The sequence below is a fragment of the Magnetospirillum sp. 15-1 genome (genome assembly GCF_900184795.1).
Taxonomy (GTDB): Bacteria; Pseudomonadota; Alphaproteobacteria; order Rhodospirillales; family Magnetospirillaceae; genus Phaeospirillum.
Map to the genome: position 1 here is coordinate 114316 of NZ_FXXN01000027.1, position 54993 is coordinate 169308.

The 54993-nt window shown below is 63.3% G+C and carries 57 protein-coding genes, 1 tRNA gene and 2 pseudogenes (2 of these 60 cut by a window edge); 39 read left to right on the forward strand and 21 right to left on the reverse strand.

Annotated elements, in window-relative coordinates:
• The 4 genes and pseudogenes from CP958_RS18710 to CP958_RS18725 form a co-directional block, all read left to right on the forward strand.
• Window positions 1-157, forward strand: the end of a protein-coding gene (locus tag CP958_RS18710) for a tripartite tricarboxylate transporter substrate binding protein (RefSeq protein ID WP_096703727.1). 875 nt of this gene lie to the left of the window's left edge; only the last 157 of its 1032 coding nucleotides appear in the window; its start codon lies off the left edge, out of view; its stop codon occupies window positions 155-157.
• A gap of 74 nt (window positions 158-231) precedes the next feature.
• Window positions 232-708, forward strand: a complete 477-nt coding sequence (locus CP958_RS18715; RefSeq protein WP_096703728.1) for a tripartite tricarboxylate transporter TctB family protein — start codon at window positions 232-234, stop codon at window positions 706-708.
• A 6-nt stretch (window positions 709-714) separates the two neighbouring features.
• Entirely contained in the window at window positions 715-2259 is a 1545-nt protein-coding gene (locus CP958_RS18720; protein WP_096703729.1) for a tripartite tricarboxylate transporter permease, read from the forward strand.
• A gap of 68 nt (window positions 2260-2327) precedes the next feature.
• Window positions 2328-2736, forward strand: a pseudogene (locus CP958_RS18725) (transposase); the annotation flags it as partial.
• Here the strand turns inward: CP958_RS18725 and CP958_RS18730 are convergent.
• A pseudogene (locus CP958_RS18730) lies at window positions 2732-3086 on the reverse strand (transposase); the annotation flags it as partial. The pseudogenes CP958_RS18725 and CP958_RS18730 sit on opposite strands and share 5 nt — an antisense overlap.
• Before the next feature lie 134 nt (window positions 3087-3220).
• Here CP958_RS18730 and CP958_RS18735 point away from each other — a divergent pair.
• The 5 genes from CP958_RS18735 to CP958_RS18750 all read left to right on the forward strand — a co-directional run bounded on the left by CP958_RS18735 (window position 3221) and on the right by CP958_RS18750 (window position 5059).
• A complete protein-coding gene (locus tag CP958_RS18735) occupies window positions 3221-3547 on the forward strand; it encodes a DUF3768 domain-containing protein (protein WP_096703730.1) in 327 nt (108 codons plus the stop codon).
• 91 nt (window positions 3548-3638) lie between these two features.
• Window positions 3639-3905 (forward strand): type II toxin-antitoxin system Phd/YefM family antitoxin, encoded by a 267-nt coding sequence (locus tag CP958_RS18740; protein WP_170959033.1) that lies wholly within the window; start codon window positions 3639-3641, stop codon window positions 3903-3905.
• The gene (locus tag CP958_RS18745; protein ID WP_096703732.1) at window positions 3889-4167 is read left to right on the forward strand and encodes a type II toxin-antitoxin system RelE/ParE family toxin; all 279 of its coding nucleotides are present in this window, start codon (window positions 3889-3891) and stop codon (window positions 4165-4167) included. The genes CP958_RS18740 and CP958_RS18745 overlap by 17 nt, the downstream gene beginning before the upstream one ends.
• 220 nt (window positions 4168-4387) lie before the next feature.
• Window positions 4388-4510 (forward strand): hypothetical protein, encoded by a 123-nt coding sequence (locus CP958_RS27390; protein ID WP_277948891.1) that lies wholly within the window; start codon window positions 4388-4390, stop codon window positions 4508-4510.
• Between the two features lie 198 nt (window positions 4511-4708).
• Window positions 4709-5059 carry a hypothetical protein gene (locus tag CP958_RS18750; RefSeq protein ID WP_141400575.1) on the forward strand — a complete coding sequence of 117 codons (351 nt, stop codon included), beginning with the start codon at window positions 4709-4711 and terminating at the stop codon, window positions 5057-5059.
• A gap of 129 nt (window positions 5060-5188) precedes the next feature.
• Here the strand turns inward: CP958_RS18750 and CP958_RS18755 are convergent, their stop codons facing one another.
• On the reverse strand, window positions 5189-6538 hold the full coding sequence (locus CP958_RS18755; RefSeq protein ID WP_096703734.1) for a tyrosine-type recombinase/integrase: 1350 nt from the start codon (window positions 6536-6538) through the stop codon (window positions 5189-5191).
• A 554-nt stretch (window positions 6539-7092) separates the two neighbouring features.
• Here CP958_RS18755 and CP958_RS18760 point away from each other — a divergent pair.
• From CP958_RS18760 to CP958_RS18770, 3 genes are all read left to right on the forward strand, one after another.
• Entirely contained in the window at window positions 7093-8349 is a 1257-nt protein-coding gene (locus CP958_RS18760) for an XRE family transcriptional regulator (RefSeq protein WP_096703735.1), read from the forward strand.
• A 7-nt stretch (window positions 8350-8356) separates the two neighbouring features.
• A complete protein-coding gene (locus CP958_RS18765; protein WP_096703736.1) occupies window positions 8357-8848 on the forward strand; it encodes a DUF4411 family protein in 492 nt (163 codons plus the stop codon).
• A 152-nt stretch (window positions 8849-9000) separates the two neighbouring features.
• Window positions 9001-9330 carry a DUF3768 domain-containing protein gene (locus CP958_RS18770; protein ID WP_096703737.1) on the forward strand — a complete coding sequence of 110 codons (330 nt, stop codon included), beginning with the start codon at window positions 9001-9003 and terminating at the stop codon, window positions 9328-9330.
• A 186-nt stretch (window positions 9331-9516) separates the two neighbouring features.
• Here CP958_RS18770 and CP958_RS18775 read toward each other — a convergent pair whose 3' ends face one another.
• Both CP958_RS18775 and CP958_RS18780 read right to left on the reverse strand, forming a co-directional pair.
• Window positions 9517-12006 carry a DEAD/DEAH box helicase family protein gene (locus tag CP958_RS18775; RefSeq protein ID WP_096703738.1) on the reverse strand — a complete coding sequence of 830 codons (2490 nt, stop codon included), beginning with the start codon at window positions 12004-12006 and terminating at the stop codon, window positions 9517-9519.
• A gap of 185 nt (window positions 12007-12191) precedes the next feature.
• The gene (locus CP958_RS18780; protein WP_096703739.1) at window positions 12192-12491 is read right to left on the reverse strand and encodes a DUF6626 family protein; all 300 of its coding nucleotides are present in this window, start codon (window positions 12489-12491) and stop codon (window positions 12192-12194) included.
• Between the two features lie 82 nt (window positions 12492-12573).
• On the opposite strand from CP958_RS18780, the gene CP958_RS18785 reads away from it, so the two are divergent.
• Window positions 12574-12753 (forward strand): hypothetical protein, encoded by a 180-nt coding sequence (locus CP958_RS18785; RefSeq protein ID WP_096703740.1) that lies wholly within the window; start codon window positions 12574-12576, stop codon window positions 12751-12753.
• Window positions 12754-12880: 127 nt separating this feature from the next.
• Window positions 12881-13420, forward strand: coding sequence for a DUF167 domain-containing protein (locus tag CP958_RS26670; RefSeq protein ID WP_197706428.1), 540 nt, complete (start codon window positions 12881-12883; stop codon window positions 13418-13420).
• Between the two features lie 21 nt (window positions 13421-13441).
• On the opposite strand, the gene CP958_RS18795 is transcribed toward CP958_RS26670, so the two are convergent.
• Both CP958_RS18795 and CP958_RS18800 read right to left on the reverse strand, forming a co-directional pair.
• Window positions 13442-13852, reverse strand: coding sequence for a hypothetical protein (locus tag CP958_RS18795; protein ID WP_096703741.1), 411 nt, complete (start codon window positions 13850-13852; stop codon window positions 13442-13444).
• A 9-nt stretch (window positions 13853-13861) separates the two neighbouring features.
• Window positions 13862-14686, reverse strand: coding sequence for a hypothetical protein (locus tag CP958_RS18800; protein WP_096703742.1), 825 nt, complete (start codon window positions 14684-14686; stop codon window positions 13862-13864).
• 190 nt (window positions 14687-14876) lie between these two features.
• On the opposite strand from CP958_RS18800, the gene CP958_RS18805 reads away from it, so the two are divergent.
• The 3 genes from CP958_RS18805 (at window position 14877) to CP958_RS18810 (ending at window position 16490) form a co-directional block, all read left to right on the forward strand.
• Entirely contained in the window at window positions 14877-15302 is a 426-nt protein-coding gene (locus tag CP958_RS18805; RefSeq protein ID WP_096703743.1) for a hypothetical protein, read from the forward strand.
• Window positions 15303-15395: 93 nt separating this feature from the next.
• Window positions 15396-16100: a hypothetical protein gene (locus CP958_RS26025; RefSeq protein ID WP_141400576.1), complete on the forward strand. Its 705-nt coding sequence runs from the start codon at window positions 15396-15398 to the stop codon at window positions 16098-16100.
• Between the two features lie 42 nt (window positions 16101-16142).
• Window positions 16143-16490 (forward strand): hypothetical protein, encoded by a 348-nt coding sequence (locus CP958_RS18810; RefSeq protein WP_096703744.1) that lies wholly within the window; start codon window positions 16143-16145, stop codon window positions 16488-16490.
• Window positions 16491-17355: 865 nt separating this feature from the next.
• Here the strand turns inward: CP958_RS18810 and CP958_RS26490 are convergent.
• Window positions 17356-17808: a hypothetical protein gene (locus CP958_RS26490; protein ID WP_170959034.1), complete on the reverse strand. Its 453-nt coding sequence runs from the start codon at window positions 17806-17808 to the stop codon at window positions 17356-17358.
• Between CP958_RS26490 and CP958_RS26495 the strand changes: the two genes are divergently transcribed.
• Window positions 17801-19444: an autotransporter outer membrane beta-barrel domain-containing protein gene (locus tag CP958_RS26495; protein WP_170959035.1), complete on the forward strand. Its 1644-nt coding sequence runs from the start codon at window positions 17801-17803 to the stop codon at window positions 19442-19444. The two genes, CP958_RS26490 and CP958_RS26495, sit on opposite strands and share 8 nt — an antisense overlap.
• Window positions 19445-19470: 26 nt before the next feature.
• Window positions 19471-20301 carry an alpha/beta hydrolase gene (locus tag CP958_RS18820; protein WP_242442993.1) on the forward strand — a complete coding sequence of 277 codons (831 nt, stop codon included), beginning with the start codon at window positions 19471-19473 and terminating at the stop codon, window positions 20299-20301.
• A 2-nt stretch (window positions 20302-20303) separates the two neighbouring features.
• On the opposite strand, the gene CP958_RS18825 is transcribed toward CP958_RS18820, so the two are convergent.
• Window positions 20304-21773 (reverse strand): tetratricopeptide repeat protein, encoded by a 1470-nt coding sequence (locus tag CP958_RS18825; RefSeq protein ID WP_096703747.1) that lies wholly within the window; start codon window positions 21771-21773, stop codon window positions 20304-20306.
• Between the two features lie 215 nt (window positions 21774-21988).
• On the opposite strand from CP958_RS18825, the gene CP958_RS18830 reads away from it, so the two are divergent.
• Window positions 21989-22684 (forward strand): recombinase family protein, encoded by a 696-nt coding sequence (locus CP958_RS18830; RefSeq protein WP_096703748.1) that lies wholly within the window; start codon window positions 21989-21991, stop codon window positions 22682-22684.
• Window positions 22685-22711: 27 nt separating this feature from the next.
• Here the strand turns inward: CP958_RS18830 and CP958_RS18835 are convergent, their stop codons facing one another.
• A complete protein-coding gene (locus CP958_RS18835) occupies window positions 22712-23407 on the reverse strand; it encodes a hypothetical protein (RefSeq protein WP_141400577.1) in 696 nt (231 codons plus the stop codon).
• Between the two features lie 382 nt (window positions 23408-23789).
• On the opposite strand from CP958_RS18835, the gene CP958_RS18840 reads away from it, so the two are divergent.
• The 6 genes from CP958_RS18840 to CP958_RS18860 all read left to right on the forward strand — a co-directional run bounded on the left by CP958_RS18840 (window position 23790) and on the right by CP958_RS18860 (window position 28934).
• Window positions 23790-25193, forward strand: coding sequence for a hypothetical protein (locus tag CP958_RS18840; RefSeq protein WP_141400578.1), 1404 nt, complete (start codon window positions 23790-23792; stop codon window positions 25191-25193).
• Between the two features lie 54 nt (window positions 25194-25247).
• The gene (locus CP958_RS18845; RefSeq protein WP_096703751.1) at window positions 25248-27038 is read left to right on the forward strand and encodes a hypothetical protein; all 1791 of its coding nucleotides are present in this window, start codon (window positions 25248-25250) and stop codon (window positions 27036-27038) included.
• A gap of 68 nt (window positions 27039-27106) precedes the next feature.
• Window positions 27107-27946 (forward strand): hypothetical protein, encoded by an 840-nt coding sequence (locus CP958_RS18850; protein WP_096703752.1) that lies wholly within the window; start codon window positions 27107-27109, stop codon window positions 27944-27946.
• Between the two features lie 24 nt (window positions 27947-27970).
• Entirely contained in the window at window positions 27971-28138 is a 168-nt protein-coding gene (locus CP958_RS26500) for a hypothetical protein (RefSeq protein WP_170959036.1), read from the forward strand.
• A gap of 170 nt (window positions 28139-28308) precedes the next feature.
• Window positions 28309-28497 carry a hypothetical protein gene (locus CP958_RS18855; protein ID WP_096703753.1) on the forward strand — a complete coding sequence of 63 codons (189 nt, stop codon included), beginning with the start codon at window positions 28309-28311 and terminating at the stop codon, window positions 28495-28497.
• Window positions 28498-28673: 176 nt separating this feature from the next.
• Window positions 28674-28934, forward strand: coding sequence for a hypothetical protein (locus CP958_RS18860; RefSeq protein ID WP_096703754.1), 261 nt, complete (start codon window positions 28674-28676; stop codon window positions 28932-28934).
• Between the two features lie 96 nt (window positions 28935-29030).
• Here CP958_RS18860 and CP958_RS18865 read toward each other — a convergent pair whose 3' ends face one another.
• The 5 genes from CP958_RS18865 to CP958_RS18885 form a co-directional block, all read right to left on the reverse strand.
• On the reverse strand, window positions 29031-29474 hold the full coding sequence (locus CP958_RS18865) for a DUF6641 family protein (RefSeq protein WP_096703755.1): 444 nt from the start codon (window positions 29472-29474) through the stop codon (window positions 29031-29033).
• Window positions 29475-29589: 115 nt separating this feature from the next.
• Window positions 29590-29850, reverse strand: a complete 261-nt coding sequence (locus CP958_RS18870; RefSeq protein WP_141400579.1) for a hypothetical protein — start codon at window positions 29848-29850, stop codon at window positions 29590-29592.
• 66 nt (window positions 29851-29916) lie between these two features.
• Window positions 29917-31266 (reverse strand): tyrosine-type recombinase/integrase, encoded by a 1350-nt coding sequence (locus tag CP958_RS18875; protein WP_096703734.1) that lies wholly within the window; start codon window positions 31264-31266, stop codon window positions 29917-29919.
• 137 nt (window positions 31267-31403) lie between these two features.
• Window positions 31404-31479 (reverse strand) — tRNA-Thr (locus tag CP958_RS18880).
• A gap of 97 nt (window positions 31480-31576) precedes the next feature.
• Entirely contained in the window at window positions 31577-31996 is a 420-nt protein-coding gene (locus tag CP958_RS18885; RefSeq protein ID WP_096703757.1) for a tellurite resistance TerB family protein, read from the reverse strand.
• A gap of 104 nt (window positions 31997-32100) precedes the next feature.
• Between CP958_RS18885 and CP958_RS18890 the strand changes: the two genes are divergently transcribed.
• The 3 genes from CP958_RS18890 to CP958_RS18900 are packed head-to-tail and all read left to right on the forward strand — an operon-like array spanning window position 32101 to window position 35591.
• Complete coding sequence (locus CP958_RS18890; RefSeq protein ID WP_096703758.1) at window positions 32101-32472, forward strand: response regulator; 372 nt, start codon at window positions 32101-32103, stop codon at window positions 32470-32472.
• On the forward strand, window positions 32469-33089 hold the full coding sequence (locus CP958_RS18895; protein WP_096703759.1) for a chemotaxis protein CheC: 621 nt from the start codon (window positions 32469-32471) through the stop codon (window positions 33087-33089). Before CP958_RS18890 ends, CP958_RS18895 begins: the two co-directional genes overlap by 4 nt.
• Window positions 33090-35591: an EAL domain-containing protein gene (locus CP958_RS18900; protein ID WP_096703760.1), complete on the forward strand. Its 2502-nt coding sequence runs from the start codon at window positions 33090-33092 to the stop codon at window positions 35589-35591.
• A gap of 6 nt (window positions 35592-35597) precedes the next feature.
• Here the strand turns inward: CP958_RS18900 and CP958_RS18905 are convergent, their stop codons facing one another.
• Window positions 35598-36878, reverse strand: coding sequence for a DUF3422 domain-containing protein (locus tag CP958_RS18905; protein WP_096703761.1), 1281 nt, complete (start codon window positions 36876-36878; stop codon window positions 35598-35600).
• A 75-nt stretch (window positions 36879-36953) separates the two neighbouring features.
• Here CP958_RS18905 and tldD point away from each other — a divergent pair, with 75 nt between their 5' ends.
• Entirely contained in the window at window positions 36954-38387 is a 1434-nt protein-coding gene (tldD, locus tag CP958_RS18910; protein ID WP_096703762.1) for a metalloprotease TldD, read from the forward strand.
• A gap of 187 nt (window positions 38388-38574) precedes the next feature.
• Window positions 38575-38820: a hypothetical protein gene (locus CP958_RS18915; protein ID WP_096703763.1), complete on the forward strand. Its 246-nt coding sequence runs from the start codon at window positions 38575-38577 to the stop codon at window positions 38818-38820.
• Here the strand turns inward: CP958_RS18915 and CP958_RS18920 are convergent.
• The 3 genes from CP958_RS18920 to CP958_RS18935 form a co-directional block, all read right to left on the reverse strand.
• On the reverse strand, window positions 38815-40122 hold the full coding sequence (locus CP958_RS18920) for a CCA tRNA nucleotidyltransferase (protein ID WP_096703764.1): 1308 nt from the start codon (window positions 40120-40122) through the stop codon (window positions 38815-38817). The two genes, CP958_RS18915 and CP958_RS18920, sit on opposite strands and share 6 nt — an antisense overlap.
• Before the next feature lie 276 nt (window positions 40123-40398).
• Complete coding sequence (locus CP958_RS18930; protein WP_096703766.1) at window positions 40399-41094, reverse strand: CoA pyrophosphatase; 696 nt, start codon at window positions 41092-41094, stop codon at window positions 40399-40401.
• On the reverse strand, window positions 41043-41588 hold the full coding sequence (locus tag CP958_RS18935) for a DUF1285 domain-containing protein (RefSeq protein WP_347337847.1): 546 nt from the start codon (window positions 41586-41588) through the stop codon (window positions 41043-41045). The genes CP958_RS18930 and CP958_RS18935 overlap by 52 nt, the downstream gene beginning before the upstream one ends.
• Window positions 41589-41630: 42 nt before the next feature.
• Between CP958_RS18935 and CP958_RS18940 the strand changes: the two genes are divergently transcribed.
• From CP958_RS18940 to CP958_RS18955, 4 genes are all read left to right on the forward strand, one after another.
• Window positions 41631-42623, forward strand: coding sequence for a MoxR family ATPase (locus CP958_RS18940; protein ID WP_096703767.1), 993 nt, complete (start codon window positions 41631-41633; stop codon window positions 42621-42623).
• On the forward strand, window positions 42620-46099 hold the full coding sequence (gene addA, locus CP958_RS18945) for a double-strand break repair helicase AddA (RefSeq protein WP_096703768.1): 3480 nt from the start codon (window positions 42620-42622) through the stop codon (window positions 46097-46099). Before CP958_RS18940 ends, addA begins: the two co-directional genes overlap by 4 nt.
• Before the next feature lie 62 nt (window positions 46100-46161).
• Window positions 46162-46770, forward strand: coding sequence for a TetR/AcrR family transcriptional regulator (locus CP958_RS18950; protein ID WP_096703769.1), 609 nt, complete (start codon window positions 46162-46164; stop codon window positions 46768-46770).
• A gap of 194 nt (window positions 46771-46964) precedes the next feature.
• Complete coding sequence (locus tag CP958_RS18955; RefSeq protein ID WP_096703770.1) at window positions 46965-48647, forward strand: methyl-accepting chemotaxis protein; 1683 nt, start codon at window positions 46965-46967, stop codon at window positions 48645-48647.
• On the opposite strand, the gene CP958_RS18960 is transcribed toward CP958_RS18955, so the two are convergent.
• Complete coding sequence (locus CP958_RS18960) at window positions 48622-49518, reverse strand: DMT family transporter (RefSeq protein ID WP_096703771.1); 897 nt, start codon at window positions 49516-49518, stop codon at window positions 48622-48624. The two genes, CP958_RS18955 and CP958_RS18960, sit on opposite strands and share 26 nt — an antisense overlap.
• A gap of 44 nt (window positions 49519-49562) precedes the next feature.
• Here CP958_RS18960 and CP958_RS18965 point away from each other — a divergent pair, with 44 nt between their 5' ends.
• The 3 genes from CP958_RS18965 to CP958_RS18975 all read left to right on the forward strand — a co-directional run bounded on the left by CP958_RS18965 (window position 49563) and on the right by CP958_RS18975 (window position 52828).
• Window positions 49563-50450 carry an AraC family transcriptional regulator gene (locus tag CP958_RS18965; RefSeq protein ID WP_141400580.1) on the forward strand — a complete coding sequence of 296 codons (888 nt, stop codon included), beginning with the start codon at window positions 49563-49565 and terminating at the stop codon, window positions 50448-50450.
• 280 nt (window positions 50451-50730) lie between these two features.
• Window positions 50731-52437, forward strand: coding sequence for a nitrite reductase (locus CP958_RS18970; protein WP_096703773.1), 1707 nt, complete (start codon window positions 50731-50733; stop codon window positions 52435-52437).
• Between the two features lie 100 nt (window positions 52438-52537).
• Window positions 52538-52828 (forward strand): DUF1330 domain-containing protein, encoded by a 291-nt coding sequence (locus CP958_RS18975; RefSeq protein ID WP_096703774.1) that lies wholly within the window; start codon window positions 52538-52540, stop codon window positions 52826-52828.
• A 12-nt stretch (window positions 52829-52840) separates the two neighbouring features.
• On the opposite strand, the gene CP958_RS18980 is transcribed toward CP958_RS18975, so the two are convergent.
• Together CP958_RS18980 and CP958_RS18985 are read right to left on the reverse strand one after the other, a co-directional pair.
• Window positions 52841-53731: a prephenate dehydratase gene (locus CP958_RS18980; protein WP_096703775.1), complete on the reverse strand. Its 891-nt coding sequence runs from the start codon at window positions 53729-53731 to the stop codon at window positions 52841-52843.
• 8 nt (window positions 53732-53739) lie between these two features.
• Window positions 53740-54480, reverse strand: coding sequence for a 3-deoxy-manno-octulosonate cytidylyltransferase (locus CP958_RS18985; RefSeq protein WP_096703776.1), 741 nt, complete (start codon window positions 54478-54480; stop codon window positions 53740-53742).
• A 101-nt stretch (window positions 54481-54581) separates the two neighbouring features.
• Between CP958_RS18985 and hisN the strand changes: the two genes are divergently transcribed.
• A protein-coding gene (gene hisN, locus CP958_RS18990; RefSeq protein WP_096703777.1) for a histidinol-phosphatase crosses the window boundary here: on the forward strand, window positions 54582-54993 show its 5' portion. Its footprint extends 365 nt past the window's final position; only the first 412 of its 777 coding nucleotides appear in the window; its start codon is at window positions 54582-54584; its stop codon lies beyond the right edge, outside the window.

Consider the following 54993-nt stretch of genomic DNA (forward strand, 5'->3'; position numbering starts at 1 on the left):
CCCGATGCCTCCCGCCGAGGTCAGCACCATGATCCGGCGGGAACATGAGAAATTCGGGGCGATCATCAAGGCCAAGAACATAAAGCTCGGCCATGCCCCGCCCCTCCAGGAGGGTACGGTGCTTGCCGGCCTGACGGGCGGGAGCTCCGTCCGCTAGACCGCCGCGCCCGCCGAAGGGAACGCGGAATCATCAGACACATTTATACAAATATAAAAATATATGGAGGCGTCATGTCCAGAAACATCCGCGTGCGCGAGTACTATGCCGGAGCCTTGATGGCGCTGATAGGAATCGGCGCCATGCTTGAAGGGTCTTCATACCAATTTGGTTCAGCGGAGCAAATGGGGCCAGGTTTCTTCCCCGTCGTCCTGGGCATCCTGCTCGTCGTGGTCGGAATCCTTATCGCCGTAACCCAGCAAGGCGCGGCGGAGGCCCGACACGCCCACGCCGGGGCCGGGCATTCGGGCGACGAGCCGTTCGACCTGAAGGGCGGCACGGCGATCATCGGAGGCGTCGTGTCCTTCATCATCCTCGGCCACTTCGCCGGGCTGGTGCCGGCGACCTTCTCCTGCGTCTTCATCTCGGCGATCGGCGATCGTACCACGTCCCTGAAAGGCGCAGCCACGCTTGCCTTGGTCGTGACGGTCCTCGGCTCGGTCGTGTTCTCCGTCATGCTCAACGTCCAGTTTCCTCTGTTCCGTTGGTAACGAGCCATGATTTTCTCCGCACTCAACGACCTGTTGTACGGGTTCTCAGTGGCTCTACAGCCAGCCAATCTGGTGTGGTGCTTCACGGGCGTTCTCATCGGCAACCTTGTCGGCGTGTTGCCCGGCATGGGCGTGATGGCCGCCATTTCCATTCTGCTGCCGCTGACCTTCTCCATGCCTCCGGTCGCCGCCTTGCTGATGCTGTCCGGAATCTATTACGGCTCCCAGTACGGCGGCGCCATCTGCTCCATTCTGCTCAATCTTCCCTGCCATCCTCCCCACGCCGTGACCTGTCTCGACGGCTATCCGCTGGCCAAACAGGGTAAGGGAGGGGTGGCCCTGGGCATCACCATGCTGTCGTCGTTCGCCGGGGCGTCGTTCGGCATTATCGAGATGATCTTTTTCGCCCCGGCTTTGGTTACCGTCGCGCTTCACTTCGGGGCGGCGGAAATCTGTTCGCTGATGGTCCTGGGCCTGCTGGTGGGGTCGACCCTCGCCAAGGGATCGCCCCTGAAGGGCATTTCCATGACATTGCTCGGCTTGCTGCTGGGACTGGTCGGCACCGACATCAACACGGGTATCGGGCGATTCACCTTCGGCATTCACGAACTGCTGGACGGCATAGAGATCGTGGCGGTGGCTCTCGGGATGTTCGGCATCGCCGAATTCCTCAAAAGCGTCAACAACGTCAAGCCCATCGACACCAGCCACACCCATATCAAGCTGCGTGACATGTGCCCAAGCCGGTCGGAATTGAAACAGGCGGCCATGCCCATGTTCAGGGGAACGATCATCGGTGCCTTGTGCGCCCTGATTCCCGGTACGGGCCCGACCATTGCGTCGTTCGTCTCCTACGCCACCGAGAAGAAACTTTCCAAGACGCCGGAACGGTTCGGCCACGGCGCGATCGAAGGTGTCGCCTGTCCCGAGGCTTCGACCCATTCCTCGGTCCAGGGGGATTTCATCCCGACCATGAGCCTGGGAATTCCCGGCGACGCGGTCATGGCCCTGTTGCTGGGAGCCCTGATCATTCAAGGGATCACTCCCGGCCCCGCCCTGATGAGCGCCCATCCCGATCTGTTCTGGGGATTGATCGCCAGTTTCTGGATTGGCAACATCATGTTGATTGTACTCAACGTGCCGCTGATCGGGATATGGGTGAAACTCCTGGCTGTTCCCTACCGCATTCTCTATCCCAGCGCCCTATTCTTCATCTGCATCGGCGTCTACAGCTCGACCAACTCCATCACACCGGTGATCCTCACCCTGGCGATCGGAATATTCGGATATCTTCTGCTGAGACTTGGTTTTCATCCGGCCCCGATTCTTCTTGGTTTCGTTCTCGGGCCACGGTTCGAAGATGAATTCCGCAGAGCCATGATCCTCTCGCGCGGCGACGTGATGGTCTTTGCTCAAAAACCCATCAGCGCCGCCATTCTCTGCCTGACGGCGATCCTGATCGGCTATCAGATCTACGCGGCCTTTCGGAGCCGCCGGGCCGTCGGGGGCAAACTGGAAGAACTCGACAATTCGCTGACGGTGGAGGAATAGCCCGTGACCTGCCTTGGAAATCTTCCTCCAGTTTGAAGTAGAGTCCGGCCCATCAGAGGACGGACGACATGAAGCGCAGCAGGTTCAGTGAAGAACAAATCATCGGCATCCTGAAGGAGCAGGAGGCCGGGGCGGGGACGGCGGATGTGTGCCGCCGGCACGGCATTTCGAGCGCCACTTTCTACAAATGGAAGGCCAAGTATGGCGGCCTGGAGGTGTCGGAGGCGCGGCGGCTGAAGGCGCTTGAGGATGAGACCCGAAGGGCAGCGCAGCAAACGCCCGGCTGAAGAAGCTGCTGGCGGAATCCATGCTGAACGAGGCCGCGCTCCGCGATCTTCTGGGAAAAAAATGGTAGGGCCCGCCGCCAAGCGGGAAGCTGTCGCCCATCTGCGGAATGCTTTCGAGATGAGCGAGCGTCGGGCCTGCTCGGTCATCGCAGCGGATCGCACCATGATCCGCTACCGCTCCGTTCGGCCCGACGCTCGCTCATCGCGAAGCCACTCCGCAGATGGGCGACAGCTTCCCGCTTGGCGGCGGGCCCTACCATTTTTTTCCCAGAAGATCGCGGAGCGCGGCCTCGTTCAGCATGGATTCCGCCAGCAGCTTCTTCAGCCGGGCGTTTGCTGCGCTGCCCTTCGGGTCTCATCCTCAAGCGCCTTCAGCCGCCGCGCCTCCGACACCTCCAGGCCGCCATACTTGGCCTTCCATTTGTAGAAAGTGGCGCTCGAAATGCCGTGCCGGCGGCACACATCCGCCGTCCCCGCCCCGGCCTCCTGCTCCTTCAGGATGCCGATGATTTGTTCTTCACTGAACCTGCTGCGCTTCATGTCGTCCGTCCTCTGATGGGCCGGACTCTACTTCAAACTGGAGGAAGATTTCCAAGGCAGGTCAACCGCTATAGCAACGCAACGGGCGCAAGGCCCATCCCGGACACGCGCCCTCACCGAGAGCCAAGAGCCGCATGGAGCAAGCCTCCAAGATCGCCGAACTGAACGACCGACTGCGCTGCCACCACATCGGCGGTCGCGTCATGATCACCCAGGGCATCCAGGTCCTCGACCAGAATGCCATCGCCGAGATCATCGCCGCCGTCTCCGCATTCTCCGACTTCACGCCGGACAACGATCCATGGGGTGAACATGACTGTGCTGCGATGGACGTTGGCGAGCATCGCATCATCTTCAAGATCGACGCCTACGACCGCGAAATGACCTTCGCCTCGCCCGATCCTGCCGACCCGGCGGTGACCCTGCGCGTGCTGACCATCATGCTGGCCGACGAGTACTGACCCGTGCGAGCGTCACGGCCATCTGCCTTGCGGGCACGAGGCCGCATCGCTATATTAGCTAATGTGGCGAATTTGGCCAAGGCGGTGTGAGATGAAGACGGCAGCGTCAACGAATGTACAGAACAACTTCGGGGAGTTCCTCGAAGCCGCCGGGCGCGAGCCCATTGCCGTGACGCGGACGGGTCGCAAGGTCGCCGTCCTGCTGTCGTGGTCCGAATATGAGCGCCTGTCCAATCTTGAAGATTCCGCCTTATTGGCGCGGGTGAAGGAGGCCGAGGCCGAAGGTTATCTCGGGGTCGATGAGACGGCCAGCTTCCTGAAGTCCAAGCTGGCGGGCACCGATGAACCTTCGGCTTGATCTGTCCAAGCGGGCTCGCAAGTTCCTCGACCAGCTTCCACCCAAGCAGTTCCGACAGGTGGTCAGCAAGCTGTTAGACCTGATGGCCGATCCCGAGCGCCACGACGTGCAGCCGCTCAAGGGCTCGCCCTATCTGCGGGCCGACATCGGTGAATACCGGATCGTCTTCACCGTCGATGCCGAAACCGAAACGCTGAAGGTGCCGCTGATCGGCAACCGTAATGACGGCGCGGTCTATGACGAGGTGCGCAGGCTGTCGTAACGGTCCTGCGAACCCAAAAAGTGCGATGGTGGTCCCCACGCTGCCCTCCCGTCGTCCTGGGTTAGGCACCTAAGCGCCTACTCTTTGTCCAATATCAGCAATGGGAACCGGCTCGACCAGCGCACCGTCGTTTCCAGCAGGAAGGCCTGATACATCCGTCCACAGGCCGTCTCGGGAGGCTTGGAGACAGGGGTACCGGAAGGACAGCAGCGCCCCGAAGATGAAGGCCCTTTATGGCGGCCGCGAAGGAAATCGCGCGACATTCACCATCAGTCACGACGGCTGGCGGTTGGGGAAGGCGCTGCATCTCGGCTACCAGCGCGTCGGAACTGCTCGCAAGTAAGCGAACACCATCCCGGCGAACGATCGGCTGTTCCGATTCCGCCACAATCGACCCCCATTCGTAGGAGCAAAATCAGGCAAGGGTACATCAGGCCCGTTTTGTTCTCAAACCTTCGTTTTTTAGGGACTGCTTCACCCCCCCCTAATATAGATCAATGCTGGTTAGCCTCTTCCCTGCAGGAGGGCGCCTGAGCATCTGGTGCTGCTGTCTATCTGGAGGAAGCAACCGCCTAACCTTATGGCGGCGGCTCGTCATGAAACTGCCGTGCATGTCATCACGCACGGCAGCGACACAACGCAGAGGGTAATGGAGAAAATCCACAAGGCCTTCAGCGGATACATCCATGCGAATTATGCGCATGTGATGGAGGTCTATAACGGGGGCAAGGACGACTTTAATCTAGCCGGAGTCCCATCGCCATCTCGTCGGGCCGAATGGATGCAATATGTAGAAGTCGCCGTTACATCGGTTCTTCTCGCGGCGGCATTCATTGCGCAAGCGTTAGGAATGCACGAGTTGCACGGAGAGTTCGTTGAATTGCTTGATTAGGCCAGAAGCATACCGTTTCGTCGCTCCTTTCCCTCCCGGCCCTATTCGGACAGAGGGCGAGAGACCTAATCCCGGCTCAACGAGGAATTCGGACGCTCGTCACCCATTACCGCCGGTAACACGCAGCCCTCACTCCTCCTTGCCCAGCCACTCATCGGCGAACTCCGATGCCCGGCTCTTGGTGTTGTCGTGGCCGTAATGGCGGTGGACCATTTCGGGGCTGGTGCCGAGATTGAGCGCCACCAGCCGTTCGTTCATTCCGGCGTTCAGCTTCAACGTGGCCCAGGTGTGGCGCAGTGAATAGGGCGTGAAGGCGTCGCCGTTGTCGTCGTGCTCCATCTTGAGATTGCGCAGCATGGTGTGGAACTGGCGGTCGAAGCGGAGGATCGGTTTGCCGGTCTCCTGGTCGCATAACACGTAATCGTCGGGGGCTTTGAACTTGGTGCCATAGACTGGGCCCTGCATGAAGATCTCGCTGTCCCGGCTGGGGAACGCCTTATAGGTGCCGAGGAATATGGCATAGGTCTCGGTATCGACATGGACGTTGCGCGAGCCCGTCTTGGTGTCCTTCTGGACAGTCAGGTACAGGTGGTTCTTGCCGTTCTCGTCGTCGTGCTGCTCGAAGTGTTTCCACTTGATGCCGTGATGCTCCTTGCCGGGCCGGATGCCGGTGCCCAGCATCAGTGCCAGCCACGCCTTGAACACCATGCGGTCGTCCTCCAGCCGCGCTACGGTGGCTGCGTCCATCTTGGCGGTGATCGGGTAGAAGGCGTTGGCGTCGTAGTCCAGCAGCTTGCCCGCCTGTTCCTTGGTGAAGGCCGGACGGCGGCTGGATTGAGTGCCATTGCCCACCTGCTTCTTGCTGCCGATGGTCGGCATGCGGGCTACCGGCAGATACTCCTCCTTGACCGCGAACTTGAAGATTTGCCGCAGCACTGTGTCTTCGGCATCCATCTTGCCCCGCGCCACCCGCTTGGTCTTGCGTTTGTAGATCTTGCCGTCCTTGCGGGTGATGGTCTCGAACTCGGCCACCGCGCCGGGACCGGAGGTCCAGTATTCCGCCCGCCACGTCTCATAGGCCGCTAGCGATTTTGGCGTGATCTCGGTGATCTTGGTCTTGTTGAAATAGGGAATGTGGTAGCGGCGCGTGATAGCCTCGTAAGCATCCACCTTGGCCTTGGTCGAAATCTTTTTCTCGACCTCCTTGCGCATCATCTTCAGCCATTGCTCGGCGATGAAGGCGAAGGTCTTGCCGCCGGGATCAAGGCCGCGTTCCTGATCGACCTGGGCGAACATGATCCGCTTACGCGCCGCCTTGACCGCCTCGGCTTCGTCCTCGGCTCCGGTGCTGAAGGGATTGAGGGCGGTGCCGTCTTCCAGTTTGCAGCGTGCGTACCACATGGCGCTGTTGGGGCGGCGATACAGGGCCACGTTCCCGTCGTCGTGATAGCGATAGTCCTGTTTTGACGGTCGGCCCATAGCGCCCTCCACAGTAATAGTTGCAGTTTATTCATGCGACACGCGCGCACGGACTGCGAAAACACTGCGAATTGCAAAACAGCAGCGAGCGCCTGTCAAGGCGCTGCGCTAACTGTTTGTTTTCTTAGGAGAAAATGGTGCCGGCGAGAGGACTCGAACCCACGGCCCGCGCATTACGAAAACGTTAGGCGTGATTCTAACGAATTGTTCTAGCGCGGAAAAATACGCCTTTTTAAACTATGCGAATTGAACTGCGAAAACTCAAGACTCCCGTATTATGCGGATCGTAGCGGGAACATGATGGCGACAGGACGGAAACTGTGGGGGCTTTCCGCGCAGCAAAAATGCGCGGGTCGTTCGGCCTAGCTGATTGGCTTTCACGGTAAGGCCCTCACCAGATATAAGGAGGATCGTCGGGAGCAGGTAAGGAAATGCACATTGCTGGGCTGGTATTGTTTGGTGCATCCTGACGCAGATGCGCAGGGTATGGAACTGGCGAGGCAGCAAGGTCGGATGCGACCGCTGATGTATAAGGGCGCAGTAGGAATTCGGTAATGGCGGGCGCTGAGGGCATCAACCCACAAATACTTGTTTGGGCTCGAGAATCGGCTGGCCTTAGCCTCGACGATGCTGCGGATAGGCTCGGCCTTTCGTCGTCCGAGGCGGTGACCGCCGCTGATAAGCTTGCCGAACTTGAAGCAGGAACTCGCCTTCCCACACGTCCCCAGCTTGCAAAGTTCGCGGCGGTTTATCGTCGCCCCCTGGTAACATTCTACATGCAATCCCCGCCGCCGAAGGGCGAGCGTGGGGAGGATTTCAGAACGCTCCCTGCCTCTGTCTCGCATAGGGAGAATGCCCTTCTGGATGCGCTCCTTCGGGATATTCGCGCGCGGCAGGCTATGGTTAGAAGCCTGCTTGAAGACGAAGATGAGGTGGTGCGCCTCCCATTTGTTGGCTCCACTTCTCTGCGCGATGGCGTTCAATCGGTCGTCAATAAAATCAATGACGCTCTTGGGTTCTCTGTGTCAGGCGGCGGCCGATCTGGCGGACCCGATGAATTCTTCCGGGAGCTAAGGGTCCGTAGTGAGCGGCTTGGCATTTTTGTGCTGCTTATCGGCGATCTCGGATCGCACCACTCCGCCCTTGCTGAAACGGTATTTAGAGGTTTCGCGATCGCTGACGATGTCGCGCCCTTTGTCATTATCAACAATCAAGATGCCAAAGCGGCTCGCTCGTTCACGCTGATCCACGAACTTGCTCACATTTGGCTTGGTCAGAGCGGCGTGAGCGGAACCCCTGAGGCGGTAGACGAGGTCACCCCGGCGGGGCGGATTGAGCGATTTTGCAATGATGTTGCAAGTGAGGTTCTGCTGCCGAGCTCTGCTCTGGCTGATTGCCCGCCAGGACTAGATCGCAACGACAAGGCCTCCGCACATCGGATCATAGGTGGCATAGCCGATGCGTGGAGCGTCAGCGAGCCGATGGTTGCGTATCGACTATATCGTCTGGGCTGGATAAAAGACGCGACGTATCGGGGGCTCAATGCCGATTACGCCGCCCGATGGAGGGCAGTCAAGGCGAAGGAGAAGGAAAAAGCCCAAGAGAATGAAGGTGGGCCGTCCTACTACGTGGTCCGGCAGCACAAGCTCGGAAACGCCCTGATCGACGTCGTCCACCGGACACTCAGGGATAACCTGCTAACCCATACCAAGGCGGCTAAGGTGCTTGGCGTGAAGCCGAGTTCTGTAGAGCCGCTACTGCGCCGGTTTGAAAGCAGCCGTGGGGCGCTGTTCCCGGACATGAGGAGGTAGGCTGACCTTGCTCTATCTTCTCGACGCCAACGTACTCATCCGCGCACACGAAGACTATTATCCGATTGGGCGGGTACCGCAGTTTTGGGACTGGCTTGTTGCCGTCGCCGAAGCCGGGCATGCGAAAATGCCCTTCGAGATCCATTCCGAGATCGCAATCTCAAAAGGCCCTCTCAAGGATTGGGTGTGCAGTGCTGAGGTCAAGAAGAAGCTGATCCTGGACGAGGAGATATCTCCGACCTTGCTGAACAAGGTGCTGCATGATGGCTATGCCCCCGACCTTGATGACAGCGAACTTGAGGAGATCGGCCAAGACCCCTTTCTGGTCGCCTACGGATTGGCGTCCGCAGACAGGGTGATCGTGACCAAAGAGATATCAAAGCCCAGCAAGAAGCGCGCTAACCGTAAGGTTCCGGATGTCTGCAATTCCGTGGGAGTGCCGTGGATGAAGGATTTTGAATTCTTCCGGGCTTTGAACTTCACCACGACCGGAAAGTAGCTGGGCCGAACCCATTGGCCAGAGATCGCAAGCCCATCCCCGGTGGGTTTGAGTGCCTTCGCCCGTAGACGCCCCGCGTGGCCCACCGCTATAGCAGCGCAACGGGCGCAACGCCCATCCCGGACCCGCGCCCTCGTCGAAGCGAGAGCCGCATGGACCAAGCCTCCAAGATTGCCGATCTCAACGACCTGCTGCGCTGCCACCATATTGGCGGTCGCGTTATGATTACCCAGGGCATCCAGGCCCTCGACCAGGATGCCGTCACGGAGATCATTGCTGCCGTCGCCGCGTTTTCCGACTTCACGCCGGACAATGATCCGTACCATGAGCATGACTGCGCCGTGATGACCGTTGGCGACGAGCATCGCATTATATGGAAGATCGACGCCTACGACCGAGAAATGACCTTCGCCTCGCCCAATCCCGCCGACCCGGCGGTGACCGTTCGCGTGCTGACCATCATGCTGGCCGACGAATGGTGACCGTTCCATCCCCATTGGACAAGATCGCTGCAATGGCAACAGTCGCGGCCTGCTTCATTTAAGCCCGGCAGCAACCCACCCCCGCTGCTGGAGTACAGGGTGCTGGGGGCGGGCTTTCGGGCAATAGCCGGGCGCGGCAGGGCTGGCACGAGCAAGCTGTTACGCCTCGAAACGGCACAACGGCGATCACGCCGCCCGGCGAAGGCTCTTCTGGATCGACGGGATCTGTGCCCGGCGTTCGTTCGGATGCCGCATCGATTGTGCCAGCGATTGCAGTTGCCGCTCCCTGTCGTGGTCGGAGATGCCCAGCCTCTTCATCTTGGCCGCTTGGGCGAACAGCGTCGTATTGCCCGTGCCGGGTGACGCCGAGATGCAGGCGTTGTGCATGTCGGCCAGCGCGTCACTAATTTCCTCTTCGTCGCGGTTGGCTCGCTGCGCCAGTAGCGCCCCATGGAGAGCCTGCAATTCCGGGGATTTGTCGAACGCCAGCACCTCGCGCTCCTCGGCAGGGGCGAAGTCCAAGACATCGAGCCATGCCAGCGGATCGAGAATGTCGGCTTCATTCCACTGGCTGTCGTCGAAGAATGAATTGCGGCGGTGGTCGCGCCGCGCCTGACTGGGCATATAGAAGATGGAGTTGGCGGGGCGCTTGCTCTTGTCGAGACCGCTGAAGCGTTTGCCTGGAACCCGTTTCCCCACGGTGAAGCCGAACTGCTCGATACGCGCCGCCAGCGCATCCCACAGGCGATGGTAATAGTCCGCCGTGACCGGATGCCGGAAGGGGATGAACACGCGATAGCGGAGTTGGCCATCGCCGAGATCGTTGTTGAACGAGTTGAAGGCGAGCCATGCGAAGTCGTCGAACACCACATGGAGTTCATCGACGCCGAGGTCGCCGCCATCGAAGTCCAGTTGCATGAACGTCACGTATTCGACGTTGGCGAGGCCACGACGGGTGTCGGGGCTGCGCCATGGATCGTACTTGGCCCCGGACATCAGCAAATTGTCGTCCTTCGCCTTGTAGGCGTGCGCGAATGCGTCACGCAAGAGCGCACGGACTTCGTTCCAATTGGTGATGTGCTCGCTCAGGACATATGGACTTGTCTTGGTTGAAATAAACGAAGCGGAAATCCCAGGTGTTACGAATTCGACTATATTATTAAGGTCATAATCGTAACACCTGTCATGTGTCTGGTCTTGATCAACACACAACGTGTTGTGGCCTCCGGCCAGCAGCAATGACAGACGGAGTTGCTGGTCCTGGAGCCGCTTCTTGGCCTCACGCGCCTTCGCATTCCGCTCGACGGAGGTCAATGCCGGTTTGGTCCTGGCGCGCTCACGCACCTTCATGTCCCGCTCAATGAACGCCGGATCGATTTCGTCCGGCCCCTCAATGCGCGCCGCCGGGAACAGGCGCGCCTTCAACTGAAGGGCTGTCTCCTTGTCCACGACCAGAACCTCGACCCGCTTGCTCGACGCAGCATCCCGTAAAGCCGTCCGCATGATCGCCTGATGGATAACCTCCTGCGACTTAGCCTGATGCACGACATCAGCCTGAATGCCATGCACCACCTCCAAGAACTTGAAGTGCGGCGGGGTGTCGTTGAGTGCGGCGAAGAAGGCAATGCGGGTGTGATCCACGCAATCGTTACGGCCATGGCAAATGGCGGGAATACGGGCACCGGCATCGCTGACGATGAAGTCTCCCCCTTTGGCATTGTTGCCGACCCACAGGAAGGGCTCCGCGCCCCAATGCTCGGCGATGGCGTCGTTGACGGCCTTGCAAAACTGCTTATCCAACCGCGTTTGCAAGTTCACGCTGTTGCGGCGTTCCGAGATGTAGCGGAAGGTCAACCGCTCGCTGGTCTCGCGGGGGTAGTGCTCGAACTTCGGCTTGATGTGCGGATGCGGCGCGAACTCCACCTTGTCCTGCCACAGCAAATACAGCATGGAACTGGTGAAGTTGGCCCCCATGATCGTCGGCCTGTCCCAGGCATCGAACACCTCGGGTCGTAATGCCCAGTGGCAGATCAATGCACCATGCCGCCCTTGGCCGTCGAACCGCTGGTTGCCGAGACGGTTCCAGCAATCGCGCCGAACCCACACGTCATGCGCCTTGCTGTTGACCTTGGCATAGAGGTCACAGAGAACCGCGAGCAGATCGTCCCGCTCCTTGTTCGCCGCCACGTCGTCGAAGCGACGCTGATGCCCAACCGCCCGGCCCATCCGGAAGTAAGTGCCGTGACCGCTTTCAATTTCGAAATCGTCGATGAACCAGCGGAAGGTGTCGGGCACATTGATTTGGAACGTGCCGTCAGCGGCGGGGATTTCGTCCATGATCAAATGCCAGTCGCCGCTTCGCTGCCACGACGGCATGCCGAGGAATGCCGCATGGGTGATGCCCAGAATGACGCTCCGATGGTGCCCACGCATGAACGCCATGATGCGCACCTTCACCGACACGTCATCTTCCCCGTTGTCGCCGTGGATAAGGACGACATTCTGTTTGGGATGATGCTGCCGGATACGCTTGCTGGTTTGCTCCAGCAGGAACTTGGTCGGCTGGACGAGCAGCACGTTCTTGCCGCTCATTCGGCAGAGATGATCCATGTAGGTGATCGCGGCCTCGGTCTTGCCTGATCCGCAGCCACCCGATACGTAATAGATTGTCTTCATAATTGTCTCCCACAAATAAAATAGCCCTGAGCCGTCATGTTCGCCGGTGGGAGACGGCAGTGAACAAGAAATTGGCTCAGGGCTAATGACCACGCATATTATATGCCGTGATTATAGAATTCGTTGACCTTGTTCATTGCCGTTCTCCCATACTATTTAGCGCGGTCAGGGGTGGCGCGATCAATTTAATTCAATGGCGAAGAATGGTTTATCTTTGCGCGTCCCATCACGTCAACCCAGACCTTGCCGCCGAGGTCGTCCAGCATGTTGGCGTGGACATGCTGATAACTCTGCCGCATCCGTGCCGATGCCCGGCTGAGGTTCGCGGCCAAGGTGAGTAGCGCGTCGGCGCAAGGACGGCGCTGCCGGGCTATCGTGCTGCTCATGTAGCTGCGGCACCGGCCCAGCCATATCCGGCTGAACTCATACTGGTTATCGGTCATGCCGATGGTCCGCAGAACGTTGTAGGCCTCTCCCAGGATCATCCCATCCCCTCCGTCGGTGTGCAGCTATTTATGCCCCGTCCGCATAAATAGCTGCATAGGCAGCGGCAAAAAGGAGACGGCCATGCAGAATGATTACCTATTGGATAAGATGGTGGAGATTGGGTTCAAGGGGCAGCAGGTGACATTGCGGGAGGTCATCGCGATGGCGGTGGCCGCGACCCGCCCGGCGACGAGCAGGCGAAATCCGCCCCCATCGACGCCCCAAACCGTGCCCCAGCACCCAATGCTGCCGACGCGCTAAACCGGCAGAGCAGCCCATTGATATCACTTGATGAATTTTCGCATTTATCGCTGATCTTTGGGCCTGCTCTCCCCGGCCAGCTCGTTTGCGCTATTGTTGCATGAGGCTCTGGGCATTGAGGCATGCCATGGCGCGACCAACTGATCTGCGGGATATTCCCGACCTCACGCCGGACGAAGCGGCCCAACAGTCGGGATTCCGCATTGGCATTCTGGAAGCCGATATCGTGTTCTGGCAAAACCTCGCGGATTGCAGAGTCCTGCCTGAGGGGCCTATAGCAGGTTGGCAGGGCGCGCGAATGCGTCGAAATTCTGGAGCGGAATCCCACATGAAGCGGCCACGGGCAAAGCCGGGATCGATTGCCGATGAGAATGCCACATTCTTCTGGTGGGAGGACGATACGCTGGTCATCAATGTTCTGGGCAAACCCAGCGCCAGCCGCGATGCCATCGGCAAGCCCAAAGGGGCACAGCTCAATATCAGCGTGACGGCGGCACCCCGCCTGGGCCGGGCGACGGATCACATGGTGCGCTTTTTGGCCGCTGAATTCGGTGTTTCCCCCTCGGCAATCGAGGTTGTCTTTGGACGCTTCAACGTAAACAAGCAGTTGAGGGTCAAGGCCCCGACGAAATTGCCTGCTGTTTTCCAGCAGGCGACCCTCTTATAGAGGCCGTCGCCCAAGCGGAGATCATCCTCCACACAGCACATCGACCACCGTCATTGCGGCCAGCAGCGCATCGGGGAACACGTTCACATCGACCTCAACCCAGCGAGCGCGCTTGTCGTGGTGATCCAGGGCTTGGTGGTCTGCTGGGGGCGGGTTGGCAGCGATCCAGTAGAAGTCGGCATCCATGTCGATGGCGACGGTCTTGGTCCCCGTCCAGGCCAGCGGCGTTACCGCCGGTAACAAGGGCTCAAGCTCAGCGCAGTCCTTGAACGCCGCCACGATCCCGGCATGCGAGCCTGAGAGGTCGCGTGAGGTCAGCCAGAACGGCATGTGGCGCTCGATGGCCCAGCGCAGGAACGTCCCCGCATGGGGTGCCAATGTGCCGTTGCTGCGTAGCAGAACCCCATTGATACCGAGATACAGCACGGCCATCGCGATCCCCTATGGCAAGACGGCATCGCCGAAGAGAGAACTCAGAGACAGCCGCCGTGACCAGCCCTGCAATTCCGGGCTGACGGTGACCGTCCAGCCGTCGCCGTAGTGCATGGTGTTCTCGCTGATGAACCTTGGCGGCTCCGATATCCAGAACACGTTCTCATGCGCGATGAAGGTGTGGGACTGCTCCAGCAGCGAGATCAGCGGCGTGACGGCCTGGGTCTCGCTCTCCAGCTTCATGCGTTTGCGCACGAACGCCAATGTGATGGCCTGGGACTCCACCGGCCCCCACACGAAGCCGTCCGTGCCGTAATAGAGAAGGGCCAAGGCCGAGAGATCGGTGCTGGGCAGCCCTTCTGCGGTCAGCGTCTCAGTGATGGCCGCCCTGACCCCAAGGGGCAGGGTGTCGAAGCAAGTGGCGCATTCGTCGCTCAGCGCATTCCACAGCGCCTGCTCCTTGGCCCTGACCGCATCGATCAGGCCGCCTTCCAGATATTCCGACAGTTCGCGGCAAAAGCCTTGGCTCATGCAAGCCTGGATCAGCGGCCATGCGCGGCGGATCGGCTCATCGATCAGCGTGTCCCGCACGTTCGCCCCAACCTGCTGCTGCCACATCTCGGTGGAGAGCGTCCGCACCCAGGTCATCGCCAGCGGCGACGGGCACCAAACGATGCGGCGCGGCGGCGTGAGCCCAGCGGCGCGGTAGGCCTCGGTGATGACCTGCTCGATGGCGGCGTGGTCCTGGCGCGTGGTCAGCCCCAGCGCGGTTTTCCAGGTGTGGAGATGGCGACGCGCCGCGTCCTTGATGTCTCCGGTAAAGCTGTTGAACATGAATGCGCCCTCAAAGGCGGGGTTATCCGCAATGTTAATGACCCTCGTATTTAGCTGTCTACGAGGGCCATGCTTTACAGGCAGCGCCCGTGCTGGAACGTGGAGCGACCTGCCGGGAATCCAGTTACGTCCGTAAAAGACCGGCTGCGGGCACCGTTCTGATCGCGCTATGCTGCCGAGGAGGTGGGCCATGTTCACTCGGTTCCTCGCGGTCTTGGCGCTCCTGCTGTCGCCTTGTACCGCCCATGCCGTCAACGATGCCTGCCAAATTCATCGCCTCAAGCTGTCGCCGATGATGCAAGTGCTGGTCGAGCGCCTGCGTTGGCATATGTGGACTCGCAACAACGACCTGAAGATCACCGCCGAAGCCGATCTGGATGCCTTCATCGCCCTCACGCAGATCACCGACCGCTACGGCAAGCTGATCACCAATGCCATCCGTGACTACAACGACGGTGACCCAGAGGCCGACCATTTGTGCTTCAAGTATGTCCTTGAGGCCGACTGTGAGAGCTACCTCGTCTACCAGCGCACCGTTATCGATCTGCCCAAGAGCGACCGCAAGGCCATCGAGGATGAAGGTGTGCGGCGGTGCGAACGGGCGAGGAATTTCTGAGGGAAATAGAGGCCGTCCTCCTGCCATTCCTGTTTCGCGCCAAACATCTCTACTATAGGATGTTCTCGCAATTCATTCCGGTGGGGAACGGGCATGTCGCTGAAAGTCGAGGAATTCGCCAAACGTCGCGCCATGAGGGAGGGAATTCCAGAAAGCTTGCTGGTTCCGGTTGTCGCTGTCGATCAGAACGCAATCACCGAATATGTCGGCGAAATTACCCCGATTATGCCTCGGTCACCGGAAAAAGCGTTGCTGGTTACCGTGAGGGCACCGGACACCACAGATCGTAACCTGCGGGTCTGGAACAATCCGGCATCAAACATCTATTTCCAAGAACGACAAGTCTGGGTCCATGTAGATTACCATGGCTACCGCCGCGCATATAAGAAGGCGATGCCGAGCGATAATATTGATAAATTTGTCCTCAGCCATACCATGGGGCGACCCATGGCTAGAATTCTTGGATTTAATTATATCCGCCTCACCCCGGTCACGAAGAAAGCAAATACAAGTAGCATTCTTTCTGAAATTCAAGGCTGCCGTCGATATGCCGACCCGAAGTTTTACAAAAAATTATTAGAGGCAAAACCTCGTATATTGTACGCAGATACCACAGAAATGCTACTAATGCTTGATATTATGATTGGTGGAAATTTCGCCGAGGAGGCGTATTGGGCCGAATATCTATTCGCGCCAGTCGGAACGCCCCCGCCCCCTGACCTGATCGGAAGCCTGCGGACATATGATTGGGTGTGTGATGGCGACCTCCCTTCTGGTGGTGACTTTATCCAGCTATAGAGGCCGCCTATTGGCTGAGATGTGGAGCAAGGGGATCGGGCAATGGCGAACAATGAGCTCTGGCTGACCTTCACCTATAAAGGCAAAACGGGTGTCCTTAGGGAGGAGAAGGCGCACTGCGTCCTCAAGGACACTGGAAGCAATATTTCCTTGGAAGGGGAAATCTTCCCCATATCAAACGGCAACTGGAGGCAAGCTCTCAGAGATGCGCTAGCTCATTACGGGTGTGAACTCGTCGATGTAACAAGGGTTTATGACGATAACGAAGAGACAAAGAAAATTAAGAAGATTATTGAGGGTAGCGAGGGGAAGGGTTCCGGGTGTTGCATCTTGTTGGCCTCTGGAATTGTATTTGCGGCTGCGACTTTGACGATCTCTATTATTGCCTGACTAATCTAGGCGTTCATTATAACGCAACAGAGGTTTGGGCTATTTCCCCCGGATTTTCCCGGATGAGGCAGGTTGCCCAGCGTAAGCCCCCGCCCTTGTTGGCTCCTCAGGGTTGTGATACTTACGTGCATGCATTTGGCGTTGTTGGCTCGCGGATGAGGGGAGACTGCCGCAGGTCGTAGCGTCGTTGGTGTGGTGAATTGATGCCAGGGGGCAAGACGGACATGGTGGCGACGACATCTACGGGCATTCGCACTGAGAGTGGGTCTCGGAGGCTGCTGCTTTCAACAGCATCCTCCTTGGCGGTGATGGTTGCGCTATCCTCCGGCACCGCTTCGGCCGCGACGCAGTCGATTGACCTTTCCGGCGCCGCAGCCGTAACTGACTTGACAGCGCATACGGAGGCCGGAGATGCAGCGTCCACGTCTGGAAATGGCGCCGGGCAAACCTGGACGATTACAAACAGCGTTACCAACCAATCAACAGGAGCTTCTGGACTGGGAATTGGCGGATCAAATGCAACCATTTCAATTGTAAACACAGGCGTTCTTAGCTCTAGTAATGGGTCCGGAATTTACGTTACCGGCGGAACTGGCGGGGCAGCCTCCTTTATCATTAATATCATAAATTCATCATCGATAGTATCAACTGGCGGGAATGGTTCTGGTGTAGAATACACACCATTCAGTCCAAGTGGGGCTGACCGCCTAACGATAACAAATTCAGGGTTAATATCCGGAGCAGGGACGGGAAGTGGTATTGATGTAGCGGAAACAGATAATGGGAATTCGCTGACAACTAAGGCGCTGAGTATTTCCAATGCTGGCGGCACTATTCGCGGCGGGACGTCGGGTGGGCATGGTATTTATCTCGAAAACTCAGGATCGCCAACATCTGCCCCGGCAATAATAACAAATTCATCTGGAACCATTATGGCAAGGGCCGGAAATAACTCAGGGATATATAGCGCCAGAAGTTCCTTTAACAGCATAACCATTTCAATCTCTGGTGGCACCGTCATTGGCAGCGGCACTGGAGCTGGCATCGATCTATCAACTTCAAGTCCGACATCGGATGTAGTCGTTCTCTCTGGCGGTCTCCTCTCCAGTGGCGATAGTGGTGCCAGTGCCGCACTGAAGATGTATGGAGCCCTGACCTCTTCACTGACCATTACTGGCGGCACCCTCACCGGTGCAACGACCTTTGCAAACACCAACAAGACCGACATCGTCTTCGGCAGTGCGTCGAGTGATAGCTTCACCACTGGGGGTGATTTCGGCGTTACCAACAAGACTGCCAAGACGGTCACGGTGACCAACGGTGCCATCTCGGTCGGGCACAACATCTATTCCACCGGTGCCATCACCCTGACGGGCGGCACGGTGACCATGACGGCCAGCAAGGATTTTGCCACCAATACCGGTCTGGTCATGAACGGCGGGACCTTGGACCTGGGCATCTATGCCGCCAAGATCAACAACGCCACCCAGACCGCCGGTGGTTTCAGCATGACCGGCTCCGGCACGCTGAAAACCACCATCGGGGCCAGCGCCACCGGCGCCCTTGATCTCAGCACCAATGCGGTGACCTGGACCAATGCGGGCCAGACCTTGACTATCGTGCCGACGGTATCGGGCTATAGCGTCAAGAGCGGCGATAAGTTCCTGGTGGTCAACCAGAACGCCGCAGGCACCACCACCACCACCGGCACCATCTCCGTTTCCAACTCGGGCCTGATCTCCTGGACCGCCACCAAGGCTACCGGGGCGGTGACCGACGCCTATGGCGCCTCCAGCATCGGCGACAAGGATATCTACCTGACGGCAAGCATCGCAAATGCCACCAGCATCGCCGGAGTATCATCGGCCAGTGCCGGGGCCATCAATGCCCTGTCGACAACCGGCGCTCCCGCCACCCTGGCCTCGGCCGTGCAAAGCCTTTCGTCGTCGGAATTGCCCAAGGCAGGCGACCAATTGCGACCTGCCGCCAATGGCGGTATGGCGCAGGCAGCCCAAGCAGTCACCGGCGGCGTATTGACCACCATCGGCAACCGCTCCGACGCGGTGCGGCAGGCGGCCAACGGCGGCACCGGCATCAATTCGGGCGAGACCCTGAGGGGCATGGGCGTCTGGGCCGAAGGCTTCGGCGGCGTCGGCGACCAGGGCAAACGCCAAGACATCGACGGCTATTCCATCGCCACCGGCGGTCTGGCGGGGGGCGTTGATTTCGCCGTCACCCCGGCAACTCGGGTCGGTGTCGCCTTCGGCTATGCCCGCAGCGCCGTGGACGGCAAGGGCAACAACCGTCAGGACCGGACCAGCATCGACAGCTATCAGGGCAGCCTATACGCCACCTACACCGGCTCTCCGTGGTATGTGAATGGGTCCGCCTCGGTCGGCCTGCATCAGTACAATGCCACTCGCTATCAGAGCTTCACCGGGTTCAGCGACCGGGCGACCTCTGACCACAACGGTTACCAGTACACGGCGGCGATTGATGGTGGCTATCCCATCGCCGTTGCCGGTGCGGTACTGACCCCGGTGGTGGGAGCGCAGTATTCCTACCTGACCCAGGACGGCTACACCGAAAGCAGCTCCAATGGCGCTGGATTGAGGGTGAACAGCCAGGACCACAATTCCTATCGCTCCATGCTGGGTGCCAAAGCCTCCAAGACCTTCACCTTGGATGGCGGCGAGAAGCTGACCCCTGAATTCCGTGCCAAGTGGCTGCATGAGTTCAACGCCAAGGCGGTCGATACCATCTCGACCTTCGCCGGAGGCGGTTCCAGCTTCACCACCACCGGGGTAAAGCCCGCTGCCGAGACCTTTGTCGTTGGTATTGGCGCCACCATGGTGAACAAGGACGACCTCAGCCTTGTCGCCAATTATGACGCCGAGTTGCGGGACCAGTTTGTCGGTCACAAGCTGTCGCTGAACCTGCGTCAGGAATTCTAACGGTCGGGGCCAGGATGGACAGTGCATTGCGCTTGATCATCCTGGCGTCCTTGCTGGCGAGCGTGACCTCATGCGCCACCTTTGACCGTCAAGGAGCCGCCGACACCCTGGCGGTTCGAGGTGGGCTGCAACGGTCGTTGGTCAAGACCGATCCATTTACCCTGACGACCTATTCCCGCCTCGCCACTCCCGGACGGCCCGTCACCATCTATATTGAAGGCGATGGTCTGGCTTGGCTGGACCGCAACCGAGTATCGCCGGACCCGACGCCACGCAATCCCGTCGCGCTGGACCTTGCCAGTCACGACCGTTCCGCCAATGTCGCCTACCTTGCTCGCCCCTGCCAATATACCGAGCCGAGGTTCAACCCCCGCTGCACCGAGGTCTATTGGACCGACCGCCGTTTTTCGGAGGAGGTGGTTGCATCCATGAACGCCGCCGTCGAGCAAATCAAGCGCGGCGCGTCCGCCGATACCGTTCATCTGGTGGGCTATTCCGGCGGTGGCGCTGTGGCAACGTTGATTGCCGCCCGACGCAAGGACGTGGCCTCACTGCGTACCGTAGCGGGAAACCTCGACCATGAGGCGGTCAATGCCCATCACGGGGTTTCACCGATGCGCGGGTCGCTCAATCCCATTGATGTGGCTGGAGCCGCATCGACCATCCCCCAGCTCCACTTCTCAGGCAGTCTTGATACCGTCGTGCCTTCCGTCATTGCCCGTGATTATGCCAAGCGGGCGGCCAATCCCGCCTGCATTCAGGTAGTGACGGTGGAGGGAGCCACCCATGCCGATGGCTGGTCCGAGCGTTGGCCAGACCTCCTCAAAATGCCGGTGGAGTGCCGGGCACGGCCCTGACGCTATTTGTTCCAGTCGATGAGGGCTTGACGAAGTTCCGACACCAGTGGCGCCCAATCCCCCAGGCTTGGTTGCCGGAATAGACGGGCGGTGGGATACCAAGGCGAGTCGGGACGGTCCACCAGCCATCGCCAGTCGGTATTGGCGCTCAGCATCATCCATAGCGGTCGCCCCAAGGCCCCGGCCAGATGAGCCGGGCCGGTGCAGGAGCTTATGACCAGATCGAGGCTGGACATGATGGCGGCGGTATCCTCGAAATCCTTGATGCCTTCCGCCACATCGACCACGGACGGCGGCAGGGCCGTTCTCTCCATCTCCTTGCGGGCCGGTCCCATCTGCAACACCACGAAACGGATGCCCGGAACGTCGAACAGCGGTAACAGCGCCTCCAGGCCAGGAGAGCGCCACCGTTCACCGGGGAAGTCGGGCCGCCCCGCCCAAATCAGGCCGACCGTGCGCTGCCCCTTGGCCAGGGATGAGACCTGCTTGCGCCAATGCTTGAGGCGGTCATCGCGCGGGGTGAGGTAAGGAACATCTGCCGGAATGGTGTCGATGGTGGTCTTGAGTGCCCGAGGCAGCGACAGCAATGGGCAGTGGAGGTCGAACGGCGGCGGCGCCTCCTCCCGCGTGATCAAGGTATCCCATCCGGCGGCTCGCATCGCCAAGCCGCGCAGATCGGAATGGACCTGGAAGACCACCCGTGCCCCCCGGCTCTTGACCAAGGGGAGAAAGCGCATGAATTGGAAGGTGTCGCCGAACCCTTGCTCGTCGTGGACCAGGATCGTGCGTCCGGTGATGTCCTCGCCATTCCATTGCGGCTGGACGAACTGCCTCTTGAGTTGCCGGGTACGGGGAAGGTCATAGCGGCATTCGTAAATGTCCCAACCGGGGAGAAAATCACCACGTTCGAGATACGCTTCGCCCGACAGAAGACGAGTATCGGCATTGCCGGGATTCTCCCTCGCTGCCTGGGCAATTTCCCTGTACCAGCCCTCCCGGTCGCCCAAGGCCCGAAGCGTCAGTGCATAGTTGGCGCGGCAATCGGCATGGCCTGGTTCATACCGCAGCCCCATCTGGTAGGCATCCCGCGCTTCCGCCAACCGGGCTTGACCGCGTAGGGCATTGCCGAGGTTGATGAACGCCGTGCCCATCTCTGGGCGCATGGCAACGGCACGGCGGGCGTAAAACTCGGCCTCGTCATGGCGCTCCAGTCCGTTGAGCGCCGCCGCGTAGTGGCTGATGATGGCGGGATCGTCGGGACGTGCCGACAAAGCCTTGCCGATCCATTCCACCGCTGCATCCCACTTCTCGATCTGAATGGCGACGACGCCGAGAAAATGCTGAGCATCAATGTTGTCGGGCGCAACCTTCAGAACACGGGAATAGATGGCTTCGGCCATCTGCCAGTTACCGGCCTTGTGGACCTCGATGCCGATAAGGGTGGCCTCTTCCGGGGAGAACTCGACAACCATGGAAAACTGCCTTTGAAGCCAATCAGTCGTGAGTATACCCGGTACGGATGGAAGGGCTATAGCCCGCCGTTGCTCCCCCACGTCCCACGGCAGCCAACGGATGCTGGAATTTCCCTGCCATCAGCCCCTCAGACTACGATCATTTTCATTTCGTAGATCAATAAAATGGCCTGCATTACATTTGCTTTAACGAGCGTTGAAGGGATTGTAAGGCAATGGCCGCAGGGCGTTTCGTCAGCTATTTGCGCGTGTCAACCGATAGGCAGGGCAAATCCGGCCTGGGGCTGGACGCCCAACGTGAAGCGGTCGCGAATTACCTCAACGGCGGTCAATGGGAACTGGTCGCGGAAGTCGTCGAGGTGGAGAGCGGGAGACGGCATGACCGCCCGCAGCTTGAGGCCGCGCTGTCGGCTTGTCGCCTTCACCGGGCCACCCTCGTTGTGGCGAAGCTGGATCGATTGGCGCGAAACGCAAAGTTCCTCCTTCAACTCATCGACAGCGGTGCCGACGTGGTGTTCTGCGATCTGCCCCACGTCCCCTCCGGACCAACAGGCCGGTTTCTGCTGACCCAAATGGCCGCCGTCGCCGAACTGGAAGCCGGATTGATCAGCCAGCGCACCAAGGCGGCCTTGTCCGCCGCCAAGGCCAGAGGGGTCAAGCTAGGCTCTCCCGGAAACCTGACCGCCGAGGGTCGTGCCAGAGGAGCCGTGGTTGGCAGACTGATCGCCGTGAAGGCGGCGAATGGCCGTGCCGCCGATCTCTCCCGGACAGTTGGCCAACTCCAGGCCCAGGGCATCACCAGCGCCAACGGCATTGCGGCCAAACTGAACGAATGGGGTGTTCCGACGGCCAGGGGCGGTCGCTGGCAGGCGGTCCAGGTTCAACGGGTACTGGCGCGATTGAAGCAATAAGCGGCTCTGTTTCGAGACGAAACACTCCTATTGCTTTCGTACCCGGATGTCGTGCAGGCAAATGGGTGACGATAGCGGAGTCCGACGCAGGTTCAGCGTGGCACCGTCCTCGTCGAAATCCGAGATTGTCTCGCCATTGGGCAATTCCAGCAGGAATTTTGCGTTCAGGTCGGCACGTTCAATAAACCCATGCAAGAATGTGCGCCCGTCAGCCGATCCGGCGAGGGCGAATTGCCCAGAGGGAAGCTCGGCATCGCCAAACTCGACGGACCTTGGGGCAGCTACTTCGCTGGGGGACGGTTGACAGTGCTCAAAGTCACCCAGGCGGCGGACATAGCCGACAGCGCCACCAGCTTTTGCCTCAGCCTTTAGCGTGTTAAGCGCGCCGACAAGGGGGGCTGTCGGACCGCACCGCTTCCATTCGACCAGCGCGGCCATAAGGTCGTCCACCGTCGCGGCATCCCCAATTCTGGTCAGAAATTCCAGGTCATCCAGCCGAATGATGCCGCCGATCTTGGTTCCATAGTGGGAAATCCTCAGCCAATCGCCTTGGGTAAGGGCGCCGATCACCCCCGTCGTCTGAAAGCGGAGCTCTCTTGTGCCGAGGTCGCGGAGATCGGGCGGGTTATGCATGTGGCGCATGCGCTCCTGCCCTCGCCAAGCTACGGGGAAGCCCTTGCCATCCTCGCCGGTGCCTTTATCGCCTACGGCTTCGTCGCTCATCGTCAATCCAGTCAATCTTGATTGCGGGTCTTGAGGTGCAAAATTTCAAGGCAGTCATGTTGTGCTTGCATGTCACGGACCGCCTCCGGGCCAGCGACGTATAGCGCAATTTACGAAATAAACAAGTTATAACATATAGATGTGCCTTTATTTTGGCAGAACCTCCATCCGACCCGCGCTGCAATCCTGAGCCGACATCGACCAAAATGGCCGCGCAGAATCTATCAATGTGTAACTTCTCGGTTGCCATGTGTTACACAATGCGGTAGCCTCCTTTCTGTTCGCAGGGGGCGCTCGTCAAATTCGCACCAGTACGATGCCTCCTTGCGGCAGATCCTGTCAATAACAGGAAATCTTGTGACCACAACGGAAGGAGGCCACCGTGTCTATCTCTACGTTAAATGGCACCAGGCCCATGGTGCCGGAAGATCTCAATCCCCTGGCAGAGAACAACGCCCTTTTAATCCCCGCCTATCAGCGGACGTTCACCTCTTACGCCAACGATCCCTCGGTACTGGATGGTTTGGCGCGGGCAGGCATCCCGTCCTTTGATGTGCTCAGTCCGCTCAGCGAGCAGGGGCTGTGCCGCTACGACTATGGCCTTCTCAGCGCGGGCAACGGCAGCCTCGACATCGCCAAGTCCAAGCTTGAGGCGGGGATCATCTGGAACCGGAGTCCTTTTTCAAAGGTCATGTCAGATTCGGGGGGCTATCAGGTGATCGAGGGCGGCCTCGACATTCAGGAGTATCACCGGAACCGAGAGGAGATTCTCGGCTGGCAGGAGAACGTCAGCGAAATCTTGATCGGCATGGACGTACCGCCCAAGGCCGCCAAGAACGAGAGCAAGACCGGCATTTCCAGCCTCGCTGAGTGCCTCCAGAGAACCAAGTCCAATATCGAGTGGGAGGTCGAGAATCGCACTCTGAGGCGTCGCCTGCTGAACACGGCCCAGGTTCCGGCCAGCCCCGACCCCCTGCCCGAAGCCCTTGAATGGTACCGAACGCTCGCGCCGTACAACGACACCAACCGTTGGGGAGATCGCGCCTGTGAAGGTTGGGCCATCGGTGGTTTGCGCGATAAGAGCAAGAGCGTTCCTACCAATATCCTGCTGCGCCTGTTCCTGCGCATGTACGTTGATGGCATGCTGTCCGGGAGCAATAACTACGTGCATGTCCTCGGCGTTGGATCGCCGAAGCGGTTCGCGTCAATGACCGCCATTCAGCGAGCCATGCAGATCGTGCTTGGTGACCCTCAGTTCCGGATCAGCACAGACTGCTCGTCTCCGTTCTTTTTGGTTGGGCAGGCGGGGCAGTACTTCGTCAAAATGGAAAAGGAGGAGAAGACGGCTGCCGGACAACGTGTGAAGAGGGTTGATATCAGCGAAATTCCGGTGCCCAACTCATCATTCCTCGAAAGCGATGGGCCGCATCGCTTCGGCCTTATGATCGAGGATAACCTCGGCGACCTGCACGACATGTGTGGATCGGACATCCGCCGTCTCGTGGCGACAGCCGAGATGTTCGGGATCGGTGAAGTCGGTCGGCATCTCACCGGCACGCCTCTCATTGCCGTGGGGCGACTGATCGATTGTGCTAGCGATAAGGGGCGCCTCAGCCCGCTCGGCTATGCGGTGATCAACTTCATTAGCCTTTGCTCGTTCATCCGCTACGTCTACGAGGAAAGTGGGAAAATTCTCGCCATCAAGCAAAGCCTTGTTGGGCAGATCGTCGAAGCTTTCCGCAGCACTCGTCCCGATGCCGCTCTGTCGCGGATCAATCTCGACTAATCACCAACCCTCAACACCCGAACCACCACAGACCTCAACGGAGGAGGATCAGTCATGTCTACTCACATCGATACCAATGCCGCTGCGCCCGCCATCGCTTCCGATACCGCCGTGGCCGCTGCCGCGCCCGAGACCATCTTGCCTGCCGTCGCGTCCGAGCCTCCCGCGCGGACCACCAACGCCGTCGCACCTTCCGGCTTTCATGCCGACACCGACCGCCTTAACGACACCATCCAGAAGGCCGTTGAGACCGAAGGCAAGGCCGTGTCCGCGACCGAGACTTCCACCGCCATCCTCTATGGAATGATCGGAGAAATTCACGCCTACAGTCGAAAGTACAAAGGAACCGACGAGTTTCAGGGGCTGATCGAGGCCCGTGGCATTCCGTTCGAGCCGCCCCTTAAAGCGAGTCCTTACACGCCCATCGTTCAGGCGCTCATCTGCCCGAAGATCGGTTCCGAGGTGCGGATGGACGAAAAGGCAAAGCCCCGTTGGCGAACGAAGGTCAGCAAAATCTGCTCTGTCCTCGATTTGGCCGACCACCTTGAGCGCACCGATATCGAGGTGTTGCTCACGGAAGGGCAGGACACGCAGGGCCGCACCGGCCTGGATGCCACATGTGCCCGTTGGACTCGTATCAAGAACGGACGGAGTGAGGAGGAGGAGGACACCACCGCCTACGACAAGGCGTTGGCAGTCATGATCAGCAAGGCAGGAACCGATCTGCCCACGCGCAGCCAACTGGTCAACACCACGGCATTGGTGGCGATCCACCATGCCGAAGATGGGACCATGCGCGTCCTCGGCCCCGTCAACGGCGAACAGGCCGAAAGCCTTCTCAAGAGCTTCGTTCTGGACAGGGCGGGATCGCTGCCGCCTACGACCCAGATCGAAGAACTGCTCCGCCTCCTCTCTTTCGCCAAGGTTGCCGGGGCTGGCAAGTTGCAGGTCAAGATTGTCATCAACGACGATGGCACCGAACTGTGGGCCACCCAGGGCAATGCGACGAGTTGCGTCGCCCATCTGCACTTGCGTCGTTCCAGTCTGCTCCCGCACGGCACCTACTGGCTCGACCAGACGCTCATGGGCAAGCTGCGGGGCATCGCGGAGTTGCGCCACTATGGGGCTGAATACCGCTTTGTCCAGCCGATTGTCCAAAAGGACACCACTTCCTTCGTGATTGCTATTCATGGGCGGCTGGCCGCCGAAAAAGCTTATGGAGAGGTTCCTCAAAATGGAGAATTCGACTGGCACAAGCGGCTGCCCAGTGTCGGGGAGCGCCCGACCAAGGGCGATGATGTGGTCAAGACAACCTACAAAATGACCAGCCCAAAATCGGTGCGCCTGCGCAATCGCCAAGGGTGGATGCAACAGGCTGAAATTCTCGTCGATGCCCGCATCGAGCCGTGGATCACGAAGACTCTCGGTATAGGGAAGGGCGACAGCAAGCGCCCGGCCATCGCACAGGCGGTCAATGCCGGGGAGGAAGGCAATCGCATGAGCTGCTGCGTCTCGGCGTCGGCCTGGACGCTTCGCGATGACCGCGACGCTACCGTGGCTGAACATCGCTTCGAGGCTGCCATCGCCGAAAACGAGTTCGAGGAGGTCTACACCTTCCACTCGAAGGACATCCCGTCTGCCTATCGGGCGATCAAGACGGTGCTGCCCGATGGCAACATCAAGGTCGGTGTCTTTACCAAGATGCTGCGGATGAGCGGCGAACACGAGGGCAGTTACGCAGAAGTTCTGCTGCCGACCTTCCTGCGCAGCGGCAGCCGCTGCTCGGACTTCGCCGAGATGTTCGACGAAATGGTCGAGGCCAGCACCGCCAAGGCGGCAACCTGATCCTCGCCCACAATCCCCGGTCGGCACCTATACCGACCGGGGACACTCTCGCCCCAAGGACTTTCGACATGAACTCGCACATGATCGGCTACATTATCAGTTGCCTGCCCGACAACGACCTGCGCGGACAGCGGCTTTCCTTCCACAACCGTCAGATCGGCGAGTGGGCCGCTCACACCGACATCCCGCTTGTGGTCCTGGCGATGGGCTACCAACCGCACGAATACCATAATTACCTCGGTGGCCGACTCCGATACATCAGCCTGGACCAACCCGTTCCGCCCGCCGAGGCGCGCAACATCTGCCTTGAGGACTTCTATTCCAGCGGCTATCCCTGGGCGGCGCTGATGGACAATGACGCGACCCTCTACCACAGCCCCACCCACAACAGTGGCTACGACTTCATTGCCGAGATGACGGCCCAGATCGAGAGCTATGACGAGATCGGGCTGTTCTACCCCATCAACCCCATGCAGACGCCCTTCCGGGACCGCTGGAACGATAGCGGCTACTTCACCAACCATGTCTTCGAGCGAGGGCTTGCAGCCAAGGGCACGCTGGTGTTCGTCCGCAACTTTCCGCAGGTTGGCCGGAAGCCCATCTACCAGGACCCAGCCTTCACATTCATGGAGGATAACGCCTTCGCGCTGGACGTGCTGGCGTCGGGACAGGCGGTGTTCCAGAACTGGAACATGGTGCTGAAGGAACTTGTTCCTGCGGGGCCTCTGAGCTTCTTCGGCGACACGGCCGGTCGAGGGCCGCTCGCTCTTGCCGCCCGTCAGCAGATGGTCGCCAAATTCGCTGACGACGGCCTTCGCCTAAACCGCAGCGGTTACCCGAACACTCGCGAGATGGTCACCCAGTGCTGGCCCCGCAAGGTGCCCAGCATGGTGGTTGTCCCTTTTTGAGCCGGAAAAGAGGAAGTATAGACCATGTATGTCCTGACCCCACCCAACCGCCAGTCGCTCGTGATAGATGACCGTGCGGTGCCGCTCGAACCCCGAACCGCCTGCGAGCGGATGTTGGCCAAGTTTCTGGCCGAGCATGCCGTCCACTGGCAAAGCCGCTTCCCGCTCATCATGGTCGATGTGGGGGAATAAAAAATGAGACAGGTTTCGCGCGGCGGAACCTGTTTCGTCTCGAAACGCTGCCCTCAAAGCAGCCCGGCAAAGCCCGGCCAATGCCCCTTGGTTCGAATTTACGACCGCACACACATCGCCCCCACTTCCTTACGGCCTATGCACGGGAGGGGGCAATCCGTCAGGAGGATATGATGACAGACCAGATCGAGATGCTGGATACCGCATGCAAGCTTTGGATGAAAAGCGGCGTGGGTATCGACGACATCAAGAAGCAATTTCTAGCCCTTGCCCAGGCGCACATCTCGCGGGATGAGTTTACCCCCGCCATGGAAGAGGTGTTCCGTAGACTGACTACTCCTCCGCCATCAGCCCGATAGGCATCGGCCCTTCCCCTCATGGCTCTGCCGTGCATGTCGCCACACACGGCAGTTGAGCCTTACCAACGTACTGGCACAGGATTTCGTGCAGCCGAGCATTTGGACCGCGATTGCCAGTTCCCCTCGCCTGGGCTATGCCTGACGGCCTGGATGCAATCTGAAAGGAGGGACCGATCATGGAGTTCGAGAGGGCAACCCACTGCAAGCTTGATGGCAATGACATCAGCCTTGAAGAGGCACTGCGCTTCCGGGCGGAGGCGGAAGAAAAGGGCGTGGATCAGCCGGATTTCCGCTGCATTGGGTGTGACAAGCCCGTTCGTCCATTCGGTGGCGACCAGAACGAGCCTCATTTTGAACACCACGAGCGGAACGGGGATTGCCGACACAGCGTTGCCTATATGGAAAAGCAGCGCGCCGCTCGGAAGGCAGCGAAGTAAGGACGTTCAAAATCCGTTCGACAGCACGGTAGGCCCACCATGGGTCTGCCGTGCATGTCGCCACGCACGGCAGGGAAACGTTACCCGAGGTAACGGTCAGGCGGCCTTGCTGGGCTTCTTGCGCGAGGCCAGCGCCGCGTTCATCGCGGCATCCAACTCGCCCGCCTTCACGGCTTCGATCACCGTCTGGATCGTCGGGACCAGCTTGTCCTTGGTCCCGATCTCGATGGCGTTCTGGTCTTTGGTGAGGCTCAGCACGGTGTTGGCGTAGCGGAGTTCGAGGAACCACTTGCCGCTCAGGTCGTGCCAGTACCAGGGGCGCAGGCGCTTGTCGCGTTCGACGGTCACCGTGCTGCCGTCTTCGTTCTTCTTGGTCACGGTGCGGGTGGCCGCATAGGGGCGGTTTTCGACGAGGGCAGTGGCCATCGCCAACTGCTCGGTCAGGTGTTCGGTCATGCGCGAGCGCATCCGCTCCTGCGGGGTTTCCTCGACGGGCTTGCGCGAGGCATTGGCGAGCTTCAACTTGGTCAGGGTGGACATTTGTCGTTCTCCACTGGGGGGCCATTGACCACATGCTATGGGCCAATTTTCAGAAGAACGACCGATTTATCTTTTCTTTTCAGGGCTATAGACGGCGCACCAGAAGGCCTGCATGTTATAGGCGTCGAAGGATGGCTTGAGCTTCTGTCGTCGTAAGAGCGACATGTTCCTCGAATGTATTCGCGTCGTGGAAGACAAAAAAGGTCGTTCCGCTCAGGCGATTGTCTTTGATCCGGCCCCACTGCGCCTCCCTCTCCGAAAGCGGCGCGACCTGTTCTGCAATTATTGGAATTCCATCCTGGCGCATGCAATTGCTTGCGATGAAGTTGCCGCTCGGCAGTGACATTAGAAATTTCTTCGTCATCCGCACATTCATGTCGTATTGCTCCAAAGCTCCCCTATTTGACCCGGCGGTGCGGGTCGGCGCAATACCCGTGAGCGGCTATTCCTCCTTGCCCAGCCACTCATCGGCGAACTCCGATGCCCGGCTCTTGGTGTTGTCGTGGCCGTAATGGCGGTGGACCATTTCGGGGCTGGTGCCGAGATTGAGCGCCACCAGCCGTTCGTTCATTCCGGCGTTCAGCTTCAACGTGGCCCAGGTGTGGCGCAGTGAATAGGGCGTGAAGGCGTCGCCGTTGTCGTCGTGCTCCATCTTGAGATTGCGCAGCATGGTGTGGAACTGGCGGTCGAAGCGGAGGATCGGTTTGCCGGTCTCCTGGTCGCATAACACGTAATCGTCGGGGGCTTTGAACTTGGTGCCATAGACTGGGCCCTGCATGAAGATCTCGCTGTCCCGGCTGGGGAACGCCTTATAGGTGCCGAGGAATATGGCATAGGTCTCGGTATCGACATGGACGTTGCGCGAGCCCGTCTTGGTGTCCTTCTGGACAGTCAGGTACAGGTGGTTCTTGCCGTTCTCGTCGTCGTGCTGCTCGAAGTGTTTCCACTTGATGCCGTGATGCTCCTTGCCGGGCCGGATGCCGGTGCCCAGCATCAGTGCCAGCCACGCCTTGAACACCATGCGGTCGTCCTCCAGCCGCGCTACGGTGGCTGCGTCCATCTTGGCGGTGATCGGGTAGAAGGCGTTGGCGTCGTAGTCCAGCAGCTTGCCCGCCTGTTCCTTGGTGAAGGCCGGACGGCGGCTGGATTGAGTGCCATTGCCCACCTGCTTCTTGCTGCCGATGGTCGGCATGCGGGCTACCGGCAGATACTCCTCCTTGACCGCGAACTTGAAGATTTGCCGCAGCACTGTGTCTTCGGCATCCATCTTGCCCCGCGCCACCCGCTTGGTCTTGCGTTTGTAGATCTTGCCGTCCTTGCGGGTGATGGTCTCGAACTCGGCCACCGCGCCGGGACCGGAGGTCCAGTATTCCGCCCGCCACGTCTCATAGGCCGCTAGCGATTTTGGCGTGATCTCGGTGATCTTGGTCTTGTTGAAATAGGGAATGTGGTAGCGGCGCGTGATAGCCTCGTAAGCATCCACCTTGGCCTTGGTCGAAATCTTTTTCTCGACCTCCTTGCGCATCATCTTCAGCCATTGCTCGGCGATGAAGGCGAAGGTCTTGCCGCCGGGATCAAGGCCGCGTTCCTGGTCCACCTGGGCGAACATGATCCGCTTCCTCGCGGCCTTGACCGCCTCGGCTTCGTCCTCGGCTCCGGTACTGAACGGATTGAGGGCGGTGCCGTCCTCCAATTTGCAGCGCGCATACCACATGGCGCTGTTGGGGCGGCGATACAGGGCCACATTCCCGTCGTCGTGATAGCGATAGTCCTGTTTAGACGGTCGGCCCATAGCGCCCTCCACAGAGTAATAGTTGCAGTTTATTTATGCGACACACGCACACGGACTGCGAAAACACTGCGAATTGCAAAACAGCAGCGAGCGCCTGTCAAGACGCTACGCTAACTGTTTGTTTTCTTAGGAGAAAATGGTGCCGGCGAGAGGACTCGAACCCCCGGCCCGCGCATTACGAATGCGCTGCTCTACCAACTGAGCTACGCCGGCCCATTGCGACGGCCGGCCCGAACGGGGCGGCCGAGGGGCGGAAAGTAGCGCCGCTCCGGGGGATTTGCAAGACCCTGTCGCCGCGCCGGTCCCGCGATCAGGCGTGGACCGGCAGGATGGCGAAGCGGGCCATGGCGCCGCGCTCGATGGCGGCGGCGGCCAGACGGTCGATGTCGAGACGGTGGCGGAACAGTTCCAGCAGGCGCATGACCTCGCGGTGGGGGTCGCGGTCTGCGGCGGCCACGTCGCAGGCCAGGGCGTAGGCGGTCTCGCGCAGCTTGGGCGGCAGCGAGGCCTTGATCACCTCCAGGATGCGGTTGAGCCCGTCGTCGGAATCGAGGATTTCGGCGCAGGTGGCGGTGGTCCGCGTCAGCAGTTCCGGATCGTAGTCGCGGAAGATGGGCAGGAAATTGACAATCTCGCCGATCATGCGCAATTCGGGATCGGTCATGTTTCCGTCGGCGGCCGAAACCATGACCATGACGTAAATAAGGGCCGCGTGGTGGCTGATCATCATGGTTGTTCTCCGCGCCAAGCCTTGAACTGGACTTTACCCTTGCGGCGCGGCAAGGCGTCAAGCATAGATTTGTAAGATCCCTGAACGCCTGCCGGAGCAAATTCATGACGAGCCGCACCGTGCTATTGGTCGATGACAGCCGGGTCGCCCGCATGATGACACGCTCGGTGGTGGAGAAATCCTGTCCCGGCTGGGTCATCATCGAGGCCTCCACCGGCGAGGAGGCGCTGGCGCTTGTCGCCGCGTCGGCCCCCGATTTCGTCCTGATGGACGTCAACATGCCGGGCATGGGCGGATTGGAAACCGCCCGGCTGCTTCACGAGAAGTTTCCGGCGCTGGCCCTGTCGCTGCTGACCGCCAACATTCAGGATTCGGTCCGCGACGAGGCCGCCCGCCTTGGTATCGGCTATATCTCCAAGCCGTTGAAGGACGAGGTGCTGGTCCAGTTCCTGACCGGCGGGGGCGGGGCGTCATGACTGAACTCATCGGCGCGCTGGAGCGCGATGCCGTCGAGGAAATTCTGAATATCGCCATCGGCCAGGCGGCGGCCTCGCTGTCGCGGATGGTGCAGGATCAGGTCACTCTGTCGGTACCGTTCGTGGAGTTCCTTTCTCCGGCGGTGGCGGCGGAGCGGCTGGACGGCACCACCGGCGGCGCCGATTCCGTGGCGGTGCGCCAGCATTTCTCCAGCAGCTTTTCCGGTGACATCCTGCTGATTTTCCCCGAGCGGCGCAGCCTGGACCTGGTGCGCTCCATGCTGGGTGATTCGGTGCCCATGGAGTCCCTGACCGAGCTGGAGCAGGAGGCGCTGCTCGAGGTGGGTAACGTCATCCTCAATGCCTGCCTGGGCAGTCTGGCCAACCAGTTGGGTCTGACCATCCAGAGTTCCCTGCCCATCTACCTGCGCGGCCGCGGCGCCCGCATCCTCGACGCCAAGCATCCCGACACCGAGCTGGTGATGTTCCTGCAGGTGGATTTCTCGCTGGCCACCAAGGGGGTGCAGGGCTATCTGGCCTTCGTCATGGACATCGTTTCGGCGCGGTACTTCGCCGAGGCGGTTTCCGCCTATGTCTCCCGCGTGATCGGGGGCTAGATGGGCACGCTCGTCTCCGATACCTTCCTGCGGTCCCTGACCGACGCCACGGAGATGGGATTCATTCTGCTGGACGGCGATGGCCGCACCACCTTGTGGAATGCCTGGCTGGTCGAGGCGTCGGGGATCGCCGCCGCCGAGGCGTTGGGCCGCACCATTCCCGACATCTTCCCCCCGCTGGCCGACGGCCGTGTCGCCGAGGCCATCGGACAGGCGCTGAACAACGGCCTGTCGGCCATGCTGTCCTCGTCGCTCAACCGCACGCTGTTTCCATTGACGCGGAACGGCAGTCGCCCCGACCGGCGCGAGGCCATGCACCAGATCGTGGTGATCAAGCCGCTGGATACCGGCGGGCGGCACACCTGCCTGATCCAGATCTTCGATGTTACCAGCATGGCATCGCGCGAGGCGCTGCTGCGCCAGCAGGCCCGTACCATGGAGGCGCTGGCCGAGAATTACCGGCTGTCGGAACTGCACAACCGGGCCATCGTCGACAATACCGCCGACGCCATCGTCACCTTCGGCGAGGACGGGGCCATCGGCACCTACAATCCGTCGGCGGAGCGTATCTTCGGCTATGCCCCGCCCGAGATCGTCGGCAAGCCGGTGACCCTGCTGATTCCGGAACTGACCGAGCCGGCATCCTTCCTGGACCACCGCACCGAGGTGACGGGGGTGCGCAAGATCCGCGCCCGCTTTCCGCTGGAACTGTCGCTGGCTTCCATGGAACTGGGCGGCCAGCGGCTGTTCGTCGCCATCGGCCACGACATCACGCTGCGCAAGGCCAACGAGGCCGAGCTGCGGAACCAGAAGGAATGGCTGACCACCCTGATCAACGCCATGCCCGACCTGATCTGTTTCAAGGACGGCAAGGGGCGCTGGCTGGTGGCCAACCAGTTCTATCTGGATCTGGTGGGGCTGTCGGGGGTGGATTACGTCGGGCGCACCGGCCAGGAACTGGCCCGGCTGTCGCACAATTTCCAGGAATTCCTGACCACGGCGAAAGAGACCGACGAGCGCGCCTGGAAGGACGGCAAGCCGCTCAGCTACGAGAAGGCCATGGAGACTCCCACACGGGGCACCAAGGTCTTCGACATGCTGAAGATTCCGCTGTTCAAATCCGATGGCAGCCGTCGCGGTCTGGTGCTGGTCGGCCGCGACGTCACCGAGCGCAAGCTGGCCGCCGCCCGCATCCAGCATCTGGCCCATCACGATTCGCTCACCGACCTGCCCAACCGGGTGCTGTTCCAGGAGCGCCTGCGCCAGAGTCTGGCCCAGGCCAAGCGCTCGGGCTGGAAACTGGCGCTGATGTTCCTCGATCTCGACAAGTTCAAGGACATCAACGACACGCTCGGCCACCACGTGGGCGACCTGCTGCTGCGCGCCGTGGCCAAGCGCCTGACCCGCTGCGTGCGCGAGACCGATACGGTGGCCCGCCTGGGCGGCGACGAATTCGCGGTGATCCTCACCAATCTCGACGATCTGGAAGGGGCGTCGCGGGTGGCCGAAAGCATCATCGCCGGCATCAATGATCCCTTCGGGCTGGACGAGCACGAGGTGCGGACCAGCACCTCCATCGGCATCACCCTTTATCCCGACGATGCCTCCGACGCCGACCAACTGCTGAAGAACGCCGATCTGGCCATGTTCCGCTCCAAGGCCGAGGGGCGGAACAACTACCACTTCTACGTGGCGCAGATGGACGCCGAGGTTCGTGCCCGCAAGATCATCGAGCACGATTTGCGCCAGGCGCTGGGCACCGATCAGCTGGAGCTGCACTATCAGCCGCTGATCGAGATGACCACCAGGCGCATCGTGGGCTGCGAGGCCCTGCTGCGCTGGAACCACCCGACGCGGGGCTGGGTGCCGCCCGGCGAGTTCATTCCCATCATCGAGCGTTCGGACCTGATCGGCCCGCTGGGTAGCTGGATTTTGCACCGCGCCTGCCTGCAGGGCCGCGAATGGCTGAAGGACGGGCTGGAGCCGCTGAAGATCGCCGTCAACCTGTCGCCGGCCCAGTTCAAGCAGACCCAGAGCGTCATGACCATGGTGGCCGACATCCTGGATCAGACCGGCCTGCCGCCCGACCAGCTTCAGTTGGAGATCACCGAGGGCATCGCCATGCAGAACGTCGACGCCACCATCGAGGTGCTGCAGGGCCTGCGCGCCATGGGGGTGGTGATCTCCATCGACGATTTCGGCACCGGCTATTCGTCGCTCAACTACCTGAAGCGCTTCCCGGTGGACAAGTTGAAGATCGACCGCTCATTCGTGGTGGATATCGGCCTGCATCCCGACAACGCCGCCGTGGTGGAGGCCATCGTCAACCTGGGCCACTCGCTGGGGACGCGGGTCAACGTGGAAGGCATCGAGACCCAGGAGCAACTGGATTTCCTCGAGGCCCACAACGTGGACGAGGCCCAGGGCTTCTACTTCAGCAAGGCGGTTCCCGCCGACCTTTTCGCCGATCTGGTCCGCACCAAGAGTCCCTGGCCCAGGTGATCGGGTTTATTCGCCCGTATGGGCGATGGCCTTCCTGAGGCGCCGCACGCCCAGCCACACCGCTCCGGCCACCACCGGCAGGCCGATCAGCCCGGCCAGATCGTAATCCACCGGCAGGCCCACGGCTTTCAGCCCCTTGGCGAGATAGCCGATCAGGCCCAGCAGGTAGTAGCTGATGGCCACCACCGACAGGCCCTCAACGGTTTCCTGCAGGCGCAGTTGCAACTCGGCGCGGCGGTTCATGGAATTGAGCAGGTCGCGGTTCTTCTCTTCCAGCGCGATGTCCACCCGGGTGCGCAGCAGGTCGCCGGCCCGTGACACCCGTGTGGCCAGCAATTGCTGGCGTTCGGACACCGAGTCGCAGGTCTTCATGGCGGGGCCGAGGCGGCGGTCGATGAATTCGGCGAAGGTCTGCAGGCCGGGGATGCGGTCTTCGCGCAATTCCTCGATGCGGCGGCAGACGATGGCGTAATAGGCCTTGGCCGCCGACAGGCGGAAACTGGTGGCGGCGTCCAGACGCTCGGCTTCGGCGGCCAGCCGGGTCAGATGCTCCAGCAGGTCGCGGTCGTTCTGCTGTACGGCGGGGTCGGCCAACTGGCTGACGATGCCGGCCAGATCGCGGTCGATACGGGCGATCTCGGGAGCCGACTGGCGGGCCAGGGGAAAGGCCAGCAGCGCCATCATGCGGTAGGTCTCGATCTCCAGAAGGCGCTGGACCAGCCGCCCGGTCTGGCCCCTGGTCAGGCCGCAATCCCTCAGCACCACCCGGCTGAAGCCGTCGGCGTGCAGGCGGAAATCGGTCCAGGCCTCGCCCGCCCCCCACAGCACCTTGGAGCCCACCAGGGTATTGCCGTCGAACAGCGACCCCAGGTCGTCGGGCAGGTCCTTGGCGACCACCACATGCACGGCGGTCATGGCCTCGCCCGGCATGGCCTCCAGCCAGTCGGCGGGAATCAGGTCGAGCGCCGTGGTGGCGAAGCCGTCCTCGAACGGGTCGAAGCGCATGACGGTATAGGTGGAGAACTCGGAATGCCGCTCCCAGCGCAGGCGGAAGCCTCCCAGGTCGCGGATGAAATAGCCCGCGCCGTCGCCGGGCGGCTCGGCCCCGTGGGTGGACAGCAGGCGGGCGAGGTGGCCGCGCTCCTCGGCCGGGTCGGCGTGGACCATGGCCAATTGCGAGGCGCGCACCGGGGCGGAGAGCAATTCGTAGGGCCGGGCGTGGACCTCGCCGGCCAGACCGCGCCGCTGGGCGTGTTCGTTGAGCCTGATTGGCAAGCCTTCGACCATTGCCCATATGTCTCCGATAAGAGATGCTTGGTTCTCCAGGTTTACACCACCCGCCCCCATCCGTCAGGAGCCTTTATGTCCAACGTCGCCATGGCCCAGGACCTGTTCTTCACCCAAACCGGCCTCGACGCGGACGGTTTGCGGCGCATCGTCGCCGAGGCGCTGGCCGGAGCCGATGACGGCGAACTGTTCCTGGAATACCGGCAGTCGGAATCCCTGGTCCTCGACGACGGCCAGATCAAGAGCGCCAGCTTCGACACCAGCCAGGGCTTCGGCCTGCGCGCAGTGGCGGGCGAGGCCCATGGCTACGCCCACGGCTCGGAACTGTCAGAGGCGGCCATCCGCCGCGCCGCCGCCACGGTGCGCGCCGTGCGCTCCGGCCATTCCGGCACCATGGCCGCCCCGCCGTCCGGCGGCGCCAGGGCGCTGTACACCGAGGTCAATCCCCTGGCCCAGGTGCCCTTCGAGGACAAAGTCCGGCTGCTCGAAGAGATCGATTCCTACACCCGCTCCAGGGACAACCGGGTGCGGCAGGTGACCGCCTCGCTGGCCGGGTCGTGGCAGGCGGTGACCATCCTGCGGGCCGACGGGACACTGGCCGCCGACATCCGTCCCATGGTGCGCCTGGGCGTCAACGTGGTGCTGGGGGACGGCGACCGCATGGAGACCGGCGGCCACGGCATGGGCGGCCGCATCGCCTATGGCGGCGTCATGGGGCTGGCCGACTGGCATCATTGCGCCGACGAGGCGTTGCGCCAAGCCTCGGTCAATCTCGGCTCGGTGCCCGCCCCGGCCGGCGAGATGCCGGTGGTGCTGGGCAACGGCTGGCCGGGCGTCATGCTGCACGAGGCGGTGGGCCACGGGCTGGAGGGCGACTTCAACCGCAAGGCCACCTCGGCCTTTACCGGCAAGATCGGGGCGCGGGTCGCCTCGCCCGGCGTCACCGTCGTCGACGACGGCACCATTCCCGACCGGCGCGGCTCGCTGTCTATCGACGACGAGGGCACGCCCACCTCGCGCACGGTGCTGATCGAGGACGGCATCCTGGTGGGCTACCTGCAGGACCGCATGAACGCCCGCCTGATGGGTGTCGCCGCCACCGGCAACGGCCGGCGCCAGTCCTATGCCCACGCCCCCATCCCGCGCATGACCAACACCTTCATGATGGCCGGGACCGCGGACCCGGCCGAGATCATCGCCTCGGTGCCGCGCGGCATCTACGCCGTCAATTTCGGCGGCGGTCAGGTGGACATCACCAACGGCAAGTTCGTGTTCTCCGCCTCGGAAGCCTATCTGATCGAGAACGGCAAGGTCGGCCCGGCGGTCAAGGGCGCCACCCTGATCGGCAACGGTCCCGATGCCCTGACCCGCATCACCATGATCGGCAACGACCTGGCGCTCGACCCCGGCATCGGCACCTGCGGCAAGGACGGCCAGGGCGTGCCGGTGGGCGTCGGCCAGCCGACGCTGCGCATGGACGGCCTGACGGTGGGCGGAACGGCCGTATGACTTCGGTCTGCTAGGGTTCCAACACTAACACTTCCGTCGAAGAACCAATTGTAAACGACGGTTTTCGCGGTGGTTTCATATACGCTTGCCCTAGTGCCCATAAATTTTCCATGGGATAACCTGGAAGAGTGAAAGGGGGAACGTGCCATCGGCCGTTCCCCCTTTATTGTCCAGCGAGGTTATTCTGATGGCGAAGGTCGGTCCCAATGAAGGTCCGTGCAGTTGGGAGGCGCGGCCGGTTGCCCTGGACGTCGACGAACTGCATCAGGTGCTCAATTGCGCGTCGGGGCGCGGTTGCAATCAATGCGTGAGGTGTAGCGAGCTGGCCCTGGAGCAGATGTTGCGGCAGGCCCGCCAGATGGGGCGCAGCGTGGTGGCCGGTCTGGAACGGCTGGAGGCGGACATGGAATTCGCCGGCGCCTTCGGTCTATAGCCCTCCGGCCATCAACTCCCGCAGCTTGTCCAGGCATTGGACGCGGTCGGGACGGTAATCAAGCCCCTCCCACCAGGCTTCCACCGCGACCAGCAGGCCGCCGATGCGGGGGCCGTGCGGTACCCCCATCTCCATCAGATCGCGGCCCTTGACCGGCAATTCCACCGGTTCCCAGTCGCGGGCGGCATCCAGCAGGGCGGTCCAGCGTTCCGTTTCGGCGGCGTCGGGCCGCGCCTCCAGGGTGCGCCGCGCCGCCCAGGCCACCAGGGTCAGGTCACGGAACTCCTCGCCGCCCACCTTGCGCAGCGCCCGGCGGGTGGCGGGGCCATCCATGGTGAAATCCACCTGAACCCGCGGTGCCGCCATGGCCGCCACCCGCTTGCTCTGGGTACCCGACAGCTTGAGGCGGTCACCCAGGGCCAGGGCGCCGGCCCGGTCGGTGACCAGCAGGGCGGCCAGGCGCCGGATGGCGTCGGGGTGGATTTCGGGGCGGACCAGCCCCCGGCGCTCGAGCCAGCACAGGGTGCGCAGCCGCCCGAACTCGCGGGCCTCGGGCAGGATGTGGGCCAGGATGCCGTGGCTGTGCATGACCAGCAGGGAGGGCGTGGGGTCGTCGGCCAGCAGCAGGCGCACCAGTTCGCCCGCCACCCGCTCGCCCGACAGGTTTTCCAGGCGGCCGGCCATGCGGCGGCAGGCGTTGAGCGCCCGCGTCTCCATGGCGATGCCCCGGCCGTAATGGGCGTGGAAGCGGAAGAAGCGCAGCAGGCGCAGCGCGTCCTCCTCGATGCGCTTTTCCGGCTGGCCCACGAAGCGCACCCGCCCCGCCGCCATGTCGGCGATGCCGTCGAAGGGGTCGTAGACCTGTCCCTCGGGATCGGCCGACAGGGCGTTCATGGTGAAGTCACGCCGCGAGGCGTCGGCCCGCCAGTCGTCGGTGTACTCGATGCGGGCGTGGCGGCCGAAGCTCTCCACGTCGACCCGAAGCGTGGTGATCTCGTAATGGGCCTTGCCGATCACCGCCGTCACCGTGCCGTGCTCGATTCCGGTGGGGATGGCATGGATGCCGGCATCGTCCAGCAGGGCCAGCACCCGCTCGGGCGGGTCGGGGGTGGCGATGTCGATGTCGCGGATCGGCCGCTTCAGCAGGGCGTCGCGCACGCAGCCACCGACGAAGCGCACCTTGGCGCCATCGGCCTGCAGCGCCGCCACCACCGCGCGGGTTTCGGCGGCATCCATCCAGTCCTGCGGTCCCAGCAGGCCGATGGGGTCGCCGGGATTGAGGTGCAGGCGGGTTCTACTCATGTCGGGCCACGGCGGTGACTCGCCGCCACCCGGCCGCCATTGAGGCGGCGGCCAAGCTCGCGGAGGCGAGCGCCCGGCGAGGGACGATGATACGAGTCATTCCGGTGACTCGCCGCCACCCGGCCGCCATTGAGGCGGCGGCCAAGCTCGCGGAGGCGAGCGCCCGGCGAGGGACGATGATACGAGTCATTCCGGTGACTCGCCGCCACCCGGCCGCCATTGAGGCGGCGGCCAAGCTCGCGGAGGCGAGCGCCCGGCGAGGGACAATGATACGAGTCATTCCGGTGACTCGCCGGAATAACGGGACACCAGCACTTCGAACAGGTTGATCAGGATGCCGGCGGTGGCACCCCAGATCAGGTGATCTTGCCAGGTCAACGCCCAGAAGGGCCGCTGCATTCCCCGGACCTCGCGGCTCTGCAGCTGGTGGTTGGCCTGGTCGAGGACGAAGGCCAGCGGCACCTCGAAGACCTCGGCTACCTCGAAGGAATCGGGGGAAAGGGCGAAGGGCGGGTCGACCACCCCCACCAGCGGGGTGATGATGAAGCCGGTGCCGGTGGCGTAATCGTCCAGACGGCCCAGCAGGCGCACCCTCGTGCGGTCGAGGCCGGTTTCCTCCTCGGTCTCGCGCAGGGCGCAGGTGGTGAAGTCACCCTTGTCCTCGGGCTCGAGGCGCCCGCCGGGGAAGCTGATCTGGCCGGGATGGTGGGCGAGGTGGGCGGTGCGCTTGGTCAGCATCACCGTCAGTCCCTCGGGGCGCTCCACCAGGAGCACCAGGACCGCCGCCGGGGTGAGCGCATCGTCGCCGGTGGCGGCACCGGGGCGGACGGCGCCGCCCTGGATCAGCGCTTCCAAGGCCGAGTCGCCCCGTCCGCGCGGGTTGAACCCGTCGGTCAGCCGCCGCGCGATCGCCTCGCGCGTCAGTCGGGAAGGTCCAGCCTCCCCAATGGAAAAAAGCTCCCGCTGCTCCATAGGCCGTAAACCGCTTCTCCCTCCCGGTCCTCCTCCCAGCCCTGGGCGACCAGTTCGTAGTAGACGGAGCGGGTGAGGCGCGCCTCCAGCCCGTTCCGTACGGTAACGTAGGGCGACGGCTCCCCCGAGCCCTCGACCTCCGCGATTCTCAGCGGATGGTCGGTATCCACCGTGACCATCTCGTCCATGTTGGTGCGGAAGCTGACCACCATGTCGCGTCCCGCGCCGCAGGTGAACATCTCGACCGCCAGGAAGGGAACGTCCTCCACCTCGATGCGGCCCATCTCGCCCGGCGTGATCAGGAGATAGCCGCCGTCCTTGGCCCGGTACAGCACCGAGGCGAACAGGCAGACCATCTCTTTGCGGTTGATCGGCGAGCCATGGTAGAACCAACGTCCCTGCCGGTCGATGCGGATACCGAGATCACCGCAATATTCGGGCAATTGGCCCGGGTAATCCACGTCCGGAGGGGCTTCGGTCAATGGCTGGTTCACTCGGCCGCTCCTGAGTACTCTTCCCGTGCGAGGCGCCATCCCATGACACCCCATACCAGTTCCGCCGCCCCGCTCGACGAGATCGCCGCCCTCGATTCCCGCCTGTCCGAGGCCCGCGCCGCCATCGGCCGCGTCATCTTCGGTCAGGACGAAGTCATCGACCAGAGTCTTATCACGCTGCTGGCGGGGGGTCACGCCCTGTTGATCGGCCTGCCCGGCCTGGCCAAGACCCGGCTGGTGCACACGCTGGGCGTGGTGCTGGGCCTGGACGACAAGCGGGTGCAGTTCACCCCCGACCTGATGCCCGCCGACATCCTGGGCTCGGAGGTGCTGGAGGAAAGCGCCGGCGGCGGGCGGGCCTTCCGCTTCGTCAAGGGGCCGGTGTTCTGCCAGTTGCTGATGGCCGACGAGATCAACCGCGCCGGTCCGCGCACCCAGTCGGCCCTGCTGCAGGCCATGCAGGAGCATCACGTCAGCGTGGCGGGCAGCCGCTACGACCTGCCCCGGCCGTTCCACGTGCTGGCCACCCAGAACCCGCTGGAGCAGGAGGGCACCTATCCCCTGCCCGAGGCGCAGCTGGACCGCTTCCTGATGCAGATCGACGTGGGCTATCCCGATTTCGAGGCCGAGCGCCGCATGCTGATCGACACCACCGGCGCCCAGTCCGCCGAGCCGGTGCGCGTCATGGAGGCCTGCGACCTGCTGGCGGCCCAGGCGCTGGTGCGGCGCGTCCCGGTGGGCGAGTCGGTGGTCGACGCCATCCTGACCCTGGTGCGCGAGGGACGGCCGGAAAGCACCTCGCTGGATCTGGTGCGCCGGGCCGTGGCCTGGGGGCCCGGCCCGCGCGCCGCCCAGGCGCTGATGCTGGCGACGCGGGCGCGGGCGTTGCTGCAGGGCCGTCTGGCGCCCTCCATCGACGACATCCGTGCCCTGGCCGCCCCGGTGCTGCGTCATCGCATGGCGCTGGGCTTCGCCGCCAGGGCCGACGGCATCACCCTGACCCAGGTGATCGGGGCCCTGGAAGGCACCCTATGACGGAAGCCTCGGCGCTTTCGCCCTCTCTCCTTTCCCAGGACGCCGACCAGCGGCAGCGCCGCGCCGCCGACGCGGGCGCCAGCGTCTGGGTGGCGGCCAGCGCCGGCACCGGCAAGACCAAGGTGCTGACCGACCGGGTGCTGACCCTGCTGCTGGCCGGCACCGCGCCCCACAAGATTCTCTGCCTGACCTTCACCAAGGCCGCCGCCGCCGAGATGTCCAACCGCATCGCCGGGCGGCTGGGCAAGTGGGCCACCGCGCGGGACGAGGATCTGGCCGGTGATCTGCACCGCCTGCTGGGGCGGGTGCCCTCGGCGGGCGAGATGACCGGGGCGCGCCGTCTGTTCGCCGCCCTGCTGGATGCCCCCGGCGGCATGCACATGGAGACCATCCACGCCTTCTGCCAGTCGCTGCTGCGCCGCTTTCCCCTGGAGGCGGGCATCGCTCCCCATTTCCAGGTGATGGACGACCGTGATGCCGGCGAATTGCTGGAAGCGGCCAAGCTGGACGTGCTGGCCCGCGCCCGCACCGGAGACGGCGAACTGGGCCGCGCCCTGGCCCTGGTGACGGCGCGGGTGCATGAAACCGCCTTCCCCGAGCTGATGGGGGAACTGACCGCCGAGCGCGGCCGGCTGGAACGGCTGTTCGAGCGTCATGGCGGTGTGGCGGGGGCGCTTGCGGCATTGCGCGCCCGGCTGGGGCTGGAGGCGGGGGATAGCCCGGATTCCCTGCTGGCCTGGGCGGTGGACGAGGCCCATTTCGATGGTTCCGGCCTGCGGGCCGCCGTGGCGGCGCTGCTGACCGGCTCGGACTCCGACCGCAAGCGGGGCGAGACCATGGCCCTCTGGCTGGCCGATCCGGCGGGGCGGGGCGAGGGCTTCGGTTCTTGGTGCGCCCAGTTCCTCACCAATGAGGGCTCCATCCGCAAGACCCTGGCCACCAAGGCGGTGCGCGAAGGCTTTCCCGGCATGGAGGATGCCATGCTGGCCGAGGCCGAGCGGCTGTTGCGCCTCGGCGAAAAGCTCAAGGCGGTCCGGATCGCCGAGGCCACCGGGGCGCTGCTGGCCCTGGGCGGCGCCCTGCTCGAATCCTATGGCCGGGCCAAGGCGTCCCGCGCCCTGATGGATTACGACGATCTGATCCTCGGTGCCCGCGACCTGCTGGCCCGGCCGGGCGTGGCGCCCTGGGTGCTGTACAAGCTGGACGGCGGCATCGACCACGTGCTGATCGACGAGGCCCAGGACACCAACCCCGACCAGTGGGCGGTGGTGGAGAAGCTGACCGAGGAATTCTTCGCCGGGCGCGGCGCGCGGGAAGCCTTGCGCACCGTCTTCGCCGTGGGTGACGCCAAGCAGTCCATCTATTCGTTCCAGCGCGCCGACCCGCGCGAGTTCGAGCGGATGCGGGCCTGCTTCGCCGCCCACGTGCCCGCCGCCGGCGGCACCTGGGACGAGGTGGCGCTCAACCTGTCGTTCCGCTCGGCGGCGTCGGTGCTGGACGCGGTCAACGCCGTGTTCGCGCCCGGCCGGCCGGGCCGCGACGGCGTGGCCGGCGACGAGGACATCACCCATCTGCCCCACCGCACCGGCCAGGCCGGGCGGGTTGAGGTCTGGCCCGCCGTCGAGCCGCGCCCCGCCGACGAGCCGCCCGCCTGGAAACCGCCGGTGGAGCGTATCCGGGGGGATTCGCCGCGCACCCGGCTGGCCCGGCTGGTGGCGGCACGCATCCGCGCCATGATCGACGGCGAGACGCTGGACTCCAAGGGCCGCCCGGTGCGGGCCGGCGACGTGCTGGTCCTGGTGCGCCGCCGGGGCGGCTTCGTCGAGGATCTGGTGCGCGAGTTGAAGAGCCGCAAGGTCGAGGTGGCGGGGGCTGACCGCATGGTGCTGACCGAGCAGATGGCGGTCATGGACCTGATGGCGCTGGGTAATTTCCTGCTGCTGCCCGAGGACGACCTGACGCTCGCCACCGTGCTGAAGGGGCCGCTGGTCGGCCTGACCGAGGATCAACTGTTCATCCTGGCCAACGGGCGAGGCAGGGACATGGGGCTGTGGGAGGCGCTGCGCCAGGGCGTGCCCGACGGCGATGCCGTCTTCGAGGCCGCCTATCGCCAGCTTTCCGACCTGCTGGCCCAGGCCGACCGCATCTCGCCCCACACCCTCTATGCCCGCATATTGGGGCCGCTGGGCGGCCGCCGCCGTCTGCTGGCCCGGCTGGGGCTGGAGGCCGAGGACGCCATCGACGAATTCATGTCCCTGACGCTGGCCTTCGAGCGCGCCCATCCGCCGTCGCTGCAGGGCTTCCTCCATTGGCTGGAGGCCGGCGCCCTGGAAATCAAGCGCGATCTGGAGCAATCGGGCCGCGACGCGGTGCGCATCATGACCGTGCATGGCTCCAAGGGCTTGCAGGCGCCCGTCGTCTTCCTGCCCGATACCATGCAGGTGCCCACCCGTTCGCCCCGCCTGCTGTGGCTGGGGGAGGGGGCGGAGGAGCTGCCCGCCTGGCCGCCGCGCGCCGAGGACATGGACATGGTGTGCCGCGAGGGTGCCGAGGCGCGCAAGGCGGCGCGCGAACGCGAATACCGCCGCCTGCTCTACGTCGCCATGACCCGGGCCGAGGATCGGCTGGTCGTCTGCGGCTGGCGGGGGCTGAAGGCGGCGCCGGAGACCTGCTGGCACGCCCTGGTCCACGGCGCCCTGGCGCCGACCGCCGCCGAGTTCGCCGACCCGTTCCTGGCCAAGGCGGACGAGACCGCCCCCGGCCCGGTGCTGGTGCTGGCCAATCCCCAGACCGCCCCCGCCGAGGGCCGTGGCGCCGCCGGGCCGGGGGAACGTCCGCCGTCGCCGCTGCCCGACTGGGCGTTGCTGTCGGCCGAGGCCGAGCCGGTGCCGCCCCGGCCGCTGGCTCCGTCCCGGCCCGAGGGCGAGGAGCCGGCGGTGCGCTCGCCCCTGGCCGAGGTGGACGGCCGGCCGCGCTGGCAGCGGGGCAAGCTGATTCACCGCCTGCTGCAGACCATGCCCGATCTGCCGCCCGCCGAGCGCTCGCGGGCCATGCTGCGCTTTCTCTCCCGCCCGGCCTGGGGGCTGGAGACCAGGGAACAGTTGGATATCGCCAACGAGGTCTCCGATATCCTCGACCATCCCGGACTGACGGCGCTGTTCGCTCCCGGCTCGCGCGCCGAGGTGCCGCTGGTCGGGCGCATCGGCAACCGGGTGGTCTCCGGCCGGGTCGACCGTCTGGCGGTCACCGGGACCGAGGTGATGGTGGCCGACTACAAGACCAACCGCCGCCCGCCCGCCACGCCCGACGAGGTGCCCGACCTTTACGTGCGGCAGATGGCCGCCTATCGCCTGGCGCTGGCCTGCATCTATCCCCGCCACCGGGTGCGTTGCGTGCTGGTCTGGACCGACGGCCCCCGCCTCACCGAGATCGATCACGCCCGCCTGGACGACGCCTTGGCCGGGCTGGTGGAGTGACCCCACTTTTTCCTTCCAAAAACTGAACTGGATGGTTTAGTTTTTGCCGGAGTGGAGGAGTCATGACCAACCCCCGGACCCGGTCCAAACCTTCGGCCAAGCGCGAGGCCATCCTGGACGCCGCCCAGCGGCTGTTCCTGGACGAGGGCTATTCCTCCACCAGCATGGACGCGGTGGCTGCGCGGGCCGGCGTCTCCAAGGCCACCATCTACGCCCATTTCGAGGGCAAGGATCAGTTGTTCGCCGCCATCATGCACCGTCGCTGCGAGGCGTCGTTCGTCTTCGCCCCGCCCGACGAGAGCTTCGACGCGGCGCGCATCCTCACCACCTATGCCGAGCGGCTGCTCACCCTGCTGACCACGCCCGACGCCCTGGCCCTTTACCGGGTGGTGGTGGCGGAATCGGCCCGGACCCCCGAACTGGCCCAGGCCTTCTACGACACCGGTCCGACCCGGGGCAAGACGGCCATCGCCGCCTCGGTCGCCCGTCTCCAGGCCCGTGGCGAACTGGTCGGGGATATGGATGCCATGGTGATCGCCGACCAGTTCGTCGGCATGCTGCGGGCCGAGACCTATCACCGCGCCCTGCTGGGCCTGCCGCCCGGCCGTCCCCTGGCCGACACCATCGCCGCCGCCGTCCAGACCCTGCTCCGCGCCTACGGCAAGCGGTAAAACTCCCTATTCCCTTCGATGCGATACATCCCCCCAAGGGATAGCGCACCATATTATTGTTGTTAAAGACAACAGTTCCGTGCAACAACATATGGAACGATGCCACCCGGATCAACCAGGGTCGGCCGAAGAGAACAAACGGGAATCAGGCTTCATGGCCCCGTCGGCGTGCCCGGCGCGGCGAGGGAGGAGTCATGCGTCTGGCAGATGTGAGAATCGGCGTGCGTCTGTTCGCCGGCTTCGGGCTGATGATCGTCGTCACCGGGGCACTCGGGCTGTTTTCAAGCCTGCAGTTGCGGTCCATCTCGGCCCATACCGAGTTGCTGTACCGCCATCCTTTCACCGTTTCGACGGCGCTGTCCGAGGCCGATGGCGGCATCATCGCCATGCACCGGGCCATGAAGGATCTGGCGCTGGCCTTCGAGGACAGCGACATCGCCAAGGCCGAGGCCGCCATCGATGCGGCGGAAGGCCGCGTGGTGAAGAAACTGGAGGTGGCCCGCGAGCGCTTCCTGGCCGACCGCGCCGTCTTTGACCAGTTGGGCAAGGCATTGACGGCCTGGAAGCCCATCCGCGCCGAGATCGTCGAGATGATGAAGCAGGGGCGCAGCGTCGAGGCCGCCGACCTGACCAAGGGCGCCGCCGCCAAGCAGGCCGAGGTGATCCAGGGACTGATGGCCTCGGCCATCACCCTGGCCGCCGAGGATGCCGCCCGCTTTCGCGAACGGGCGGAAAGCGAGCAGCGGAGCGCCGGCTTCTCGTTGCTGGTCTCGTTTCTGGCCTTCGCGGTGTTCGGCCTGTGGCTGGCGTTGCTGGTGACCCGCTCGCTGACCCGGCCGCTGGAATCCCTGCGGGCCTGCATGGGCACCATGGCGACCGGTGAATACGACGTGGCGGTGCCGGGCGGCGACCGCAAGGACGAGATCGGCGCCATGGCCCGCACGCTCGACGTCTTCGCCGAGAACGGCCGCCAGATGGGTCGTCTGGCCGAGGAGCGCCGCGAGGCCGAAAGCCGTGCCTCGGTGGAGCGGCGGGAATCCCGCATGGCCCTGGCCGCCGAGTTCGAGGAGAAGGTCACCGCCGTCATGGGCCGGCTGTCGGCGGCGGCGGCCGAGATGAGCCGCGCCGCCGAGTCCATGTCCGGGGTGGCGGCCGATGCCTCGGCTCAGGCCGGCTCGGCGGAAAGCGCCGCCGATGCCGCCTCGACCAACGTGCGCACCGTGGCCGACGCCGCCGAGGAATTGTCCCACTCCATCGCCGCCATCGAGCGGCAGGTGGCGGCTTCGTCGTCGACCACCGCCGACGCGGTGGGCAAGGCCGAGCGCGCCTCGGCCAACGTGGCCGGGCTGGCCGCCGCCGCCGAGCGCATCGGTCAGGTGGTGGACCTGATCACCACCATCGCCAAGCAGACCAACCTGCTGGCCTTGAACGCCACCATCGAGGCGGCCAGGGCCGGCGAAGCCGGCAAGGGCTTCGCGGTGGTGGCCGGCGAAGTCAAGAATCTCGCCAACCAGACCGCCGGCGCCACCGACGAGATTTCCACCCAGATCGCCCAGGTCCAGGCGGCCACCGGCGAGGCGGTGGCCGCCATCGGCGATATCGTGCGGACCATCGGCGAGATCAGTTCGGCGGTGGACGCCATCACCCAGGCGGTGGCCGAGCAGCAGAGCACCACGCAGCGTATCGCCGACAGCGTGAGCGCGGCGGTGGGCGGCACCAACGCGGTGGTGGGCAGCGTCGGCCGGGTGGCCGCCGCCGCCGCCCAGGCCGGCGATGCCGCCGCGCTGGTGCTGGGCCAGTCCAACGGCGTGGCGCGGCGCACCGACGACCTGATGGGCGAGGTGGAAACCTTCATCGAGGGGATTCGGGCGCGGTAAGGGGCAGGACCATGGCGGCCAGCACCAGGGCGATGCCCAGCAGGTGGTGAAGACCCGGGCTCTCACCCAGGACCAGGACCGAGAGCAGGGCGGCCGACACCGGCATCAGGGCGGTGGAAACGGCCGCTTCGGCGCCGCCCAGCCGGGCGCTGCCCGCGTACCACAGCACGAAACCCAGGATGGTGGGCACCAGGGCATGCCAAAGGACCGCCGCCCAGGCCGACCACGGCACGGCGGACAGGTCCAGTCCCGCCGCCTCGCCCATCGCGAACGGTAGGGTGGCCAGCAGCCCCAGCAGGCACATGACGGCCGAGACCGCCACCGGCGGCATTGGCGCCCGCATGGCCTTGTTCAGCAGGACGAACACCGCCTCTCCCGCCATGGCGCCCAGCAGCAGCAGGTCGCCGAGCCAGCGCCCGCCGCCGTGCTGCGCCCCGGCGGTTCCGGCTCCCAGGCCCAGGCTGGCGGTTCCCAATCCCGCCAGCAGGACTCCGCCCCAACCCCGCCGACCGAGGCCGGCTCCCGGCAGCGCCAGGGACAGCAGGCCGACCAGGGCGGGCAGGGTGCCGGCGATCACCGCCGCGTCGGTGCCGCCGGTGTGGCGGAGTCCGGTCAGCATCAGGACCGAGAAGCCCAGGCTGCCCGCCGCCGCCTGCGCCACCAGGAGCAAGCGGTCGCCGCCGTCCGGCCACAGCCGCTCCCGGCGTTTCAGAGCCCAGGGCACCAGGACCATGGCCGCCAGCCCGTAGCGCAACGCGGCGGCCACGAAGATGGGCAGCCCCACCCCCGCCAGTTTGGACGCCACCACCACGCTGCCGGCGCTGGCCATCCCCAAGCCGCAGCACAGCCAACCGATCCATCTTGCCGTCATGCTTACCTCCGGCCGTCATTCTGGATGCGGGGCCGAGCGGGGTCTTGGACGTTGCCGCCACGCGGAGCGTCAAGAACGTTCAAGACAGCGGGGCGGTGGCGGCGCTACCGTTGGGCATGGAATGCGACCGGACCCGCATGTGGGCGGCGATGGGCATGGACGGCCTCGACATGCTGGAAGCCAGCTTCGGCCGCCAATCCTGTCCGCGCCACAGTCACGACACCTACGGCATCGGCGTGGTGCATGCCGGCGCCAACCGCTTCACCTATCGCGGCGGCCTGCACGTGGCGCCGCGCGGTTTCGTCTGCACCGTCACCTATGACGAGGTCCATGCCGGCGAGGTGACCGCCGAGGGGCTGGCCTACCGTTGCCTCTATCCCGCTCCCGCCCTGGTGGCCGGGGTGGCGTCGGAACTGCGCGAACGCACCGAGAACCGCATCTTCGCCCTGCCGCCGGTGATCGGCGACGAGGTGGCGGCGGAACTGGTGAACGCCGTGTTCGACGCCGAGCACCGGGGCGAGCCGCTGCTGACCCGCCAGACCCTGCTGGCCGCCCTGCTGGCCCGGGTGCTGGTTCGCCATGCCGTCGAGCGGGTGGAGCCCCGTCGCCTCGACGCCAACGGTCGGGCGGTGGCCCTGGCCCGCGCCTACATGCATGACAATCTGGCCGACAATGTTTCCCTGGATCGTCTGGCCGAGGTGGCGGGGACGCGGCCCTTCCGCTTGATCCGCGCCTTCAAGCGCCAGCACGGATTGCCGCCCCACGCCTATCTCACCCAAATACGGGTTCGCCGGGCCAGGGACATGATTTGCGCCGGTATTCCTCCCGCCCGGGCCGCCGCCGAGGTGGGCTTCGCCGACCAAAGCCATCTCAATCGCCACTTCAAGCGCATCCTGGGAATCACCCCGGGACGCTATGGCCGCCGTTCTTGATCAAAGCCTCTTGATGAATATCAAATGGACCGGCTGACGGACTCGCCTCCGCCGGATGCGCTCTCACCCATGCCCGGAGGCAGAGGAATGCACATGACATTAATCAAAATTGAATGACTATAAATCGCTGCGAATACTTACTCGGCATTTAGGAGAATATTGATATTTGTCACTTGATGAACATCAAATACTTATCGTTTGCTTGATTCATTCCCGTACGGCGAATATGGTCTCCCGCGCCGGGATTGCCGGTGAATTTTGATATGCCCAGGGGAAACCGATGAAGGCAGCGACTTGGATGATGGCGGCACTGACGGCCGCCTGGGCCGGGACGGCCGTGGCGGAGGAAAAGCCCGCCCATGGCGCCGGTGAGCATTACGAGACCAGCGGCGACGTGCTCCGCGCCGCCCCCATGAGCCAGCCCGGCGCCCAGCCCGGTCCGCAGTTGACCGCGGCCGAGTTCGCCAAGGCCAAGCAGATCTATTTCGAGCGCTGCGCCGGCTGTCACGGCGTGCTGCGCAAGGGCGCCACCGGCAAGCCGCTGACCACCGACATCACCCGCGAACGCGGCTTCGATGCGCTCAAGGCCTTCATCACCTACGGTTCCGCCGCCGGCATGCCCAACTGGGGCACTTCGGGCCAGCTGTCCGAGGCCGAGGTCGACCTGATGGCCAAGTACCTGCTGAACGAGCCGCCGCAGCCGCCCGAATTCGGCATGGACGAGATCAAGGCCACCTGGAAGGTGGTGATCCCCGAGAACAAGCGTCCCGCCAAGAAGATGAACAATCTGGTGCTGGACAACCTGTTCTCGGTGACGCTGCGCGACGCGGGCGAGATCGCCCTGATCGACGGCGCCTCCAAGGAAATCGTCAGCATCATCAAGACCGGCTATGCCGTCCACATCTCGCGTATTTCCGCCTCGGGCCGCTATCTCTACGTCATCGGCCGCGACGCCAAGATCAACCTGATCGATCTGTGGATGGAAAAGCCCGAGACGGTGGCCGAGATCAAGATCGGCATGGAAGCCCGTTCGGTCGAGACCTCCAAGTTCAAGGGCTACGAGGACAAGTACGCCATCGCCGGCGCTTACTGGCCGCCCCAGTTCGTCATCATGGACGGCAACACCCTCGAGCCGAAGAAGATCGTCTCGACCCGCGGCATGACCGCCGACAAGCAGGAATATCACCCCGAGCCGCGCGTCGCCTCCATCGTGGCCTCGCACTTCAAGCCGGAATTCGTGGTCAACGTCAAGGAAACCGGCCTGATCCTGCTGGTGGACTATTCCGACATCAAGAACCTGAAGGTCACCTCCATCGAGGCCGAGCGGTTCCTGCATGACGGTGGCTTCGACGCCTCCAAGCGCTACTTCCTGGTGGCCGCCAACGCGCGCAACAAGATCGCCGTGGTCGATACCAAGGAAGACAAGCTGGTGGGCATGGTCGACGTGGGCGCCACCCCCCATCCGGGCCGCGGCACCAACTTCGTCCATCCCAAGTTCGGTCCCGTCTGGGCCACCGGCCATCTGGGCGACGAGAGCGTGGCGCTGATCGGCACCGACCCCAAGGGCCACCCCAAGCAGGCGTGGACCAAGGTGGGCTCGCTGACCGGCCAGGGCGGCGGTTCGCTGTTCCTCAAGACCCATCCCAAGTCCAAGAACCTGTGGGTCGACACTCCCCTCAACCCCGATGCCGACGTGGCCGCTTCCATCGCCGTGTTCGATATCAACAACCTGGACAAGCCCGCCGAGGTGCTGCCCATCGCCAAGTGGGCCGGCATCGCCGAGGGCGCGCCGCGCGTCGTTCAGCCCGAATACAACAAGGCGGGCGACGAGGTGTGGATTTCGGTGTGGAACGCCAAGGACAAGGTCTCGGCCATCGTGGTGGTCGACGACAAGACCCGTAAGCTGAAGTCGGTGATCAAGGACCCCCGTCTGATCACTCCGACCGGCAAGTTCAACATCAACAACACCTTGCACGACGTCTACTAAGACGTCGGCGAAAAGCCCTTGAAACAGGGCGGGGCGGCTCTCCAAATGGAGGGCCGCCCTTCGTCGTTTCCGAGGCGTCGTTTCCGGGGGAGAAAGACCCATGCCCGCCTATCTGATCGTCGACACCCTGCTGGACGATCCCGAGCTCTACGAGGATTACAAGCGCCGGGCCAGGCCGCTGATCGAGCGATGGGGCGGCGAATATCTGGCGCGCGGCGGCGAACTGATCCCGCGCGAGACCGATCTGTGGTCGCCCACCCGCATGGTGCTGATCCGCTTTGCCGACGTGGAGACGGCGCGGGCCTGCCTGGACTCGCCCGAGTATCAGGCCGTCGTCGGCATCAGCCGCCGCTCGGCGCGGCGCACGGTGGTGATTCTCGAGGGGCTGTGAGCCGAGGAGGGGCTATTCCGCGCTGGTCTGCTGCTGCTTCATGCGGAAGGCATGGCGGGGATAGACGCCCAGGATGCGGACTTCGTGGCTGAAGAAGTCCAGCTCCTCCAGCGCCAGACGCAGGGCGTGCTGGGCGGGATGGCCTTCCACGTCGGCGTAGAACTGGGTGGCCGCGAACTCGCCGCCCACCATGTAGCTTTCCAGCCGGGTCATGTTGATGCCGTTGGTGGCGAAGCCGCCCAGCGCCTTGTACAGGGCGGCGGCCACGTTGCGCACCCGGAAGACGAAGGTGGTGACGCAGGGCAGGTTGGGATTGGGCTCCAGCGCCTCGCGGGCCAGGACCACGAAACGGGTGGTATTGTGCTCGGCGTCCTCGATGCCCGCCTTCAGCGACACCAGGCCATAGGCCTCGGCGGCCAGTTCCGAGGCGATGGCCGCCATGGTGGGGTCGCCCTTCTGGGCCAGTTCGGCGGCGGCGCCGGCGGTATCGGTGCCGACGATCACCTTGAGCCCCAGGTCGCGGATCATGTTGCGGCACTGGCCCAGGGCGTGAACATGGCTCTTGACCGTCTTGATGGTCGAGAGCGTGGCGCCCGGCACGGCCAGCAAATGGTGGCTGATGCGCTCGAAATGCTCGGCGATGATGTGCAGGCCGGCATAGGGCATCAGGTGGTGCACGTCGGCGACGCGGCCCGCCACCGAATTGTCGATGGGGATCATGGCATAGCGGGCGCGGCCCTCGCGCACGGCGGCGAAGGTGTCCTCGAAGGTGGCACAGGGCAGCGGCTGCATGCCGGGATAGGCGTTGCGGCAGGCCAGATGCGAATAGGCGCCGGGCTCGCCCTGGAAGGCGATGGCGCTGTCTGAATTCGGAACGCTGGCGGAATGATGGGCGTCGGTCATGGGAGGGCTCAGCCTTTCAGCAGGGCGCGCGCCCTTTCGAGGTCCGCCGGAGTATCGACACCCAGCGGAACCGTGTCAACCAAGGCGCAGTCGATGCGCATGCCGTTCTCCAGCGCGCGCAGCTGCTCCAGCTTCTCGCGCCGCTCCAGCACGCCCTGGGGCAGGGAGACGAAGCGTTTGAGCGAGTCCCGCCGGTAGGCGTAGAGCCCGATGTGATGGTAATGCGGCCCGTCATTGGCCGGCACGGTGGCGCGGCTGAAATACAGCGCCCGCCCCACCCGCTGGCCGGGGGCGAGGCCCACCACCGCCTTGACCACGTTGGGGTTGGTGCGCTCCTCCTCATTGGTGATCTCGGTCACCAGGGTGGAGACGTCGACGCCGGGCTCGGCCAGGGGCGCGAAGACGGCGCGGATGATCTGGGGGTCCAGGGTGGGCAGGTCGCCCTGGATGTTGACGATGGCGTCGAACTCGCCGTCGGGGTCGACGCTTTGCACCGCCTCCCACACCCGGTCCGAGCCGGAGGGGTGGTTGGGGTCGGTCATCACCGCGTTGCCGCCATGGGCGTGGACGGCGTCGAACACTTCGGCTTCCGAGCAGGCCACCACCACCGGACCCAGCCCGGACTGCACGGCCCGGCGCCAGACGTGGACGATCATCGGCTCGCCGTGGATATCGGCCAGCGGCTTGCCCGGCAGCCGGGTGGCGTGCATGCGGGCGGGAATGACGATGATGGGGTTGAGCTCGGCCATGGGCGAATCCGTGTGTGTATTAAGTAGTTAATACGCACCCTATCCACATCCGCCATTTCGCGCCACACTCGGGCGCACCACAATCCCACGGAATTTCCATCATGACCGCCTGTCCCGCCGAATTCATCGTCCTGGCCGAGAAACTGGCCGATGCCGCCCGCCCGGTGGTGAGGAAATACTTCCGGACCCCCGTGGCGGTGGACGACAAGGCCGACGCCAGCCCGGTGACCATCGCCGACCGCGAGGTGGAGGCCGCCATGCGCGCCATCCTGACCGCCGAGGTCCCCGGCCACGGCATCCTGGGCGAGGAGCATGGGCGCGAGAATTGCGACGCCGAATACGTCTGGGTGCTGGACCCCATCGACGGCACGGCGGCCTTCATCACCGGCAAGCCCAGCTTCGGCACCCTGATCAGCCTGGCCCGCAACGGCAAGCCGATCCTGGGCTTGATCGATCAGGCCTTCACCAGCGAGCGCTGGCTGGGCGCGGCCGGGCGGCCGACCACCCTGAACG

Coding starts and splice junctions, on each gene's coding strand:
- CP958_RS18715 (WP_096703728.1), top strand. CDS start 232: ATGTCCAGAAACATCCGCGTGCGCGAGTACTATGCCGGAGCCTTGATG.
- CP958_RS18720 (WP_096703729.1), top strand. CDS start 715: ATGATTTTCTCCGCACTCAACGACCTGTTGTACGGGTTCTCAGTGGCT.
- CP958_RS18735 (WP_096703730.1), top strand. CDS start 3,221: ATGGAGCAAGCCTCCAAGATCGCCGAACTGAACGACCGACTGCGCTGC.
- CP958_RS18740 (WP_170959033.1), top strand. CDS start 3,639: ATGAAGACGGCAGCGTCAACGAATGTACAGAACAACTTCGGGGAGTTC.
- CP958_RS18745 (WP_096703732.1), top strand. CDS start 3,889: ATGAACCTTCGGCTTGATCTGTCCAAGCGGGCTCGCAAGTTCCTCGAC.
- CP958_RS27390 (WP_277948891.1), top strand. CDS start 4,388: ATGAAGGCCCTTTATGGCGGCCGCGAAGGAAATCGCGCGACATTCACC.
- CP958_RS18755 (WP_096703734.1), bottom strand. CDS start 6,538: ATGGGCCGACCGTCAAAACAGGACTATCGCTATCACGACGACGGGAAC.
- CP958_RS18760 (WP_096703735.1), top strand. CDS start 7,093: ATGGCGGGCGCTGAGGGCATCAACCCACAAATACTTGTTTGGGCTCGA.
- CP958_RS18770 (WP_096703737.1), top strand. CDS start 9,001: ATGGACCAAGCCTCCAAGATTGCCGATCTCAACGACCTGCTGCGCTGC.
- CP958_RS18775 (WP_096703738.1), bottom strand. CDS start 12,006: ATGAAGACAATCTATTACGTATCGGGTGGCTGCGGATCAGGCAAGACC.
- CP958_RS18780 (WP_096703739.1), bottom strand. CDS start 12,491: ATGATCCTGGGAGAGGCCTACAACGTTCTGCGGACCATCGGCATGACC.
- CP958_RS18785 (WP_096703740.1), top strand. CDS start 12,574: ATGCAGAATGATTACCTATTGGATAAGATGGTGGAGATTGGGTTCAAG.
- CP958_RS26670 (WP_197706428.1), top strand. CDS start 12,881: ATGGCGCGACCAACTGATCTGCGGGATATTCCCGACCTCACGCCGGAC.
- CP958_RS18795 (WP_096703741.1), bottom strand. CDS start 13,852: ATGGCCGTGCTGTATCTCGGTATCAATGGGGTTCTGCTACGCAGCAAC.
- CP958_RS18800 (WP_096703742.1), bottom strand. CDS start 14,686: ATGTTCAACAGCTTTACCGGAGACATCAAGGACGCGGCGCGTCGCCAT.
- CP958_RS18805 (WP_096703743.1), top strand. CDS start 14,877: ATGTTCACTCGGTTCCTCGCGGTCTTGGCGCTCCTGCTGTCGCCTTGT.
- CP958_RS26025 (WP_141400576.1), top strand. CDS start 15,396: ATGTCGCTGAAAGTCGAGGAATTCGCCAAACGTCGCGCCATGAGGGAG.
- CP958_RS18810 (WP_096703744.1), top strand. CDS start 16,143: ATGGCGAACAATGAGCTCTGGCTGACCTTCACCTATAAAGGCAAAACG.
- CP958_RS18825 (WP_096703747.1), bottom strand. CDS start 21,773: ATGGTTGTCGAGTTCTCCCCGGAAGAGGCCACCCTTATCGGCATCGAG.
- CP958_RS18830 (WP_096703748.1), top strand. CDS start 21,989: ATGGCCGCAGGGCGTTTCGTCAGCTATTTGCGCGTGTCAACCGATAGG.
- CP958_RS18835 (WP_141400577.1), bottom strand. CDS start 23,407: ATGAGCGACGAAGCCGTAGGCGATAAAGGCACCGGCGAGGATGGCAAG.
- CP958_RS18845 (WP_096703751.1), top strand. CDS start 25,248: ATGTCTACTCACATCGATACCAATGCCGCTGCGCCCGCCATCGCTTCC.
- CP958_RS18850 (WP_096703752.1), top strand. CDS start 27,107: ATGAACTCGCACATGATCGGCTACATTATCAGTTGCCTGCCCGACAAC.
- CP958_RS26500 (WP_170959036.1), top strand. CDS start 27,971: ATGTATGTCCTGACCCCACCCAACCGCCAGTCGCTCGTGATAGATGAC.
- CP958_RS18855 (WP_096703753.1), top strand. CDS start 28,309: ATGATGACAGACCAGATCGAGATGCTGGATACCGCATGCAAGCTTTGG.
- CP958_RS18860 (WP_096703754.1), top strand. CDS start 28,674: ATGGAGTTCGAGAGGGCAACCCACTGCAAGCTTGATGGCAATGACATC.
- CP958_RS18865 (WP_096703755.1), bottom strand. CDS start 29,474: ATGTCCACCCTGACCAAGTTGAAGCTCGCCAATGCCTCGCGCAAGCCC.
- CP958_RS18870 (WP_141400579.1), bottom strand. CDS start 29,850: ATGAATGTGCGGATGACGAAGAAATTTCTAATGTCACTGCCGAGCGGC.
- CP958_RS18875 (WP_096703734.1), bottom strand. CDS start 31,266: ATGGGCCGACCGTCTAAACAGGACTATCGCTATCACGACGACGGGAAT.
- CP958_RS18885 (WP_096703757.1), bottom strand. CDS start 31,996: ATGATGATCAGCCACCACGCGGCCCTTATTTACGTCATGGTCATGGTT.
- CP958_RS18890 (WP_096703758.1), top strand. CDS start 32,101: ATGACGAGCCGCACCGTGCTATTGGTCGATGACAGCCGGGTCGCCCGC.
- CP958_RS18895 (WP_096703759.1), top strand. CDS start 32,469: ATGACTGAACTCATCGGCGCGCTGGAGCGCGATGCCGTCGAGGAAATT.
- CP958_RS18900 (WP_096703760.1), top strand. CDS start 33,090: ATGGGCACGCTCGTCTCCGATACCTTCCTGCGGTCCCTGACCGACGCC.
- CP958_RS18905 (WP_096703761.1), bottom strand. CDS start 36,878: ATGGTCGAAGGCTTGCCAATCAGGCTCAACGAACACGCCCAGCGGCGC.
- tldD (WP_096703762.1), top strand. CDS start 36,954: ATGTCCAACGTCGCCATGGCCCAGGACCTGTTCTTCACCCAAACCGGC.
- CP958_RS18915 (WP_096703763.1), top strand. CDS start 38,575: ATGGCGAAGGTCGGTCCCAATGAAGGTCCGTGCAGTTGGGAGGCGCGG.
- CP958_RS18920 (WP_096703764.1), bottom strand. CDS start 40,122: ATGAGTAGAACCCGCCTGCACCTCAATCCCGGCGACCCCATCGGCCTG.
- CP958_RS18930 (WP_096703766.1), bottom strand. CDS start 41,094: ATGGAGCAGCGGGAGCTTTTTTCCATTGGGGAGGCTGGACCTTCCCGA.
- CP958_RS18940 (WP_096703767.1), top strand. CDS start 41,631: ATGACACCCCATACCAGTTCCGCCGCCCCGCTCGACGAGATCGCCGCC.
- addA (WP_096703768.1), top strand. CDS start 42,620: ATGACGGAAGCCTCGGCGCTTTCGCCCTCTCTCCTTTCCCAGGACGCC.
- CP958_RS18950 (WP_096703769.1), top strand. CDS start 46,162: ATGACCAACCCCCGGACCCGGTCCAAACCTTCGGCCAAGCGCGAGGCC.
- CP958_RS18955 (WP_096703770.1), top strand. CDS start 46,965: ATGCGTCTGGCAGATGTGAGAATCGGCGTGCGTCTGTTCGCCGGCTTC.
- CP958_RS18960 (WP_096703771.1), bottom strand. CDS start 49,518: ATGACGGCAAGATGGATCGGTTGGCTGTGCTGCGGCTTGGGGATGGCC.
- CP958_RS18970 (WP_096703773.1), top strand. CDS start 50,731: ATGAAGGCAGCGACTTGGATGATGGCGGCACTGACGGCCGCCTGGGCC.
- CP958_RS18975 (WP_096703774.1), top strand. CDS start 52,538: ATGCCCGCCTATCTGATCGTCGACACCCTGCTGGACGATCCCGAGCTC.
- CP958_RS18980 (WP_096703775.1), bottom strand. CDS start 53,731: ATGACCGACGCCCATCATTCCGCCAGCGTTCCGAATTCAGACAGCGCC.
- CP958_RS18985 (WP_096703776.1), bottom strand. CDS start 54,480: ATGGCCGAGCTCAACCCCATCATCGTCATTCCCGCCCGCATGCACGCC.